At 60.4% G+C, this 57,183-nt stretch carries 54 protein-coding genes and 1 pseudogene (2 of these 55 cut by a window edge); 23 read left to right on the forward strand and 32 right to left on the reverse strand.

Going from position 1 to position 57,183, the window contains the following annotated elements; all coding sequences use genetic code 11:
- From QF010_RS24555 to QF010_RS24570, 4 genes and pseudogenes are all read right to left on the reverse strand, one after another.
- A protein-coding gene (locus QF010_RS24555; protein ID WP_429513097.1) for a methyl-accepting chemotaxis protein crosses the window boundary here: on the reverse strand, positions 1 to 718 show its 5' portion. It extends 164 nt beyond the left edge of the window; only the first 718 of its 882 coding nucleotides appear in the window; the start codon lies at positions 716 to 718; its stop codon lies off the left edge, out of view.
- Positions 698 to 1,801, reverse strand: a pseudogene (locus tag QF010_RS24560) (HAMP domain-containing protein); the annotation flags it as partial. The pseudogene QF010_RS24560 and the gene QF010_RS24555, both read right to left, overlap by 21 nt.
- A 108-nt stretch (positions 1,802 to 1,909) precedes the next feature.
- Complete coding sequence (locus tag QF010_RS24565) at positions 1,910 to 3,301, reverse strand: aminotransferase-like domain-containing protein (protein WP_429510819.1); 1,392 nt, start codon at positions 3,299 to 3,301, stop codon at positions 1,910 to 1,912.
- 183 nt (positions 3,302 to 3,484) lie between these two features.
- Positions 3,485 to 4,246, reverse strand: coding sequence for an SDR family oxidoreductase (locus QF010_RS24570; RefSeq protein WP_033056901.1), 762 nt, complete (start codon positions 4,244 to 4,246; stop codon positions 3,485 to 3,487).
- Between the two features lie 235 nt (positions 4,247 to 4,481).
- On the opposite strand from QF010_RS24570, the gene QF010_RS24575 reads away from it, so the two are divergent.
- Complete coding sequence (locus tag QF010_RS24575; RefSeq protein ID WP_429534118.1) at positions 4,482 to 5,486, forward strand: NADP-dependent oxidoreductase; 1,005 nt, start codon at positions 4,482 to 4,484, stop codon at positions 5,484 to 5,486.
- A gap of 140 nt (positions 5,487 to 5,626) precedes the next feature.
- On the opposite strand, the gene pyrF is transcribed toward QF010_RS24575, so the two are convergent.
- Positions 5,627 to 6,325, reverse strand: a complete 699-nt coding sequence (gene pyrF, locus QF010_RS24580) for an orotidine-5'-phosphate decarboxylase (protein WP_008148060.1) — start codon at positions 6,323 to 6,325, stop codon at positions 5,627 to 5,629.
- A gap of 292 nt (positions 6,326 to 6,617) precedes the next feature.
- Between pyrF and QF010_RS24585 the strand changes: the two genes are divergently transcribed.
- The 3 genes from QF010_RS24585 (at position 6,618) to xopAW (ending at position 9,195) form a co-directional block, all read left to right on the forward strand.
- Entirely contained in the window at positions 6,618 to 7,376 is a 759-nt protein-coding gene (locus QF010_RS24585; protein WP_033053235.1) for a response regulator, read from the forward strand.
- Complete coding sequence (locus QF010_RS24590) at positions 7,376 to 8,425, forward strand: sensor histidine kinase (protein WP_033056898.1); 1,050 nt, start codon at positions 7,376 to 7,378, stop codon at positions 8,423 to 8,425. Before QF010_RS24585 ends, QF010_RS24590 begins: the two co-directional genes overlap by 1 nt.
- A 113-nt stretch (positions 8,426 to 8,538) precedes the next feature.
- The gene (gene xopAW, locus QF010_RS24595; protein WP_429534119.1) at positions 8,539 to 9,195 is read left to right on the forward strand and encodes a XopAW family type III secretion system calcium-binding effector; all 657 of its coding nucleotides are present in this window, start codon (positions 8,539 to 8,541) and stop codon (positions 9,193 to 9,195) included.
- A 40-nt stretch (positions 9,196 to 9,235) separates the two neighbouring features.
- Here the strand turns inward: xopAW and QF010_RS24600 are convergent, their stop codons facing one another.
- From QF010_RS24600 to QF010_RS24645, 10 genes are all read right to left on the reverse strand, one after another.
- Positions 9,236 to 10,291, reverse strand: a complete 1,056-nt coding sequence (locus tag QF010_RS24600; protein WP_033056895.1) for an AI-2E family transporter — start codon at positions 10,289 to 10,291, stop codon at positions 9,236 to 9,238.
- A gap of 69 nt (positions 10,292 to 10,360) precedes the next feature.
- Entirely contained in the window at positions 10,361 to 11,167 is an 807-nt protein-coding gene (locus QF010_RS24605) for a DUF4892 domain-containing protein (protein WP_429534120.1), read from the reverse strand.
- Positions 11,168 to 11,175: 8 nt separating this feature from the next.
- The gene (locus QF010_RS24610) at positions 11,176 to 11,835 is read right to left on the reverse strand and encodes a glutathione S-transferase family protein (RefSeq protein WP_429534121.1); all 660 of its coding nucleotides are present in this window, start codon (positions 11,833 to 11,835) and stop codon (positions 11,176 to 11,178) included.
- A gap of 50 nt (positions 11,836 to 11,885) precedes the next feature.
- Complete coding sequence (locus QF010_RS24615; protein WP_429534122.1) at positions 11,886 to 12,740, reverse strand: alpha/beta hydrolase; 855 nt, start codon at positions 12,738 to 12,740, stop codon at positions 11,886 to 11,888.
- Entirely contained in the window at positions 12,737 to 13,543 is an 807-nt protein-coding gene (locus QF010_RS24620) for an alpha/beta fold hydrolase (RefSeq protein WP_429534123.1), read from the reverse strand. Before QF010_RS24620 ends, QF010_RS24615 begins: the two co-directional genes overlap by 4 nt.
- A gap of 322 nt (positions 13,544 to 13,865) precedes the next feature.
- On the reverse strand, positions 13,866 to 14,309 hold the full coding sequence (locus QF010_RS24625; protein WP_033056885.1) for a hotdog fold thioesterase: 444 nt from the start codon (positions 14,307 to 14,309) through the stop codon (positions 13,866 to 13,868).
- A 32-nt stretch (positions 14,310 to 14,341) separates the two neighbouring features.
- Positions 14,342 to 16,009, reverse strand: coding sequence for an AMP-binding protein (locus QF010_RS24630; protein ID WP_429534124.1), 1,668 nt, complete (start codon positions 16,007 to 16,009; stop codon positions 14,342 to 14,344).
- Positions 16,010 to 16,077: 68 nt separating this feature from the next.
- Complete coding sequence (gene sixA, locus QF010_RS24635) at positions 16,078 to 16,530, reverse strand: phosphohistidine phosphatase SixA (protein ID WP_033056881.1); 453 nt, start codon at positions 16,528 to 16,530, stop codon at positions 16,078 to 16,080.
- Complete coding sequence (locus QF010_RS24640) at positions 16,527 to 16,874, reverse strand: DUF4389 domain-containing protein (RefSeq protein ID WP_008087808.1); 348 nt, start codon at positions 16,872 to 16,874, stop codon at positions 16,527 to 16,529. Before QF010_RS24640 ends, sixA begins: the two co-directional genes overlap by 4 nt.
- Before the next feature lie 31 nt (positions 16,875 to 16,905).
- Complete coding sequence (locus QF010_RS24645) at positions 16,906 to 17,931, reverse strand: NAD(P)H-dependent glycerol-3-phosphate dehydrogenase (protein WP_429534125.1); 1,026 nt, start codon at positions 17,929 to 17,931, stop codon at positions 16,906 to 16,908.
- Between the two features lie 196 nt (positions 17,932 to 18,127).
- Here QF010_RS24645 and QF010_RS24650 point away from each other — a divergent pair, with 196 nt between their 5' ends.
- The 6 genes from QF010_RS24650 to QF010_RS24675 all read left to right on the forward strand — a co-directional run bounded on the left by QF010_RS24650 (position 18,128) and on the right by QF010_RS24675 (position 25,668).
- Positions 18,128 to 20,251, forward strand: a complete 2,124-nt coding sequence (locus tag QF010_RS24650) for a TonB-dependent receptor plug domain-containing protein (protein ID WP_429534126.1) — start codon at positions 18,128 to 18,130, stop codon at positions 20,249 to 20,251.
- A gap of 1 nt (position 20,252) precedes the next feature.
- Positions 20,253 to 21,185, forward strand: a complete 933-nt coding sequence (locus QF010_RS24655; protein ID WP_429534127.1) for an ABC transporter substrate-binding protein — start codon at positions 20,253 to 20,255, stop codon at positions 21,183 to 21,185.
- Positions 21,182 to 23,083: an ATP-binding protein gene (locus QF010_RS24660; RefSeq protein ID WP_429534128.1), complete on the forward strand. Its 1,902-nt coding sequence runs from the start codon at positions 21,182 to 21,184 to the stop codon at positions 23,081 to 23,083. The genes QF010_RS24655 and QF010_RS24660 overlap by 4 nt, the downstream gene beginning before the upstream one ends.
- Positions 23,084 to 23,330: 247 nt before the next feature.
- Positions 23,331 to 23,846 (forward strand): 3-hydroxyacyl-[acyl-carrier-protein] dehydratase FabA, encoded by a 516-nt coding sequence (gene fabA, locus QF010_RS24665; protein ID WP_008148022.1) that lies wholly within the window; start codon positions 23,331 to 23,333, stop codon positions 23,844 to 23,846.
- A gap of 11 nt (positions 23,847 to 23,857) precedes the next feature.
- Positions 23,858 to 25,078, forward strand: a complete 1,221-nt coding sequence (fabB, locus tag QF010_RS24670; RefSeq protein WP_033056872.1) for a beta-ketoacyl-ACP synthase I — start codon at positions 23,858 to 23,860, stop codon at positions 25,076 to 25,078.
- A 401-nt stretch (positions 25,079 to 25,479) separates the two neighbouring features.
- On the forward strand, positions 25,480 to 25,668 hold the full coding sequence (locus QF010_RS24675; RefSeq protein WP_008148017.1) for a hypothetical protein: 189 nt from the start codon (positions 25,480 to 25,482) through the stop codon (positions 25,666 to 25,668).
- 70 nt (positions 25,669 to 25,738) lie between these two features.
- On the opposite strand, the gene QF010_RS24680 is transcribed toward QF010_RS24675, so the two are convergent.
- The 7 genes from QF010_RS24680 to QF010_RS24710 all read right to left on the reverse strand — a co-directional run bounded on the left by QF010_RS24680 (position 25,739) and on the right by QF010_RS24710 (position 34,380).
- A complete protein-coding gene (locus tag QF010_RS24680) occupies positions 25,739 to 26,281 on the reverse strand; it encodes a DUF2058 domain-containing protein (protein ID WP_033056870.1) in 543 nt (180 codons plus the stop codon).
- Between the two features lie 28 nt (positions 26,282 to 26,309).
- Positions 26,310 to 27,143, reverse strand: a complete 834-nt coding sequence (gene mazG, locus QF010_RS24685) for a nucleoside triphosphate pyrophosphohydrolase (protein WP_429534129.1) — start codon at positions 27,141 to 27,143, stop codon at positions 26,310 to 26,312.
- Positions 27,144 to 27,148: 5 nt separating this feature from the next.
- The gene (gene relA / locus QF010_RS24690; protein ID WP_033056868.1) at positions 27,149 to 29,392 is read right to left on the reverse strand and encodes a GTP diphosphokinase; all 2,244 of its coding nucleotides are present in this window, start codon (positions 29,390 to 29,392) and stop codon (positions 27,149 to 27,151) included.
- Positions 29,393 to 29,515: 123 nt separating this feature from the next.
- Positions 29,516 to 30,868 carry a 23S rRNA (uracil(1939)-C(5))-methyltransferase RlmD gene (gene rlmD, locus QF010_RS24695; RefSeq protein ID WP_429534130.1) on the reverse strand — a complete coding sequence of 451 codons (1,353 nt, stop codon included), beginning with the start codon at positions 30,866 to 30,868 and terminating at the stop codon, positions 29,516 to 29,518.
- Positions 30,868 to 31,770 (reverse strand): cysteine synthase CysM, encoded by a 903-nt coding sequence (cysM, locus tag QF010_RS24700; RefSeq protein WP_415773899.1) that lies wholly within the window; start codon positions 31,768 to 31,770, stop codon positions 30,868 to 30,870. The genes rlmD and cysM overlap by 1 nt, the downstream gene beginning before the upstream one ends.
- A 470-nt stretch (positions 31,771 to 32,240) precedes the next feature.
- Positions 32,241 to 33,671: a histidine kinase sensor domain-containing protein gene (locus QF010_RS24705; protein WP_429534131.1), complete on the reverse strand. Its 1,431-nt coding sequence runs from the start codon at positions 33,669 to 33,671 to the stop codon at positions 32,241 to 32,243.
- The gene (locus QF010_RS24710; protein WP_033056859.1) at positions 33,658 to 34,380 is read right to left on the reverse strand and encodes a response regulator transcription factor; all 723 of its coding nucleotides are present in this window, start codon (positions 34,378 to 34,380) and stop codon (positions 33,658 to 33,660) included. The genes QF010_RS24705 and QF010_RS24710 overlap by 14 nt, the downstream gene beginning before the upstream one ends.
- 214 nt (positions 34,381 to 34,594) lie before the next feature.
- Between QF010_RS24710 and QF010_RS24715 the strand changes: the two genes are divergently transcribed.
- From QF010_RS24715 to QF010_RS24730, 4 genes are all read left to right on the forward strand, one after another.
- Positions 34,595 to 37,348 (forward strand): response regulator, encoded by a 2,754-nt coding sequence (locus QF010_RS24715; RefSeq protein ID WP_033056857.1) that lies wholly within the window; start codon positions 34,595 to 34,597, stop codon positions 37,346 to 37,348.
- 21 nt (positions 37,349 to 37,369) lie between these two features.
- Positions 37,370 to 38,362: a 2-hydroxyacid dehydrogenase gene (locus QF010_RS24720; protein WP_429534132.1), complete on the forward strand. Its 993-nt coding sequence runs from the start codon at positions 37,370 to 37,372 to the stop codon at positions 38,360 to 38,362.
- A gap of 77 nt (positions 38,363 to 38,439) precedes the next feature.
- Positions 38,440 to 38,874, forward strand: coding sequence for a hypothetical protein (locus QF010_RS24725; protein ID WP_033056853.1), 435 nt, complete (start codon positions 38,440 to 38,442; stop codon positions 38,872 to 38,874).
- A complete protein-coding gene (locus tag QF010_RS24730) occupies positions 38,874 to 39,278 on the forward strand; it encodes an META domain-containing protein (RefSeq protein ID WP_429534133.1) in 405 nt (134 codons plus the stop codon). The genes QF010_RS24725 and QF010_RS24730 overlap by 1 nt, the downstream gene beginning before the upstream one ends.
- Positions 39,279 to 39,389: 111 nt before the next feature.
- Here QF010_RS24730 and QF010_RS24735 read toward each other — a convergent pair whose 3' ends face one another.
- Positions 39,390 to 39,857 (reverse strand): TlpA disulfide reductase family protein, encoded by a 468-nt coding sequence (locus QF010_RS24735; RefSeq protein ID WP_429510834.1) that lies wholly within the window; start codon positions 39,855 to 39,857, stop codon positions 39,390 to 39,392.
- Positions 39,858 to 39,971: 114 nt separating this feature from the next.
- Here QF010_RS24735 and arsC point away from each other — a divergent pair, with 114 nt between their 5' ends.
- From arsC to QF010_RS24750, 3 genes are read left to right on the forward strand one after another with little or no spacing between them, the layout of a single operon-like run.
- Positions 39,972 to 40,325, forward strand: coding sequence for an arsenate reductase (glutaredoxin) (gene arsC / locus QF010_RS24740; protein ID WP_033056849.1), 354 nt, complete (start codon positions 39,972 to 39,974; stop codon positions 40,323 to 40,325).
- Positions 40,322 to 40,918 (forward strand): NAD(P)H:quinone oxidoreductase, encoded by a 597-nt coding sequence (gene wrbA / locus QF010_RS24745; protein WP_033056848.1) that lies wholly within the window; start codon positions 40,322 to 40,324, stop codon positions 40,916 to 40,918. Before arsC ends, wrbA begins: the two co-directional genes overlap by 4 nt.
- Position 40,919: 1 nt before the next feature.
- Positions 40,920 to 41,345, forward strand: a complete 426-nt coding sequence (locus QF010_RS24750) for a DUF2069 domain-containing protein (protein WP_429534134.1) — start codon at positions 40,920 to 40,922, stop codon at positions 41,343 to 41,345.
- Between the two features lie 51 nt (positions 41,346 to 41,396).
- Here the strand turns inward: QF010_RS24750 and QF010_RS24755 are convergent, their stop codons facing one another.
- On the reverse strand, positions 41,397 to 42,071 hold the full coding sequence (locus QF010_RS24755) for a DNA-3-methyladenine glycosylase I (RefSeq protein ID WP_282482649.1): 675 nt from the start codon (positions 42,069 to 42,071) through the stop codon (positions 41,397 to 41,399).
- A gap of 131 nt (positions 42,072 to 42,202) precedes the next feature.
- Entirely contained in the window at positions 42,203 to 43,027 is an 825-nt protein-coding gene (ttcA, locus tag QF010_RS24760) for a tRNA 2-thiocytidine(32) synthetase TtcA (RefSeq protein ID WP_033055258.1), read from the reverse strand.
- A gap of 371 nt (positions 43,028 to 43,398) precedes the next feature.
- On the opposite strand from ttcA, the gene QF010_RS24765 reads away from it, so the two are divergent.
- Together QF010_RS24765 and QF010_RS24770 are read left to right on the forward strand one after the other, a co-directional pair.
- Complete coding sequence (locus QF010_RS24765; RefSeq protein WP_033055256.1) at positions 43,399 to 44,001, forward strand: Yip1 family protein; 603 nt, start codon at positions 43,399 to 43,401, stop codon at positions 43,999 to 44,001.
- Between the two features lie 157 nt (positions 44,002 to 44,158).
- Entirely contained in the window at positions 44,159 to 44,653 is a 495-nt protein-coding gene (locus QF010_RS24770; protein ID WP_033055255.1) for a SprT family zinc-dependent metalloprotease, read from the forward strand.
- A 44-nt stretch (positions 44,654 to 44,697) separates the two neighbouring features.
- Here the strand turns inward: QF010_RS24770 and QF010_RS24775 are convergent, their stop codons facing one another.
- Both QF010_RS24775 and QF010_RS24780 read right to left on the reverse strand, forming a co-directional pair.
- Entirely contained in the window at positions 44,698 to 45,879 is a 1,182-nt protein-coding gene (locus QF010_RS24775; protein WP_429534135.1) for a CaiB/BaiF CoA transferase family protein, read from the reverse strand.
- Positions 45,880 to 46,023: 144 nt separating this feature from the next.
- Entirely contained in the window at positions 46,024 to 47,358 is a 1,335-nt protein-coding gene (locus QF010_RS24780) for a dicarboxylate/amino acid:cation symporter (protein WP_033055253.1), read from the reverse strand.
- Between the two features lie 339 nt (positions 47,359 to 47,697).
- Between QF010_RS24780 and QF010_RS24785 the strand changes: the two genes are divergently transcribed.
- Positions 47,698 to 48,696, forward strand: a complete 999-nt coding sequence (locus QF010_RS24785) for an AraC family transcriptional regulator (protein ID WP_429534136.1) — start codon at positions 47,698 to 47,700, stop codon at positions 48,694 to 48,696.
- Positions 48,697 to 48,718: 22 nt separating this feature from the next.
- On the opposite strand, the gene QF010_RS24790 is transcribed toward QF010_RS24785, so the two are convergent.
- From QF010_RS24790 to QF010_RS24800, 3 genes are all read right to left on the reverse strand, one after another.
- On the reverse strand, positions 48,719 to 50,065 hold the full coding sequence (locus tag QF010_RS24790; RefSeq protein ID WP_033055249.1) for an ATP-binding protein: 1,347 nt from the start codon (positions 50,063 to 50,065) through the stop codon (positions 48,719 to 48,721).
- Positions 50,062 to 50,739, reverse strand: a complete 678-nt coding sequence (locus QF010_RS24795) for a response regulator (protein WP_033055248.1) — start codon at positions 50,737 to 50,739, stop codon at positions 50,062 to 50,064. The genes QF010_RS24790 and QF010_RS24795 overlap by 4 nt, the downstream gene beginning before the upstream one ends.
- A 168-nt stretch (positions 50,740 to 50,907) precedes the next feature.
- Entirely contained in the window at positions 50,908 to 51,510 is a 603-nt protein-coding gene (locus QF010_RS24800) for a membrane protein (protein WP_033055246.1), read from the reverse strand.
- A 145-nt stretch (positions 51,511 to 51,655) separates the two neighbouring features.
- Between QF010_RS24800 and QF010_RS24805 the strand changes: the two genes are divergently transcribed.
- Together QF010_RS24805 and QF010_RS24810 are read left to right on the forward strand one after the other, a co-directional pair.
- A complete protein-coding gene (locus QF010_RS24805) occupies positions 51,656 to 52,447 on the forward strand; it encodes a dienelactone hydrolase family protein (protein ID WP_429510843.1) in 792 nt (263 codons plus the stop codon).
- A 216-nt stretch (positions 52,448 to 52,663) separates the two neighbouring features.
- Positions 52,664 to 53,389: a 4'-phosphopantetheinyl transferase family protein gene (locus QF010_RS24810; protein WP_429534140.1), complete on the forward strand. Its 726-nt coding sequence runs from the start codon at positions 52,664 to 52,666 to the stop codon at positions 53,387 to 53,389.
- 22 nt (positions 53,390 to 53,411) lie between these two features.
- Here the strand turns inward: QF010_RS24810 and QF010_RS24815 are convergent, their stop codons facing one another.
- Complete coding sequence (locus QF010_RS24815) at positions 53,412 to 55,022, reverse strand: ATP-binding protein (RefSeq protein ID WP_429534137.1); 1,611 nt, start codon at positions 55,020 to 55,022, stop codon at positions 53,412 to 53,414.
- A complete protein-coding gene (locus QF010_RS24820; RefSeq protein ID WP_033055242.1) occupies positions 55,019 to 55,732 on the reverse strand; it encodes a response regulator in 714 nt (237 codons plus the stop codon). Before QF010_RS24820 ends, QF010_RS24815 begins: the two co-directional genes overlap by 4 nt.
- A gap of 739 nt (positions 55,733 to 56,471) precedes the next feature.
- Between QF010_RS24820 and QF010_RS24825 the strand changes: the two genes are divergently transcribed.
- Positions 56,472 to 57,183, forward strand: partial view of a ribonucleoside-diphosphate reductase subunit alpha gene (locus tag QF010_RS24825; RefSeq protein WP_033055241.1) — the 5' portion only. Its footprint extends 2,183 nt past the window's final position; the window shows 712 of its 2,895 coding nt (coding positions 1-712); the start codon lies at positions 56,472 to 56,474; its stop codon lies off the right edge, out of view.

A 57,183-nucleotide genomic window follows, 5' to 3' on the forward strand; every position in this document is an offset into this window, starting at 1 on the left:
CGGCAGCCGCTGCAATCTGCTGGTTCATCTGCTGAATCAAAGACACTGCCGCCGCAATACTCCCCAGCGCACTCTCAGTCTGCAACGCATCACTCACCGCCAGCTTCACCAGCTCGCCACTGTTCTGAATCTGCTGAACAGAAGACTGAGCCGCCGAGCGCAAGGCACTCACCAGTCGTTCAATCTCCTCAGTCGATTGCTGAGTACGCTTGGCCAGGGCCCGCACTTCATCGGCCACCACCGCAAAGCCCCTGCCCTGCTCGCCGGCTCGAGCCGCCTCGATCGCGGCGTTGAGGGCCAACAGATTGGTCTGCTCTGCCACACTCTTGATGACGCTCAGCACCGTACCGATGTTCTGGATTTCCGCACTCAAACTTTCGATGCTCGAACTGGCCGAGGTGGCTGAATCCGCCAACTGTTCGATCCGCGCCATGCTCTGGCGCACCACCTCCTGACCACTTTCAACCTTGTCGTCCGCTGTCTGCGCCGCCTGAGCGGCCTCCTCCGCGTTGCGCGCAACGTCATGCACGGTGGCGGTCATCTGATTCATCGCGGTAGCGACCTGTTCGGTTTCTTCCTTCTGGCTGCTGACTTCAAGATTGGTCTGCTCGGTCACCGCCGACAGTGACTGCGCTGAACTGGCCAACTGTTCGATACCCGCCTGCAAACCGCTGACAATGCTGCTAAGCCCCGCGCCCATCTGCTGCATGGCCTGCATCAGCTGCCCGATCTCATCACGACGGGTCACCTCAACCGTCGCACTCAAATCGCCAGAAGCAATCTGTTGAGCAACATGGATCACACTGCGCAGCGGTGCCACGATCAACCGGGTAATCACCCAGGCCGCAATCAGCCCGACCAGCAGCGCCAGCGCCGAGGAACCGATGATCAGCAGCGCGTTCTTTTTCAGCTCCGCCTGCATCGACCGGTCTTCGGCAACATAGGCCTGATCCACCCGCTCCACCACCTGAGCGGCGCGCTGATGGAGTTGCTCAGAGACGGTTTTTTCCTGCGCCAGCAGGCCGGTGTACTCGGCGAGTTTTTCGCTGAATCCGCCAATGTGCCCGACCACCTCATTGAGGACCGTCTGGTAACCCTCATCCTTGACCGTGGTTTTCAGCTGCTCGGCCTGGGCCAGTGCCTGGTCGGCCTGCTCGATCTTGCCCTGCCCTGCACTGTCGTCGCCCTTGCGGCTCAGGTCCAGGCGCACACGCGCTTCGTTCATGGCTTGCAACATCAACCGCGACACCTGGCTGACCTGATTGGCCTGTTCGATGAACTGACCACCGTCCTTGCCTTCGGATTCCTTCAAGGTATAAGCGCCGTCATCGGCCAGCCCGGCCTGCAGCACGTCGAGATTATTGGCCACGCTGGACACCGACCAACTGGCCATCTCCAGTGCCAGGTCCTTGCCCTGGCTGAGCGAGACGAACTCGTCAAAGGCCTTGCGGTAAGCCCCCAAGGACTGCTCGACGTCATTCATCACCGGCACGTTGGCCGCAGACGCCGCTTTCAGTTGGGTTGCCAGAGCGATCAGGCCGTCAACGCCCTCACGCAGCGCATCAGCGGTTTTCGGGTTGCCGTGCAAGGCGTAATCCTGCTCGATCAGTCTCACCTTGAGCAAACCGCTGTTGAGCGACGACATCTGCTTGAGCCCGTCGAAGCGCTGGCTGATGGTTTGCAGGGACCATACGCCGATGGCCGCCACCAAGGCGGTCAACAGCAGCACCAGTACAAACCCGACACCCAGTTTTTTCGCCATACCGAGGTTGGCAAAACGTCCTTGCACGGCCGAAATCATTGCACTTAGTCCCCTGACATAGTCTGTTGACGCAGATTCGCAACGGGCCTGTATCAACACAAGTCTCCGGCGTCGGAATAATGGCAAAAAGCTACGCTCACGTCGTTTTCAGAACGCTTGAGGTCGATCCAGAGCGGTGGCCTGAAAAAACGCCCGGGCTCGCGGATCACAGGCATAGGCCACATTGATACGCTGCCAGTCACTGGCTTCTGCGGTGGGACTGAATGCCGTCGCAGAAGACAACAGGACACCGAAGCGCTGGGCTTGTTTACGCACCTGAGCGTAGTCGGACATCCGCGATCGCGCCCAGATGAACAGGCCTCCAACCGGCTTGCCGAAAACCTCCCATTCGGCGTCTTCAAGCACTTGCAACGCCGCCTCCCGGTCATTGCTCAAACGCTGGCGCTGGCGCTGGACCAGTTTGCGGTAGGCACCGCTGGCTAAAAGGCTTGCCAGCACCGACTCGCAAAACCGTGAAGCGCCCATGCTGCTGATCATCTTGACCTCGGCCAGCCGCGAAACAACCCCGGCGCTGGCCACTACAAAACCGACCCGCAACGAACTGCTGAGGGTTTTGGAGTAGCTGCCGACGTAGATCACGTTGTCATCGATACCCAACGCAGCGAGGCGCATACCGGGGCCGCTGTGCAAATCCGCGTAGACGTCATCCTCGATAACCAGAACGCCATAGGTTTTGGCCAGTAGCACAACCCGCTGCGCCACCGCCGGCGCCAGGCTGCTGCCAGTGGGATTGTGATAGAAACTATTGATGAAGATCCCGCAGGGCCTGTACTTAACCAGCAGCGCCTCAAGCGCTTCAATATCCGGCCCGTGCGGGGTTCGCGGTACCTCGACCATGCTGACACCGTGCAGCCTGAGCAAATCGAACAGCAAGGAATAACCGGGATTCTCCACCACCACACAATCACCCGGCTTGAACAAGGTCCGCACGATCAGGTCCAGCCCCTGACTGGCCCCCGCCGTTGTCAGGATCCGGCTTTCCTCCACCAGGATATCGAGCTGTTTAAGGCGCTTGCGGATCTGTTGGCGCAAGGCTGGCAGCCCCAGCGGCGTGCTGTAGTTGAACAGGCCGACCATGTCGGTGCGGCTGACCTGGCGTATCGCGTAGCTCAGGTCGTCAGTTTCGCGCCAGCTCTCGGGTAGCCCGCCACACCCCAGTTTGAGTTCGCCCGAAGTGCCACCCTGCTTCCTTTCTGCCCCCTCGAACCAGGGGCAATCCTGTTGCCCCTGAGCGGCCAGCGCTGGCATGGCGACAATGAAACCGGCGCCATGCCGCGACGCCAGCACCCCTTGAGCCACCAGACGCTCACAGGCCTCAACGACGCTGGACTGACTGAGCAAATTGACCCGGGCGATTTGCCGCACAGAAGGCAAACGCGTCCCCGGCGGCACCTCGCCACGGCAAAGCCAGCAGGCTAGCGCGTCGACGATTTGCTGTACGACCGGCACCAATGCCTGTCGATCGATTCTCAACTCCATGAGCAAGCAAACTCCTGTCCGTTTTGCGGGAAACAGTTAATCACAGGAGTGGTCAATCAGCTGTGCGACAACGCCGCTAAAACCATCGGTTCTAACCATTTGAAACACATTGTCCGGTACCTTTGAGGAACCGAAAAAAAACCCGCACAAATGCGGGTTTTTTCCTACGTTGCAGTGCGTGGTTCAGAACGCCGTGACGCCACCGTCCACCGCCAGCGAATGCCCCGTGGTGAACGCAGCGCCGTCGCTGCACAAGTACAGCACCGCACTGGCAATTTCCTCGACCTTGCCGATGCGCCCGACCGGGTGCATGGCATTGGCGAACTCGCCTTTCTTCGGGTCGGCTTCATAGGCACGGCGGAACATGTCGGTGTCGATCACTGCCGGACACACCGCGTTCACGCGAATCTTTTTCTTGGCGTATTCGATGGCTGCCGATTTGGTCAGGCCGATCACCGCGTGTTTCGACGCCGCGTAAATACTCATCTTCGGCGCAGCCCCAAGGCCCGCTACCGATGCGGTGTTGACGATTGCGCCGCCGCCCTGGGCCAGCAGCAATGGCAACTGGTACTTCATGCACAACCAGACGCCTTTGACGTTGACGCCCATGATCGCGTCGAACTCGTCGACCGTGCCTTCGGCCAGTTTGCCTTTCTCGATCTCGATGCCGGCGTTGTTGAAGGCATAGTCGAGACGGCCGTAGGTATTGATCACTTCGTCCATCAGATTTTTTACATCGCTTTCCAGCGTGACGTTGCAGCGCACGAAGGTGGCTTCACCGCCAGCGGTACGAATCAGCGCCACCGTGCCCTCACCACCCGCCGCGTCCAGGTCGGCCACTACCACTTTCAAGCCTTCAGCGGCGAACGCCTGGGCAGTCGCGCGGCCAATGCCATTGGCGGCGCCCGTTACAACGGCGACCTGGCCAGAAAACGTCATGCTCATTGTTATGTCCTCGAAGAGAAGGTGCGGGGGATCGCGTGTTCGCAATCTAGCCACAAGGGCCTGCGGCGCGGCAGCACTATCAGAAGGCCGGTTGGGTGCCCATGAGTGACAGTGATAAAACCGCCCGTGTGACTATCACTGCACTGGATCGATATGCATTCGCCGCATCAGCCAAACTTGCGGCATCGATCATGAAGGTCTATCAACAAGTCTTCATTCATCTTGAGTGCCTGTCATGACTACCCAGACCAATCGCCAGTTCCTGCTCGCCAAACGTCCGGTGGGCGCGGCGACCCGCGAGACCTTCACCTATCAAGAAGTACCGGTCGGCGAACCGGCTGATGGTCAGATCCTGGTCAAAAACGAATACCTGTCCCTGGACCCTGCCATGCGTGGCTGGATGAACGAGGGCAAGTCCTACATCCCGCCGGTCGGTATCGGCGAAGTGATGCGCGCATTGGGCGTAGGCAAAGTCGTTGCCTCGAATAATCCGGGTTTCGCGGTCGGGGACTACGTCAACGGTGCCTTGGGTGTGCAGGATTACTTCCTCGGCGAACCACGAGGTTTCTACAAGGTCGATCCGAAACTGGCGCCTCTGCCACGCTATCTGTCGGCGCTGGGCATGACCGGAATGACCGCCTATTTCGCCCTGCTCGATGTCGGCGCGCCAAAGGCTGGCGACACCGTGGTGCTGTCGGGCGCGGCCGGTGCGGTGGGCAGCATTGCCGGGCAGATTGCCAAAATCAAAGGGTGCCGCGTGATCGGCATTGCCGGGGGCGCAGACAAGTGCCAGTTCCTGATCGACGAACTGGGTTTTGACGGTGCCATCGATTACAAAAACGAAGACGTCCACGCCGGCCTCAAGCGTGAATGCCCGAAAGGGGTCGATGTGTATTTCGATAACGTCGGCGGCGATATCCTCGACGCGGTGTTGAGCCGCCTGGCCCTGAAGGCGCGGGTGGTGATCTGTGGCGCCATCAGCCAGTACAACAACAATGAAGCGGTCAAGGGCCCGGCCAATTACCTGGCGCTGCTGGTCAACCGCGCACGGATGGAAGGCTTTGTGGTGATGGACTATGCCGCGCAGTTCGCCGCCGCCGGGCAGGAAATGGCCGGATGGATGGCCAAGGGGCAGCTCAAGAGCAAGGAAGACATTGTTGAAGGACTGGAGACGTTCCCGGAGACGCTGATGAAATTGTTCAGCGGCGAGAATTTCGGGAAGTTGGTGTTGAAGGTTTAACCCAGTATTTCAGACACCACAAAAAACAACTGTAGGAGTGAGCCTGCTCGCGATAGCGGTGTATCAGTCAACATAGATGTCGACGGATACACCGCTATCGCGAGCAGGCTCACTCCTACATTTTGGTCTTCAGTGTTTGATCAGGCGAGCTCGGCGACTACGGCGGCCAACGCCTTGGCCGGGTCCGCCGCCTGGCTGATCGGACGGCCAATCACCAGATAATCGGAACCGGCATCCAGCGCCTGACGCGGGGTCAGGATGCGGCGCTGATCGTCCTGGGCACTGCCTGCCGGACGAATCCCCGGGGTCACCAGTTGCAGCGACGGGTGCGCCGATTTCAGGGCCTGGGCTTCCAGGGCCGAACAGACCAGACCGTCCATCCCGGCTTTTTCCGCCAACGCGGCCAGGCGCAACACTTGCTCCTGCGGCTCGATATCCAGACCGATACCCGCCAGATCCTCACGCTCCATGCTGGTCAGCACGGTCACGCCGATCAGCAGTGGTTTCGGACCGGTGCGCTGGTCGAGCACTTCGCGGCACGCGGCCATCATGCGCAAACCACCGGAGCAGTGCACATTGACCATCCACACGCCCATCTCGGCAGCCGCCTTGACGGCCATGGCGGTGGTGTTCGGGATGTCATGGAACTTGAGGTCCAGGAACACTTCGAAACCCTTGTCACGCAGGGTGCCAACGATTTCCGAAGCGCAGCTGGTGAACAATTCTTTACCCACTTTGACCCGGCACAGCTTCGGGTCCAACTGATCGGCCAGCTTCAGTGCGGCGTCACGGGTGGGGAAATCCAGGGCGACGATGATAGGAGTCTGGCAGGCGGACATGAGTGGGCTCTCAGGCAGGTCGAAATCGGCGCGCATTGTAGCGGAACCAGCGCCTCTGCGGGACCCGATGATCGGTAATTCGTCGAGGCGGCTCAAGCAAGACTAGCCCTTGCACCCATTGTGTCGAGTCAGATACACACATGACACGCCTGCAACACCCTTCAACGTTACCTTCGGCAGCCGCAACACGTCCTACAGCACTTCCCGCCTCCGGGCCGGACGCCTATGCTGAAACCACAACCTCGCAGCCCATCTTTGTGGTTGGCAGCCTACCTGGCAGATGAACGCACGCATGCACAACCTCCACGCACCTGTGAACGACGATCAAAAAGCGCCCGGCGACGACAAACGCTGGAGCATTCGCGCCCTGATCGTCGACGATGACGTCCCGATCCGCGAACTGATGATCGACTATCTGGCCCGGTTCAACATTCACGCCAGCGGCGTCACCGATGGCGCCGCGATGCGCCTGGCGCTGCAAGCGGAGCATTTCGACGTGGTGGTGCTCGACCTGATGCTGCCCGGCGAAGACGGTTTGTCGCTGTGCCGCTGGCTACGCGCCGAATCGGACATCCCGATTCTGATGCTCACTGCCCGCTGCGAACCCACCGACCGGATCATCGGCCTGGAGCTGGGCGCCGACGACTACATGGCCAAGCCGTTCGAGCCGCGAGAATTGGTGGCACGCATCCAGACGATCCTGCGCCGGGTGCGCGACGATCGCACTGAACAACGGGCGAACATCCGTTTCGACAACTGGCGCCTGAACAGCGTGCTGCGTCAGTTGATCGCCGCTGATGGCCTGGTGGTGCCGCTGTCCAACGCCGAGTTCCGTTTACTCTGGGTGTTCATCGAACGTCCGCGCCGGGTACTCAGCCGCGAACAACTGCTGGACGCCGCTCGCGGTCGCTCGATCGAAGCCTTTGATCGCAGCATCGACTTGCTGGTCTCGCGTCTGCGCCAGAAACTCGGTGATGACCCGAAAGCGCCGCAGTTGATCAAAACCGTTCGCGGTGAGGGTTATCTGTTCGACGCCCGAGACATCGGCTGATGCGTGTGCGCTTCGATACGCTCTTCGGCCGCCTGTTTGGCATGTTGCTGGTGGCGATCATCCTGGCGCACGTGTTGGCATTTTTCTGGTTTCACTATTACGGCCCGCCGCCGCCCCCTCCGCCGCCGGGGTTTTCCGAAAACTTCGACGGACAGCGCCCGCCGATGGACCCGCGCTTCGGAAATCGGCCACCGCGGCCGTGGTTCGGCGGCCCCTTGGTGCCACTGACCTTTCAACTGGTCTCGCTGATCATCGCCGCCTGGTACGGCGCCAAACTGCTGAGCCGGCCGATCCAGCGCCTGAGCGATGCGGCCGAACGACTGAGCGAAAACCTCGACAGCCCGCCTCTGGATGAGTCCGGCCCACGGGAAGCCAGGCAAGCGGCGCACACCTTCAACAAGATGCAGCAACGCATTCGTGAACAAGTGCAGCAACGTTCGCGGATGCTGGGCGCCGTCTCCCACGACCTGCGCACGCCGCTGTCGCGGCTCAAGCTGCGGCTGGAGCAGATCGACGACAACAAACTGCAAGGCCAGATGCGACAGGATCTGGACGACATGATCGGCATGCTCGACGCCACGCTCACTTACCTGCACGAGCAGCGCACCAGTGAGGTCCTGCAGTGGATGGACGTGCAGGCGCTGGTCGAATCCCTCAGTGAAAACGCCCAGGACCAGGGCGCCGATGTGCTCACCAGCGGCCACTGCGCGCCGCTGCAAGTGCAGCCGATGGCCTTGCGTTCGTGCATCAACAACCTGCTGGACAATGCCCTTCGCTATGCCGGGCAGGCCATGATTACGCTTGAAGACACCCGCGAAAACCTGGTGATCCGGGTTATCGATCATGGGCCGGGTATTGCGGCGGATAAACGTGAAGCCGTGTTCGAGCCGTTCTTTCGTCTGGAAGGATCGCGCAACCGCAACTCCGGTGGCGTCGGACTGGGCATGACCATCGCCCGCGAAGCCGCCGAACGCCTGGGTGGACAGTTGAGCCTTGAAGAAACGCCTGGTGGTGGCCTGACAGCAGTGATTCGCCTGCCCCGAGCCTGATTACCCGCACTGTGTACCGCTCGGTACAAACCTCACATACCCACGACAACTTGCCCCTTGAGGCTGCATAAGCCGGTACACCCACCGGCTATCCATTCCAAGGAGTGAGCGCAATGATTGGTAGCGTCAGCAGTTACACGAGCTATACCAGCACCAGCAGCACCACGACCAGCACCGCCCGCAGTCAGCAGTTTCAGAAAGAGCTGCTCGCCAAACTCGACGGCAACAGCGACGGCGCGGTGGATCAGGATGAACTCAAGAGCGCCCTGTCGCAGAAAACCGACGACGGTCTGCTGGTCAGCCTGAGCAAGAATTTCGCCGACCTGGACAGCGACGACAGCGGCAGCCTGAGCGGTGAAGAGATGGCCGCGATGGCCCCTCCGCCGCCACCACCACGGGACCAGGCACCGAACACCGAACTGGCTGACGCGCTGATCAGCGCCCTGGACGCCGACGGTGACGGCGCCATCAGCAGTGATGAACTGAGCAACGGCCTGGCCAGCGCCGACAGCAGCGCCGGCAGCACCTCATCGACCAGCACCGATACCAGCGCCGCGTTGCTCAAAGTGCTGGATAGCGACAGCAGTGGCGGCGTCAGTAGCGACGAGTTGAACGTAGCGTTGCAAGCCGGCCGCGAGCGAAACACCGACAGCTCCACCGATCAGTCGAGCGTGACCGAAGCCCTGAACAAAATGATCGCCAACCTGAGCAAGCAGTACTCGCTCGACAACGTGGCGACTGTGGGTAAGTACCTGAACGAGGCCACTTAAGTCAAAAGCCCACTGACCTTCACAGGTTCAGTGGGAACGATCAAGGCCGGCGATCCTCAACCCGAGCCTGACTCTTGCTCCAGTCGTTCAGCAGGCTGTAGGCCACCGCCAGCAACGTCGGGCCGATGAACAAGCCAATAAACCCAAAGGCAATCAACCCGCCAAACACCCCAAGCAGGACAATCACCAACGGCAAATTCCCGCCCCGGCTGATCAGGTACGGTTTGAGCACGTTGTCGACGCCACTGATGATGAACATCCCCCATATTCCGAGAAACACCGCCATCCCGTACTCACCCTTCCAGGCCAGCCAGGCCGTGGCCGGAATCCACACCAGCGGCGGCCCCATCGGAATCAGGCTCAGCAAAAACGTGACGATCCCCAGCACCAGCGCCCCAGGCACCCCGGCAATCAAAAACCCGATCAACGCCAGAACCGCCTGGGCCGCCGCCGTCCCGATCACGCCGTTCACCACCCGCTGCACCGTGCCCGCCACCAATTCAATGTAATACCCGGCACGGTCACCAATCAGACGTTCCAGCAACCCGTGAACAAACGCCGCCAAACGCGGCCCGTCACGGTAGAAAAAGAACACGAAGACGATACTCAACGTCAGCTCGAGAATCCCGCCGCCAATCTGCGCGCTACGCGCCAGCAGCCAATTGCCGACCTGGCCCAGGTAAGGTTTGACCGCCAGCATCAGCGCCGCGCCCTGCTGATCGATGCTGTTCCAGACCCCCACCAACCGCTCGCCCACCAAGGGAATACTGCCCAGCCAGGTCGGCGCTTCCGGCAGCCCGTCGACCTGCACATCCTTGATGAACGCCGTGGCATCGCGCACATGGTCCGCGAGGTTGAACCCCAGCCAGACCAATGGCAACGCCACCAGCAACATCCAGCCCAGCGTCAGCACGGCGGCCGCCAGAGATTCGCGACCATTGAGCAAACGCGTCAGCAAACGCATCAGCGGCCAGCTGGCAAACGCCAGCACCGCGCCCCAGAACAGCGCCGACCAGAACGGCGCCATCACCCAGAAGCTCGCGCCAAACAGCACCAGGAGCAGGATCTGCACCAACAGCCGATCGTTATTGATCATCTAAATCTCGAAAAAAGTCAGTTCGCAAAGGAATAGGCGAACGCGGCATGCACGTTCACCTGATAAAGCTTACCGCAACAGTTCGATGTGCAAGCCAGCGCCGTCGACGCTACCCGCTTCCATCCTGGCGGTACGCACACCCTGCCCGATCAGTGCCTGACGCCAGGCTTCGGCGTTCGGCCCGGAAACACTGACCCGCAACGTGGTGTCCAGATTCAGCCCACGGGAGATCAAGCGCAGCCAGGTATCGTCAGGATCGCCGGTCAATTTGGGAAAATCGAGCTCACCGGTGCTTTTGAGCTCTCGAAGCAAGGTTGCAGAAGTCGGCAGCAAATCACCCAGCGGCGCGGCGGCGTCAAACTGTTCGACGTGCAGATACGCTTTGCGATTGCCGCGCGTGATGCTGTAAAGCGCCACCAGCGTGTTGTCCTGTGGGGCCGCCAGGCGCAACAGCAAGAACGCTTGCTGATCATCAGCGCCATACAGCTTGGCATTACCGAAGACATCATTGGCCCACAGGCTGCTTTCGCCGCAATCACGGGCCTGGCACCAGAACAGCAACTGGGCGTCCTGCTTCTGCAAGGCTTCACGAGCGGCGGTGAAGGCCTCGGTGGAGGAATGCTCCGGTGGCAACTCGTAGGTCACCGACGTGGTTTTCCCCCGGGCACCGACCTGGCCGTCAAAGCGCAACTGGCCGCTGATTTTGCGGATCGAGCCCAATGGATAGATCCGCTCAAGTTCGGCGACCGGACGATAGTCGACGATCTGCGCATCGGCCATACGCGGCACGATCGGCAAGTCCTGACTGCCCGGGATATCGGCGGCAAACAACAGGGGACTGAAAGTACACAGCGCCAGCAGACTGAGTGAACGCATGGATAGACTCATCGGATCAGCATGGCCTGGGCGCCTTTGATAATACTGGCGTCATCGATGCGCTCAGGCACCAGCAAACCACGCTGTACCGCCGGACGCGCCTCCATAGTTGCCATCCAGCGCTGCAAGGCCGACAAACCGTCGACCTCGACACCGGACCACTCATGGCCACGGACCCAAGGATAGGTGGCGATGTCGGCAATACTGTATTCACCGGCCAGAAACTCCACGGCTTGCAGGCGCGTGTCGAGCACTTCATAGAGGCGGCGGGTTTCATGTTGATAGCGATCGATGGCGCCCTGGAGTTTCTCCGGAAAATAACGGAAAAACACGTTGGCCTGCCCCTGCATCGGGCCGATTCCACCCATCTGGAACATCAGCCATTGCAGGACCACTGAACGCCCCTTGGGGTCTTTTGGCAGCAGTTTGCCGCTCAGTTCAGCCAGGTAAATCAGGATCGCGCCGGATTCAAACACGGCGAAATCGCCGTTGGCGCGGTCGACAATCGCCGGAATCCGGCCATTGGGATTGATCTTGAGGAAGTCCTCGGACTTCTGTTCCTTCTTGTCGAAACTCAAGGCGTGCACCGTGTAGGGCAGGCCGAGTTCCTCGAGCACGATAGAGACCTTGTGGCCATTCGGGGTCGCAGCGGTGTAGAGATCTATCATGGTTGTCTCCCATTTCAACCCGCCCAGCCTCGACAGTTGCCCGGCGCAAGTCAAGGAACGGCGAAGAACCGATTGAAACAGTCTGCGACAAGGTCGGCGCCGGGTTCGTCATTCAGGTGTAAATGATGGCCGCCAGGCAGCTGTTCACGGCTAAAGGGTAGACGCTCCAGCAACTCGGGATGTTTGGCGAGCATGCCGTCGGCAGCCACCACCAGTTTTGCAGGACAACTGACTCGCAGGACGAAGGCCATCGCCTGTTCGGTGGTCAGACGTAGCGGCGACGGTAAGGTCAGGCGGTTATCGGTGCGCCAGGTATAACCGCCCGGCACCGGCATCAATCCACGTTGGGCCAGCAGTTCTGCGGCTTCGCGACTGACAGCGACCAAGCCTTTCATGCGCGCCTCGATGGCCCGGTCGAGGGTGTTGTAGACCGGTTTGCGCTTCTCCCGCAAATCCAGCTGCGCTTGCAGGGCCATGCCCATCCGTTCGGCAGCGTTTTCGCCTTTGTCTGTAGGAGGAATGACGCCGTCGATCAACGCCAGGTGGGTCACGCGCTCCGGTAACGAACCGGCCAGCACCAGCGAAACGATCGCGCCCATGGAATGCCCCAGCAGGCCAAAGCGCTTCCAACCCAGTTGCTCGGCCACTTGCAGCACGTCATGGGCGTAGTCCCACAGCGCGTAACCGGCACCGGACGGCCGATGCCCGGAATGACCGTGACCGGCCATGTCCAGCGCGATGATGCGCAAACCTTTGAGCTTCGGCGCCAGTCGGGCGAAGCTGTTGGCGTTGTCCAGCCAGCCATGCAAGGCGATCACCGGCATGCCGTCTTCGGGGCCGAACAAATGCGCTGCCAACTCGATATGCGGCAGGCTCAGGCGAACTTCTTCAACGACGTTGCTCATGCGCAATCCTGTTGGCGGCGACCGTCCCAACGGCTGAGCAGGTTCTTCAGCAGCGTAGCCGTGTCCTGAGGACGTTCGAGGGGAAACATGTGACCGCCAGGCATGGTCAGGGACTCGCCCAGCGGCAAGCGCCCCACAAGGCTTGCGTGATGACGCATCACCACCCGACTATCGTGCCCCCGAACCACCGCCAGCGGCACTTTCAATTGCCGTGTGCGACCGGGACTGGTGTGCGGCACGCCACGGTAGATACTGATTTCCGTGGCCGGGTCGAAGCGCAGGCGCAGCCTGTCGCCCACCTTGTGCAAGCCGTGTTGCAGGTAAGCGTCGAAGCATTCCGGGTCGAAACTGCGAAACAGGGTTTTGCCAGCGAAATAGAGTCGGGCCGCTTCCAGATCGGTGAACTCTTCCCGACGTCCCAACGTACGGCCGGCCGGGGTCAGGCGATCGATGAAACCGAAGCGTTTGGCGGCGCGGATCACCCATTGATCGGCGCGGGTCAGCACCGGCGAATCAAGCATCACTACGCCGCGATACAGCTCGGGGCACCGCAATGCCGCGTGCAGATGCAGCACGCCACCAAAGGAATGGCCGACGCCCCACACCGGTTCCGGTTGCTGCTTGAGGTGATGAATCAGCTCGTCGACCAGGTTGTACCAGTTGTCGTCCGCCGGAAAACGCGGGTCGTGGGCGTGCTGCTGCAGATGCGTCACCTGATACTCGGGCGCCAGCGCCGCGAACAACTTGCCGTAGGTGCCCGAGGGGAAGCCGTTGGCGTGGGCGAAAAATATCTGTTGCGACATACCGGTGATCCATCAACGAAAACAAGGGTTGATTGTCCGTAAGACGACGTCCTACAGCAATGACCGTAAGTGCCAGGAATGATGACAGTCCGGTCAAGGGAATGGTGTGTCAGATGAATCCACCCCTCATCGGAACGCCGCCCGCCCATCCCTCTCCCCACGGGGGAGAGGGGGAAAGGGAGCAAATCGGGGGCTTTTCCAGACCGGAGTTCGGCTCGGACTTTCAGGTCGATGTAGCTCGAAAGAACACCTCGTTCAGTCCCCTCGCCCCCGTGGGGAGAGGGTTAGGGTGAGGGGTGGATCTAATTGAAGAAACACACCCTCAGCGGGCAGGCGGATTCTCACCCAACGGCACCACCGCCATGGTCAACCGCGACACACAACTGGCCTTCCCCTCATCGCTGGTCAAACGGATATCCCAGACATGCGTCGTGCGGCCAATGTGAATCGGCTTGGCCACCGCCGTGACCCGCCCACTGCGCAAGCCGCGCAAATGGTTGGCGTTGATTTCCAGGCCCACGCAGTAAAACTTGCTGGCGTCGATGCACAGGTAACTGGCCATCGAGCCGACCGTTTCGGCCAGCACCACCGAGGCGCCGCCGTGCAGCAAGCCGTAAGGCTGGTGAGTGCGATGGTCGATAACCATGCTCGCAGTCAGGGACTCGTCGTCGAAGGCTTCGAAGCGAATATCCAGTATTTCGCCGATGGTGTTTTTCTGGATTGCGTTCAGCTGCTCAATGTTGGGATTGGTACGCCACAAGCTCATTGCAGACATCCTTTGTTGGTTTTATTCGTGACTCAATCCTGCCACAGCACCGCTTCGCTGCGCTCGCTCCATTCTTCGAAACGGGCACCGTAGGCGGCTTCGATCACGTTGCGCTTGATCTTCAGGGTCGGCGTCAGGAAGCCGTTTTCCACCGCCCAACTGTCCTTGACCACCACCAATCGACGCAAGCGTTCGTGCTTGTCGAGGACGCCGTTAACCTCCTCCAGAAGTTTTTCCAGGCTTGAATGCAGGCCCGCCCTCGCCGTTCCGCTGGCGTCCTGCTGACCGACCGCCGAGAGCACGCACAAACCCAGCGGCGCACTCAGGCCATCGCCCACCACGCAAACCTGCTCGATGCGCGAATGCTCCGCCAGACGATTCTCGATCGGTGCCGGAGCGACGTATTTGCCTTTGCTGGTCTTGAATATTTCCTTCAGTCGCCCGGTCAGGCGCAGGTTGCCTTCGGCGTCTTGCTCGCCCTTGTCGCCGGTGCACAGGAAGCCATCGTCGGTGATAGTTTCGGCGGTTTTCTCAGGTTCCTTGAAATACCCGAGCATGGTCGCACCGCTGCGCACCATGACCTCGCCCGACTCAGCGATCCGCACCTCGACCTCCGGGCAGGGCTTGCCGATCCAGCCAGGTTTGTTCTGGCCCGGCAGGCCGACGTGCGAATAGCCGCAGCTTTCGGTCATGCCGTAGACCTCCAACACATCCAGGCCCAGTTTGCGGTACCACAGCAGCAAGGTCTGCGGCACTGGCGCGGCGCCGGACAAAGCAATGCGCAAGGCATCCAGCCCGAGCCCGACCAGGACTTTGTGGCCGACCCGCTTGCCGATGATCGGCAGACTGAGCAGGAAGTCGAGGCGCTTTGCCGGGATCTTGCTGTACACGCCCATCTGGAATTTGGTCCAGATCCGCGGCACGCCGAACAGCGCGGTCGGTCGAGCACGGCGCAAATCGGCCAGGAAGGTGTCGAGACTCTCGGCAAAAAACACCGTTTGCCCGGTGTAGATCGACGCCAGTTCAACGAACATCCGCTCGGCGACATGGCACAGTGGCAGGTAGGACAGCAGCCGATCCGACTCATTCAAGCCAAACAACTGCGTGCCGCGAGTGGTGGCAAACCCCAGATTGGCGAAACTGTGCATCACGCCTTTGGGCATGCCGGTGGTGCCGGAGGTGTAAATGATGGTCGCCAACTGGTCGGCGGACGGCTTGGGATCATCCTGGATCGGTGAGCTCTTTTGCAGGTCGGCCCAGCTGAAATCGAAAGTACCGGGCGGATGTAACGGCAGACTGATCGTAGGCAAATCAGGGCTGACCCCGCGAGACATTCCAGGCCAGTCATCGAGTTTGCCGATGAACACCAGCGCCGCTTCGGAATGTTCAAGGACCTGGGCCACGGTCTCGGCGGTGAGGTTCGGGTAGAGCGGCACCGACACGTGACCGGCCATCCAGATCGCCAGGTCGGCGATGATCCAGTGCGCGCAGTTTTTCGAGATCAGGGCGATGTGGCTGCCTTGAGGCAGTTCGCGTGCGCGCAGCCAATGCGCGGCGCAACGCGCCTGATGACCGACGTCTTCCCAGGTCAGCGTTTCGACCTGGCCGCCGCCCGTGGGTTGAACCAGAAAGCGTTGGCGGGGATGACGGGCCTCACGCTCGTAAAAGACGTCCAGCGGCAAACGAAAAGCAGCAGGCATGCGACTCGCTCCTTTATTTCTGGTCTGGAGCAAGCGTAGTCAACCAAGCAGTTGCTCGGTTGACTATTTTACGGGTGCTTGATGCTGACGAGCTTCATGGCTCCGGCCAGCGGCAAATCGCCTTCCAACTCCGCAAGACCGGCGGTTCCCACCTTTTCCGGGTCCTGCACATGGCCGTTCTGCAGGTAACCCAGCAGGTTGCCCACCAGCGGGTTATGGCTGACCAGCAATGCGTAATCCACCGACACCAATTGCTCCGCCACGACTTGCGGGCTGTAGCCAGGGGTCAACCATTCGACGGTGCGAATGTCCGGTTGAAATCCCAGCGCTTCACGCACCAGCTGCGCAGTCTGCTGCGCGCGTTGGTAGGGGCTGGCATAGATGGCCGTAATCGGCTGACCAATCAGTTCCGCAGCGCTGCGCAGCACTTCTTCGCAACCGTGGGAAGTGAGTGCCCGCTCCGAGTCGGAACAGGAGCCGTAAGGCTCGGCTTCACCATGACGCAATACCCAGAGTTTCATAGTTTCGGTTCCTCATCTCGTACCGGATGCGGGGCCGGCGCCACAGCGTGCGGCGCTTCACCTTCCGGTGTACGCGGCGTCGGCCAGTCGGCGAATGGCCAGGGCTTCTGGTCACTGTGGAAACTGCCGAAACGACCGATCTGCGCCAGGAACTGGCTCAGGCTGTCGCCGAAGTTCATCAGGCTGGCGCTCGGGGCGCCATAGATCAAACGATAGATCAGTTGAACCAGCACCACGGCGCCAAGGATGAATTGCGCCACTTGCCAGACCAACACGTAGACGATCATCCACAACACGCGCAGCAGGATGGATTCGTACTTGGCTTCTGTTTTCGGATCGTTCATGTCTCGCTCCCTGCCCCTGTCAATTGAGTGCTCAGTTGAAACCACTGGTGGAAATAAAGTCGACGTCGGTTTTTGGCTCGGCACGCATTAATAGACCGATCACCTGCTCCAGCGTGCGCCCTTCGAACAGGATGGCATGCAGTCCGGCGACCAGCGGCATGTACACGCCCACCTCCTGGGCCTTGGTCTTGAGCACCTTGAGGGTGTTCACGCCTTCAGCGACTTCGCCCAGGCGCGTCACGGCATCTTCCAGGCTCAAACCCTGGCCGAGGGCGAACCCGACCTGGTAGTTACGGCTTTTTGGCGACGAGCAGGTGACGATCAAATCGCCAACGCCTGCCAAGCCGAGAAAGGTCATCGGGTTGGCGCCCTGATTCACCGCAAAGCGGGTCATTTCCGCCAGCGCCCGGGTGATCAGCATGCTCTTGGTGTTTTCACCCATGCCCAGCGCCACCGCCATGCCGGCAATGATTGCGTAGACGTTTTTCAGCGCCCCGCCCAACTCCACGCCGAAGCGGTCGGCGCTGGCGTACACGCGAAAGGTCCGGCCATGCAGCGCTTCTTGAACTCGCTGGCAGAGTTCTTCGTCTTCGCTGGCGACCACCGTGGCGGTCAGCGCGTGTTCGGCGATTTCTCGGGCCAGGTTCGGCCCGGACAGCACGCCGATGCGCGCTTGCGGGGCGATCTCTTCGAGGATTTCGCTCATCAGTTTGAAGGTGTGGGCTTCGATGCCTTTGGTCAGGCTCACCAACAATTTGCCGGTCAAACGTTCGGCGTGCGGCATCAATACCGAGCGCAGCGCGCTGGACGGCAGTGCGACGAAGCACAGGTCGCAGGCTTGCAGAGTGGCCAGCAGGTCGGTGACCGCTTCCACGGCCGGCAGAATCTTGATGCCTTTGAGGTAACGCGGGTTCTCGCGATTGACCCGAATGGCCTCCGCCTGCTCGGGGTCACGCATCCACAGAAGGACCTGATGCCCGTTCTCGGCCAGCAGGTTAGCCACGGCGGTACCAAAACTTCCGCCTCCCAGGACCGCAATTGGGCGCTGTTCAGTCATATGCAATCCGTTAATCCATACCAGTGGCGATGTCGGCATTATACGGAGCGGCCCAGTGGCGGCCAGCCCCCGCATCAATTACCGACACTTGTAGGAAGAAGACCAAGAAAACCGAGGAAAATGCCCACAACGTGACTGGAAAAGTCATTGCGCTCGGTTAACATGCGCGCCAATTGTTCGCTATCAAGGATGTGTTGTGTCGTTTGGCTCTCCATCACCTCGCTCGCCGCTGGTACTGGCGCTGATTTTCAGCTCGCCATTGCTTGCCGACGACTTGTTCCTCGACAGCGAGGCGCTGCCGCAAGTATTGACCGCGACGCGGCTCAAGCAGTCGCCGGCCGCGGTACCTGGGAGCATGACGGTGATCGACAGCGAACTGATCAACGCCAGTGGCGCCCGGGACATCAGTGAGTTGCTGCGACTGGTGCCGGGAATGATGGTCGGCAACATCAACGGCAACCAGGCAGCGGTGAACTATCACGGCACCAATGCCACCGAAGCGCGACGCCTGCAAGTGTTGATCGACGGCCGTTCGGTGTACCGCGCAGGCCTGGCCACGGTGGACTGGAGTGACATTCCCGTGGCCCTGGAAGACATCGAACGCATCGAAGTTTTCCGCGGCCCCAACACCGTCAGCTATGGCGCCAATGCGCTGATGGCGGTGGTCAACATCATCACGCGCAACCCGGCCGACAGCCACGGCACGCGAATGAAAGTCACCCGTGGGCAGCGCGGCATCGACGACTTTTACGCCAGCCAGGGCGTGGGCTGGGACGGCGGCGATCTGCGCCTGTCACTGTCCGGCCAGCAAGACGACGGCTTCGACTCGGACCGCAATGGCGCCGACTACCGCGACAGCCGCCGCTTGAACCGCTTCAACCTCGCCGTCAGCCAGACGCTCGCTGAAAACCAGAGTATTGACTGGCAATTGAATGCCAAGGACGGGACCAATCAGCGTCCGTATACCTACCGCCCGGTCTTCTCGGGGATTACCGCTGCCGGGAACAATTCCGACGTCATCGCCAAGGACTACGCCGGCTCGCTGCGCTGGAACCTCGACATCAATCCCGATCACAGCCTGTACATCCAGGGCTCGGCACAGCACTGGGATCGTCAGCAGACCTGGCGTGCCTGCGATGCCGAGGTTTCGTTCAGCCCGCAGTTGACCGAACTCTGGCAGCTCAACCCGAATTACACCGAACGCCTGGCGCGCAACATGGAGCGCTACACCGGCCCCGGCGCGCCCGCAGGTGACCCGGCCCAACGTGCACTGGCCAATCAAGTGCTCGACCAATGGCGAAACGGCGCCCGGCAAACCCTCTGTGGCGATATTGACCAGAGCACCCGGGAATCGCGCTACGACCTTGAATTGCAGGACACCCTCAGCCTGTCCGACAGTCTGCGGCTGGTCAGCGGTATGAACTATCGTTACGACCGGGCAGATTCCGAGACCTACTTCAATGGCACCCTCGACGACACCACCTGGCGGGCGTTCGGCCAACTCGAGTGGCGCGCCACCGAGCATTGGTTGCTGCAGGGCGGTGCGATGTTCGAAGACACGCAATTGATCGGCAGTTCGCTCACCCCGCGGGTGGCGGTCAACTACCTGATCAACCCGCGCCATGGCCTGCGGGCGGTGTACTCGGAAGCCACCCGCTCGCCGGACATGTTCGAGAACAACGTTAACTGGAGCTATCAGGTCAAGAACCTGCGGCCCAGCGCCTATGGCCAGTCCAGTGCCCGGTATTTCGTCAAGACCCGGGGCCCCGGCGACCTCGAACAGGAACACATGCGCTCCCGGGAGCTGGGCTACAACGGCTACTTTGCCGAAGTAGGACTGGCGGTCGATGTGAAACTGTTCTACGACGAAATCACCGGGATGATCAGCGAGCCGCTGCGCAACAATCAGTACATCGCCAGCAACTCAAACCGCGCGCGCTTTTCCGGGGCAGAAACCCAGCTCGACTGGCGAATCAGCAGCGCCGATCGCCTGCGCCTGACTTATGCCTATGTCGATGCCGAGGCGAGTAACCCGCAGGATGCACAACAGACGGCTCGAAACAGCGGTTCCGCCGGTTGGCTGCGCAACTGGGGCCACGGCTGGAACAGCGCGCTCTTCTACTATGGTGACGATGCCTTGAACGGCTACCGCTTCGAACGGGTCGACACGCGCATTGCCAAACGCATCGGCCTGGGCAAGGCCAGCCTGGAACTGGCCGGCGTGCTCCAGCAACGCCTCGACAGCCAGCCCACAACCTTCGTCGACAACAACTACGACGAGCGCCGGGTGCTTTACTTCAGCGCGGAGCTGGCGTTCTAAGATGCGGTATCGCCCGTCACGCAAGACGCCAATCCTTGGCCGCCTGCTGGCCGGGTTGTGCCTGGTGTTTGCCGGGGTGCTGAGCAGCCTGGAAGCCAGCGCCGCGGACATTTTGCTGACCGGCGCCGAGGACGGCCCGGGCATGCAATCCTTCACTCAGGCCCTGAGCGCTTTGCGGCCTGCCGATAACGTGCACTTCCAGCCACTGGCCAGTCTGCCAGCGCCGGGCAAACTGCCTGCCGACACCCGTTTGATTCTGCTCGACCTGGCGAGCCTCGACTGGCGCCTGCAAGATAATCAGGGCCCAGCAACGCTGGTGCTGCGCATTAGCCGCCTGCAAGCCCGTCAGCATCTGGGGGCCACCCTGCCCCCGCGCCTCAGCCTGCTCTGGAGCGATCCGCCCCTGGACCGACAATTGCGCCTGACCCGACTGCTGCTGCCGCAGGCCAAACGGGTCGGCGTACTCTTCGACAGCCACAGCGAATTCCTCTTGAAAGAACTGCATCAGGCCGCCCACTCCCTGGGCCTTGAGGTGGTCACCGAGCGCTGGGATAACACCAACGACAGCCGGCCGCTGCAGACCTTGTTGAAGAACAGCGACGTGTTATTGGGCCTCGACGACCCCGATCTGTACAACCCGAAAACCGCGAAAAACCTGTTGCTCAGCAGCTATGCACGGCAATTGGCGCTGATCGGCCCTAACGCCGGGTTCGTCAGGGCCGGGAGCCTGGCCAGCACCTACAGCGATCAGAGCGATTGGCTGGCGATACTCGACGAACTGCTCGACCGGTCACCGGCCACGTGGCCACGCACGCACTACCCGCAACGCTTCAAAATCTTAAGCAACCCGCAAGTGGCTCGTTCATTAGGTATTGAACAGATGAATGAAGCGTCTGTCGCAACACAGTTGGCCGAAGGAGAAAACCGCCCATGACCTTCCGTCGCCGTTGGGACATCAACACCCGCACACAGATCATCAGCCTCGGCCCAGCCCTGTTGCTGACGTTGCTGTTGATCAGCTTCTTCACCTTCGTGCGGATCCAGGACCTGCGTCAGGAGCTCAATCACACCGGGCAACTGATCGCCAACCAACTGGCACCGGCCACCGAATACGGGGTGATCTCCGGCAACAACGAGGTGCTCGACAGTTTGCTCAAGGCCACCCTGGCCACGCCCAATGTGCGCTTTCTGGAAGTCCAGGACAGCGCCAACCGGATTCTGGTGTACGTCGAGCAACCGTCGGAAACCCACACCCGCTCGCACCAGGTCGAAGTGTTCCAGGCCCCGGTGCGGCTGCAACGAATCCAGCTGCACAATGATTTTCTTCAGGGTAGCCGCGTCGCCAACACGGCGCCCACCGAGGATTATCTGGGTCGGGTGATCGTCGGCCTGTCCAATGACGCCTTCAGCCAGCGTCAGCAGGAAATCCTGCTCAAGGCCGGGATCCTGGCGCTGTTCGCCCTGTTGTTCACTTTTCTGGTCGCCCGGCGACTGGCCGGCAGCCTGTCGCAACCGATCCGCGACATCGGCAACGCGGTCAAGGCGATTCAGGACGGCGACTACAAAACACCGCTGCCGATCGTCGACGACACTGAATTGGGCGCGCTGTCGCAACACATCAACAACCTCGCCAACGGGCTCGAACAAGCCAGTCGCGAACAGCATCAAGCGATGGCACAGTTGATTCAGACTCGCGAGGAGGCGGAAAAGGCCAACAACGCCAAATCCGATTTCCTTGCGATGATGAGCCACGAACTGCGCACGCCGATGAATGGCGTGCTGGGCATGCTGCAATTGCTGGAAACCACCGAGATGACCGAGGAGCAGGTCGAATACGCGGCGCTTGCCTCGGAGTCCACCGAACACCTGCTCAAAGTCATCAACGACATTCTCGATTTCTCGCGCATCGAGCGTTCGGAACTGGAGCTGGAGCACATTCCGTTCAACCTCGCGGACCTGATCGGCAGTTGTGCCCAGTCGTTCTCGCACGGCGCCGTGCAACGCGGGCTCGACCTGGCGCTGTCGATTCCGGACGATATGCGCGCGTTGCAGGTGCAGGGCGACCCGACGCGGATCCGGCAGATCCTGGTCAACCTGATCGGCAATGCGCTGAAATTCACCGAACAAGGCCGCGTCAGCATCGAGCCGCAATGGCAGTCGCTGGATCACGAACTGCTGTGGTTCACCTGCACCGTGCGCGACAGCGGGATTGGTATCTCGGCTGAAAGCCTGGAATTGATGTTCAACGCCTTCCAGCAGGCCGATAGTTCTATTTCGAGGCGATACGGTGGCACCGGGCTGGGCCTTCCGATTGCTCGCACGCTGGCTGAACGCATGGGCGGCACGTTGCGCGCCCAGAGCGAGGAAGGTCGCGGTTCGGTGTTCACCCTGGAAATTCCGCTGGCGCTCTATAAACAGACGCTGCCCGTGCTGGCGCCACGCTCACCGTCCGGCAGTGGTGATGGCGAAGGGCGCAACGTGTTGCTGGTGGAAGACAATCCGGTCAATCAGACGGTCATCGAAGCAATGTTGCGCAGTCTGGGCTTTACTGTCAGCGTCGTCACCGATGGCGCGCAGGCAGTGCGCAGTGCCGAGAGTCTGATTTTCGAAGCGATTCTGATGGACTGCCGGCTACCGATCATCGACGGCTACGAGGCTACCCGACAGATTCGCCAATTACCCGGCTGCACAGACTTGCCGATCATCGCGCTGACCGCCAACGCCTTGCAGGGTGACCGCGAAGCCTGTTTATCGGCGGGAATGAACGATTACCTGGCCAAGCCCTTCAAACGCACAGATTTGCAGCAAATTCTGCAACGCTGGGTGCAGTAGTGCAGGCCTTTCGGCTATCTGCGACTGGCGTGAAAGGCGAAAGTGCGGCAGTCTTAGGCACCCGAACAGGCCCGAAAAGGGGCTTGAATAATAATTTCAGTGCACAAGTGTACATTCATGTCCTTGGTGCTGTGACTTTCACCACAACGCAATAGTCTATGAGTAGGCTGCTGACTCGAGGCATGAACGCTTCGATCGGCCGGGAAGATTTGCCCCACCTGCCGCATGGGACTATTGAGGAGCTCGCATGACCCAACAAAACGCCTTTACTCGGGAAGACCTGCTGCGCTGCAGTCGCGGTGAGCTGTTCGGCCCAGGTAACGCACAACTGCCCGCCCCGAACATGTTGATGGTGGATCGCATCACCCATATCAGCGCCGAGGGTGGCAAGTACGGCAAAGGTGAATTGGTCGCCGAGCTGGATATCACTCCGGACCTGTGGTTCTTCGCCTGCCACTTCGAAGGTGATCCGGTGATGCCAGGCTGCCTGGGCCTCGACGCCATGTGGCAACTGGTCGGCTTCTTCCTCGGCTGGCAAGGTCTGCCGGGCCGCGGTCGCGCCCTGGGTTCGGGCGAAGTGAAGTTCTTCGGTCAGGTTCTGCCGACCGCCAAGAAAGTAACCTATAACATTCAGATCAAGCGCGTACTGAAGGGCAAACTGAACCTGGCCATCGCCGATGGTTCGGTCAGCGTCGACGGCCGCGAGATCTACACCGCCGAAGGCCTTCGGGTCGGCGTTTTCACCTCCACTGACAACTTCTAAGGGTTATCCGCATGCGCCGCGTCGTTATCACTGGTCTGGGCATCGTTTCGTGCCTGGGCAATGACAAAGAGACCGTCTCCGCTAACCTGCGTGCAAGCCGCCCTGGCATCCGGTTCAACCCGGAATATGCCGAAATGGGTCTGCGTAGCCAGGTTTCCGGCTCCATTGACCTTCCCCTCGAAGAGCTGATCGATCGCAAGATCTTTCGCTTCGTCGGCCACGCGGCGGCTTACGCCTACCTGGCCATGAAAGACGCCATCGCCGACTCAGGTCTGACCGATGAGCAAGTCTCCAACCCGCGTACCGGCCTGATCGCCGGTTCCGGTGGCGCCTCCACGCTGAACCAGATGGAAGCGCTGGACATCCTGCGCGAGAAAGGCGTCAAGCGCGTCGGCCCATACCGCGTCACGCGGACCATGAGCAGCACCGTTTCCGCTTGCCTGGCCACGCCGTTCAAGATCAAGGGCCTGAACTACTCCATCGCTTCTGCCTGCGCCACCAGTGCTCACTGCATCGGTACCGCCATGGAACAGATCCAGATGGGCAAGCAGGACATCGTGTTCGCCGGCGGCGGTGAAGAAGAGCATTGGAGCCAATCGTTCCTGTTCGACGCCATGGGCGCACTGTCCAGCCAGTACAACGAAACCCCGGAAAAAGCTTCCCGTGCCTACGACGCCAAGCGTGACGGTTTCGTCATCGCCGGCGGTGGCGGCATGGTCGTGGTCGAAGAGCTGGAACACGCTCTGGCCCGCGGCGCGAAGATCTACGCGGAAATCGTTGGCTACGGCGCGACCTCCGACGGCTACGACATGGTCGCCCCAAGCGGCGAAGGCGCCATCCGCTGCATGCAGATGGCCATGTCCACCGTTGACGCTCCAATCGACTACCTGAACACTCACGGCACCTCGACTCCGGTCGGCGACGTCATGGAAATGAAAGGTGTGCGTGAAGTGTTCGGCGACAAGGCTCCGGCCATCAGCTCCACCAAGAGCCTGTCGGGTCACTCCCTGGGCGCCGCCGGCGTTCATGAAGCGATCTACTGCATGCTGATGATGGAAGGCAACTTCATGGCGGGTTCCGCCAACATCGACGAACTGGATCCGGAAGTGGCTGACATGCCGATCCTGACCAAGACTCGTGAAGACGCCACCATCAACACCGTGATGAGCAACAGCTTCGGCTTCGGTGGCACCAACGCTACGCTGGTACTGAAGCGCTGGGCAGGTAAGTAATACCTCGCCGTTTCGCTGCACACAAAAACGCCCCGACTGGTTCGGGGCGTTTTTTTGTGTCCGAAAAATGTGGAACACCGCAATCCCTGTAGGAGTGAGCCTGCTCGCGATTGCGGACTTCCAGACAACACATGTGTCGACTGAAACACCGCAATCGCGAGCAGGCTCACTCCTACAGGGTCGGTGCTGAACTCGCAGTTTTCGACGTCGTGAACATGAAGCTTTTGTCATGAAACTCAACGCCCTGCGACCGAATGTCGCGTGTTTGGCGGGCTGCAGGACTTTTACCAAACTCGCAAAAAACCGTTACCAAACTCAGTCATTTACTTAGCAGGCTAACCAAACATATAACGGAGTCCTGCACACGCCTTGCTGCAGATAACAGAGATTGGAGCTAGCAGATGACTGTAAAAGTAACTGAACGCGACGATTCACATAAGTCCCACGAAGGCGTAGCCGCCGGTATCCGGATCTGGGACGTGCACCAACAAGACATGCTGGTGGGGATGTTCCACTCCGAAACCGATGCCCACAGCTACAAGGCCGAACTGGAAAAACTGGAGCAGCAACGAGCGCTCCAATCCGCTTAAGCAATGACAGCATTGAAAACGACAAACCCCGCCATGAGCGGGGTTTGTCGTTGTTGCAGCCTTTAACGGCTTACCACATCAGATCGTCCGGGATCTGATAGGCCGCGTACGGATCGTCTTCGACAGCGACCTCTTCGGTCTTCACGTTCAGCTGCACGATACGCTGTGGATCGCGCTCCTGGATCTTCAGGGCCGCCTCACGCGGGATTACTTCATAACCGCCGGCGTGGTGCACGATGGCCAGCGAACCGCTGCTGAGCTTGTTGCGCATCAGCGTGTTGACGGAGATGCGCTTGACCTTCTTGTCGTCAACGAAGTTGTAGTAGTCCTCGGTCGTCAGCTTCGGCAGACGCGAGACTTCGATCAACTGTTTGACCTGAGCAGCGCGAGCCTTGGCCTCGGCCTTCTCCTGTTGCTGACGGTTCAGCTCCTGATCGCGCTTGACCTTCTCGGCCATGGCTTCCTGGGCGGCACGCTGCTGCGAGTCATCCAGTTCGATCTGACCTTTGTGGGCCAGACGCTGCTGTTTCTGCTTCTCTTTGCCGACCTGTTTGGCCTGCTTCTGGTTGACCAGCCCTGCTTTGAGCAACTGGTCGCGAAGGGAAATGCTCATGGTGCTTATTACTCACTTAGGCAACTGCTCAACCGCAGCTGGGCAAATTCTTTTCCTGACGTTTGGCTTCGCCCCACAAGGCGTCCAACTCTTCGAGGGTGCAATCTTCTATGGGACGGTGGGTGTCGCGCAATGCCTGTTCGATAAAACGGAAGCGTCTTTCAAACTTGCTGTTGGCGCCACGCAGTGCAGTTTCGGGATCGACCTTGAGATGACGCGCCAGATTGACCACCGAAAACAACAGATCACCGACTTCATCGGCAATCGCTGTCGAGTCATTGTCGGCCATGGCTTCGAGCACTTCATCGAGCTCTTCGCGCACTTTATCGAGCACCGGCAAAGCGTCCGGCCAGTCGAACCCGACCTGCCCCGCGCGCTTCTGCAACTTCGCCGAACGAGACAATGCCGGCAGTGCTGCGGGTACGTCGTCAAGCAAGGACAGTTGCGTTGGCGAGGATGATTTCTCGGCACGTTCTTCAGCCTTGATCTCTTCCCAGCGCTGCTTGACCTGCTCTTCACTCAAGCGCGGAACATCCATCGGTGCATACAGATCACCGGTAGGAAACACGTGCGGATGACGGCGAATCAGCTTTCGAGTGATGCTGTCAATGACACCGGCGAATTCGAAGCGCCCCTCTTCCCGGGCCAACTGGCTGTAATAAACCACCTGGAACAGCAAATCCCCCAACTCACCCTGCAAGTGATCGAAGTCACCGCGCTCGATGGCGTCGGCGACTTCATAGGCTTCTTCCAGCGTGTGCGGGACGATGGTTGCGTAGGTTTGCTTGATGTCCCAAGGGCAGCCGAACTGCGGGTCGCGCAGACGGCTCATCAGGTGCAGCAAGTCTTCAAGGCTGTACATCAATTTCACGGCGTCCGGTTACGACGGGTTTCGATGATGTTCGGCAACTGGGAAATCCGCCCCAGCAACCGCCCCAGTGCATCCAGCCCCGGAATCTCGATGGTCAGGGACATCAACGCGGTGTTGTCCTCTTTGTTCGAGCGGGTGTTCACCGCCAGCACGTTGATCCGCTCGTTGAGCAGCACTTGCGAGACGTCACGCAGCAGGCCGGACCGGTCGTAGGCGCGGATGATGATGTCCACCGGATAGGTGAGCACCGGCACCGGGCCCCAGCTGACCTGGATGATCCGCTCGGGCTCGCGGCTGCCCAGTTGCAGCACCGAGGCGCAGTCCTGACGGTGAATGCTCACGCCGCGGCCCACGGTGATGTAGCCGACGATCGCATCCCCCGGCAGCGGCTGGCAGCAGCCGGCCATTTGGGTCATCAGGTTGCCGACGCCCTGGATCTGGATGTCGCCGCGCTTGCCCGGTTTGTAACCGGTGGCCTTGCGTGGAATCAGCTCAAGCTGTTCGTTGCCGCGCTCCGGCTCGACCAGTTGCTGCGCCAGGTTCACCAGTTGTGCCAGGCGCAAATCGCCTGCGCCCAACGCGGCGAACATGTCTTCGGCCGTTTTCATGTTGGCCTTTTCGGCCAGCTTGTCGAAATCCACCGCTGGCAGACCGAGGCGGTTGAGTTCGCGCTCGAGCAAGGTTTTACCGGCGGCGACGTTCTGATCGCGCGCCTGCAATTTGAACCAGTGAACGATCTTCGCCCGTGCCCGCGAGGTGGTGATGTAACCCAGGTTCGGGTTCAGCCAGTCGCGGCTCGGGGTGCCGTGCTTGCTGGTGATGATCTCGACCTGTTCACCGGTTTGCAGGCTGTAGTTGAGCGGCACGATGCGCCCGTTGATCTTCGCTCCACGGCAGTTGTGACCGATTTCGGTGTGCACGCGGTAGGCGAAGTCCAGCGGCGTCGCGCCTTTCGGCAAGTCGATGGCGTGACCGTCCGGGGTGAAGATGTACACCCGGTCCGGTTCGATATCGACCCGCAGCTGTTCAGCCAGGCCGCCGATGTCACCCAGCTCTTCATGCCACTCGAGGACCTGACGCAGCCAGGAAATTTTCTCTTCATAGTGGTTGGAGCCGGATTTGACGTCGGTGCCCTTGTACTTCCAGTGCGCGCAAACGCCCAGCTCGGCTTCTTCGTGCATGGCGTGGGTGCGGATCTGCACTTCCAGCACCTTGCCCTCCGGGCCGATCACCGCGGTGTGCAGCGAGCGGTAGCCGTTCTCTTTCGGGTTGGCGATGTAGTCGTCGAATTCTTTCGGGATGTGCCGCCACAGGGTGTGGACGATACCGAGCGCGGTGTAGCAGTCGCGCATTTCCGGCACCAGCACGCGAACGGCACGCACGTCGTAGATCTGGCTGAATTCCAGACCCTTGCGCTGCATTTTGCGCCAGATCGAATAGATGTGTTTGGCCCGGCCGCTGATGTCGGCATCGACGCCGGTAGCCTGCAATTCATTTTTCAGCTGAGTCATCACGTCGCTGATGAAGCGCTCGCGATCCAGACGCCGCTCATGAAGCAATTTGGCGATCTGCTTGTACTGATCGGGCTCAAGGTAACGGAAGGACAAGTCCTCCAGTTCCCATTTGATGTGACCGATACCGAGCCGGTGAGCCAAAGGCGCGTAGATGTCGAAGACTTCACGGGCGACGCGGTTGCGTTTCTCGTCATCGGCGGTTTTCACCGCACGGATCGCGCAGGTGCGTTCGGCCAGTTTGATCAGCGCAACGCGAACGTCGTCGACCATGGCGACCAGCATCTTGCGCAGGTTTTCGACCTGGCCCTGAGTGCCCAGCACCAGGGATTGACGAGGGCTGAGGCTGGCGCTGATCGCCGCCATGCGCAACACGCCGTCGATGAGTTTGGCGACCACCGGACCGAAGCGCTGGCTGACCGCCGGCAACTCAATCTGGCCTTCGCGCACGCCGCGATACAGGATCGCGGCAACCAACGAATCCTGATCGAGTTTGAGGTCGGCGAGAATCTCGGCGATCTCAAGTCCCGTGCGGAAACTCGAGGTCCCTTCGGACCACAGGTTTTTCGCCGCATTGGCTTGTTGTTCAGACGCACGAGCAAACTCGCACGCTTCCTTCAAGGCTTCGCGATCCAGTGCCGGATCGACACTGACCGCGTGATCGAGCCAAGCCTCGAGATTGATACTGCCGTCGGTGTTGATCGGCTGGTGTGCTCTCACCTGTACCATCTTGCTTACCTTCCCTACGACGCAGATTCAATGCGTCAAATCGCTGACCTTCGTTGCCCGTGTGCCCACATCAGGGCCGGTACGCGGCTGCACGGGCGGGCCAGTCGGACCAGACGAGCCGTCCTAGCTCGCTTCAAATAACGCCATGGCCTCGACATGTGCCGTCTGAGGAAACATATCGAGAATCCCGGCACGTTTTAACCGGTAGCCCTGCTTGATCAATTCGACCGTGTCGCGCGCCAGCGTTGCCGGATTACACGACACATACACCAACCGTTTGGCGCCCAGGGACGCAAGCTTGCGCACTGCCTCGAAAGCACCGTCACGCGGTGGGTCCAAGAGTACCGCACAAAAGCCTTCGCGCGCCCATTCGGCATCGGTCAAAGGCTGGGATAAATCGGCCTGAAAAAACTTCGCATTATGAAGATTGTTGCTAGCAGCGTTCGCAGCTGCTCGCTCGACCATCGCCTGCACACCTTCCACTGCCACCACTTCACGAACGACCTTGGCCAGCGGCAACGCAAAGTTACCCAAACCACAGAATAGATCGAGAACGCGTTCCTCCGCCGTCGGCTTCAGCCACTCCAGCGCCTGGGCGATCATCGCTTCGTTGACCCCGGCGTTGACCTGGATGAAATCCCCCGGTCGGTACGCCAGGTTCAAGTCCCACTGCTCAAGGCGATAACCCAACGACTGGTCAGCCTCAACCGGTTGCGGTTCACCGTCGCCATGCAGCCACAGTTGAGCTTCATGGAACGCGCAGAAATCCTTGAGGATCGTCATGTCGGCGTCGGACAGCGGCGCCATGTGCCGCAGCAACACCGCCAACGACGAACCGCTGAACAACTCCACATGCCCGAGTGCCTGAGGTTTACTCAAGCGCCGAAGCATTTCCGGCAAGCGGGTCATGATTGGTTGCAAAGGCTGTACCAGCACCGTGCATTCGTTGATCGCAACGATGTCCTGACTGCCCGCGGCGCGGAAACCGACTTCGAGCTTTTTCGCCTTCATGTCCCAGCGCACCGCCACTCGGGCGCGACGCCGGTAACCGAATTCCGGACCGCTCAACGGCGCGGCCCATTCTTCGGGTTCGACACCGGCGACCTTCGCCAATTGCTCGGCGAGCATGCGCTGTTTCAGGGCGAGTTGTTCGTTGTGCGGCAGATGTTGCACGCTGCAACCGCCACAGCGACCGGCATGCGGACACGGTGCCGGGCGGCGCAGTTCGCTGGCCTTGAACACCCGTTCGGTGCGCGCCTCGACCACTTTGCCGTGGGCGCCCAACACGCGTGCTTCGACTTCTTCACCGGCCAATGCGCCGATGACGAACCAGGTGCGACCTTCAAAAAACGCGATACCGCGACCGTCATTAGCCAGGCGCTCAATACTCAAGCGCTGCTTTTTGCCGGTCGGAATTTGCGGGGCCTTGCTGCCGCCGGTGGGCTGGAAGCGCAGGCCTCTTTCTTGCTTGGCCATCAGTTAGGCGCGTCGAAAATGCCGGTCGACAAGTAACGGTCGCCACGGTCGCAGATGATCGCGACGATCACCGCGTTTTCAACTTCTTTGGACAGACGCAGCATGGCTGCCACGGCACCGCCCGAGGACACGCCGCAGAAGATGCCTTCTTCGCGGGCCAGACGACGGGTCACGTCTTCGGCTTCGCTTTGCGCCATGTCGACGATCCGGTCCACGCGCTCGGCCTGGTAGATCTTCGGCAGGTATTCCTGCGGCCAGCGACGGATGCCCGGAATCGCCGAGCCTTCCATCGGTTGCAGACCGATGATCTGCACGTTCTCGTTCTGCTCTTTCAAGTAGCGCGAGACGCCCATGATGGTACCGGTGGTGCCCATGGAGCTGACGAAATGGGTGATGGTGCCTTCGGTCTGACGCCAGATTTCCGGGCCGGTGGTGGTGTAGTGCGCTTGCGGGTTGTCCCCGTTGGCGAACTGATCCAGCACCTTCCCGCGGCCTTCGGCTTCCATTCGCTGGGCGAGGTCGCGGGCGCCTTCCATGCCCTCTTCCTGGGTGACCAGAATCAGCTCGGCGCCATACGCGGTCATGGCTGCTTTACGTTCGGCGCTGGAGTTGTCCGGCATGATCAGGATCATCTTGTAACCCTTGATCGCCGCGGCCATCGCCAGGGCGATCCCGGTGTTACCCGAGGTCGCTTCGATCAGCGTATCGCCGACGTGGATCTGCCCGCGCAATTCAGCGCGGGTAATCATCGACAGCGCCGGACGGTCCTTGACCGAACCCGCCGGGTTATTCCCTTCGAGCTTGAGCAAAAGGGTATTGCTGGTGGCGCCAGGCAGGCGCTGCAAACGGACCAGCGGAGTGTTGCCGACGCAATCGGCGATGGTTGGGTACTGCAAGGTCATGGCGTAATTCGCAATCCAGACTGCGGGGGCGCCTATCATACCGGCAAACCTTCGCAGGCCATATCACGCAAAGTACGGTGCTTATGGTTTATGGGAATAAGGGGCTGTTTCAACGTTAAGCTGTCTGCGCGAAATGCGTCTGGGCAGCCGCTCAAAAACTCTGTATTAACAATGCCCGCGCCGAGGGACGGGTTTGTGTCAGCAGCGCTGACACTTTTGCCCGCTGGACGTCGCTGCGTCCGAAGAGTGCAGCGTTAAACAAGGTTTTTGCACTGAGGGGAAATGATCAGGTTGTTCGACAAGGAATTGTCGCACCGGTGGTGCGACTTTCACTTCAACGTGACAGATCTTATTAATCCGATGGTTTTTGGGTCCCGGAAGATTGTCTCACCAGCGATGAGACTTTTTCTTGATGGTGACTCGACAGGCCTCATCGCGAGCAAGCTCGCTCCCACAGGGTGCGGGGTTGATCACACCATTTGTGGCCGACACACCTCCACTGTGGGAGCGAGCTTGCTCGCGATGGCGTCATCACTCACACCATCAATATCAGCCACCAACCGCATATTCAGCCGCAACCCCGTCTCAGTGTTCTCAGCCCACAAACTCCCGCCCTGCCGCTGCACCGCATTCCTGGCAATGCTCAACCCCAACCCGAACCCACCATCCCCCGGCCGCGATCCGTCGAGTCGAATGAACGGACAGAAGATCCGCTCAAGATCTGCCTCAGCCACCCCGCCGCCCTCATCCTCCAGCCACACATGCCAGAAATCGCCATCGCGCTGCCCACCAAGGCGCACAACGCCGCCCTGCGGTGAATGACGAATGGCATTGCGCAGGATGTTTTCCAGCGCTTGAGCCAACGTATTGAGATGACCGCGCACCCAGCAGGACGAATCCACCGCACACTGCAACTGGCTCGCCGGCCAGCCGCTTTCATAGCAGGCGTTTTCCGTGAGCATTTCCCACAACGCCTGAACCTGGATCGATTCGTCGGGCAGCGGCGCGCGCTCGGTGTCGAGCCAGGCCAGTTGCAGGGTGTCTTCCACCAGACGTTGCATGCCATCGACCTCTCGGCCAATGCGCTCGCGCAATTGCGTCAACCCCTGTTCGCTTTCGCTGGCCACCCGCAGGCGACTCAGTGGCGTGCGCAATTCGTGGGACAGGTCGCGCAGCAGTTGTTGTTGCAGGGCCACCGTGCTTTGCAGGCGCTCGGACATGTGATCGAAGGCCCGGCCCAGTTCACCCAGCTCATCCGGGCGATTGGTGATGCGGTTCGACAACCGCACGTTCAACGGGTCGGCGCGCCAGGCATTGGCCTGTTCGCGCAGACTGTTCAAAGGCACGACCAGCAACCGATACAGGCCAACACACAGCAGCAAGGTGAACAGTCCGGGAATCACCCCATTGGTGATCACCCGCCAGAACACCCGGTATTGCCCGGGCACGAAACGCCGGGGCAGTTCGATCACCAGGCTGCCAGCGGACGGATCGTTGGGAAAAGGCACTCTCAACCACGGCAGGCCTTTGGTATGGCGACTCGTCGGCCAATCCAGACCGCGTAGAAAGGTCAGGCGCTGGGTTTCTTTTTCCGTCAGCGGGTAACTGCTCAATGACTGCAAATCACCGCCAATCACACCGACCCATGTCGACTCGCGATGGCCGACGCTCTGCAACCAGGCATCGACGCCTGCATTCTGGCGCTCACTCCACACCTGCTCGGCCTCGGCGGCATAGCGCGTCAGCGTGCCCCGAGCCTCATCGGACAGGAACAGGTTTTTCTGTTCCATGTAGCGCCCCCAGGACCAACTGAGCCAGATCATCAGCAGACAGAACGCCACCAACAAACACGCCAGTTTCCAGAACAGCGAATGCCTGCCCGGCAGGTCAGTCCACTTCATCGACAGCACTCAATACGTAACCCTTGCCCCACACCGTGCGCACTTCGCGCTCGAGGTAGCCGACAGCCTTGAGCTTGCGACGGATCTGGCTGATGTGCATGTCGAGGCTGCGGTCATGGGGTGCATAACCGCGCTGCAATACATGCTGATAAAGGAAGGCTTTGCTCAGGACTTCATCGCCATTGCGGTTCAGCGTCTCCAGCAACCGATACTCGCTGCGGGTCAGGCCGGCAGCGTGTTCGCCATAAAAGACATCACAGCATTCATCGTCGAAACGCAGGCTGTCCGCCGAAGGGGCAATCGGTGCCGGCGCTGGCCGGCGGTCGAGCGCGACCCGTCGCAGGATGGCTTCGATGCGCACCCGCAACTCGACCATGCTGAAGGGTTTGGGCAGGTAATCATCGGCGCCCAGCCGAAAACCACTGATGCGATCCGCCTCGGCACCGAGCGCCGACATCAGCACCACCGGAGTGGAATGGCTCTGGCGCAACTGCGTCAGTACATTCAGCCCGTCCAGGCCCGGTAGCAGAATATCCATCAGCACCACATCGAAGGCTTGCTGGCGGGCAATGGTCAAGCCTTCCAGACCGTTCTGGCACCACGTCACCTGAAAACCGCAACGTCCCAAGTGCTCATGAACATAAGCACCGAGTATGAGGTCGTCTTCTATAGACAGGATACGAGGATGGCCAGCGGTGATGGGAGTCATGACTATCTGCAAATAATTCTCAGTTGTCGATTATTCAAGATTGCCTCTCTGCGGGCAACACAAGGTTTGCCCATGAGGTAAAAGTGGCTATCCGGCCGACGAATGACGACATCAATTTTACGAAGATTGCCCGCCTGCAAATCGCTACACTGCGCAGGTGGTGCGTGCTGGACGTACGTGCAGGTCATTAAATCGCTGGATGCAGGAGAGATGCGTGCTCAAGAAACTGGGAATTAAAGGCCGCGTGCTATTGCTGACCCTGTTGCCGACCAGCCTGATGGCCTTGGTTCTGGGCGGCTATTTCACCTGGATGCAGCAATCCGACCTGCAAACCCAGCTCATGCAGCGTGGCGAGATGATCGCCGAACAACTGGCGCCCTTGGTGGCCCCGGCCATGGGCCACAAAAACACCGAGCTTTTGGAACGCATTGCCACCCAATCGCTGGAACAAGCGGACGTGCGCGCCGTTTCGTTTCTCGCGCCCGACCGCACCCTGCTGGCCCATGCCGGCCCGACCATGCTCAATCAGGCGCCGATCGGCAACAGTTCGCAGATGCTGCGCCGCAGCGGCAATGACGCGACGCGTTACTTGCTGCCGGTGTTCGGCAAGCACCGCAATCTGGCCGGTGACTTGATTCCCGAGGAAACCGACCGCCTGTTGGGCTGGGTCGAACTCGAACTGTCCCACAACGGCATGCTGCTGCGCGGTTACCGCAGCCTGTTTGCCAGCCTGTTGCTGATCGGCGCAGGCCTGGCCGGCGCGGCGCTGCTGGCGTTGCGCATGGGCCGGAGCATCAATCGGCCGCTGAGTCAGATCAAGCAAGCGGTGGCCCAACTCAAGGACGGTCATCTGGAAACCCGTCTGCCGCCCCTCGGCAGCCAGGAGCTGGACACACTGGCGTCCGGCATCAACCGCATGGCGGGCACCCTGCAGAACGCGCAGGAAGAGTTGCAGCACAGCATCGACCAGGCCACCGAGGACGTGCGCCAGAACCTGGAAACCATCGAGATCCAGAACATCGAACTGGACCTGGCACGCAAGGAAGCCCTTGAAGCCAGCCGGATCAAATCCGAGTTCCTGGCCAACATGAGCCATGAAATCCGCACGCCGCTCAACGGCATTCTCGGCTTCACCCACCTGCTGCAAAAAAGCGAGCTGACCCCGCGCCAGCTCGACTACCTGGGCACCATCGAAAAGTCCGCCGACAGCCTGCTGGGGATCATCAACGAGATTCTCGACTTCTCGAAAATCGAGGCCGGCAAACTGGTGCTCGACCATATTCCGTTCAACTTGCGCGACCTGCTCCAGGACACGCTGACCATCCTCGCCCCGGCTGCCCACGCCAAGCAACTGGAGCTGGTGAGCCTGGTTTATCGCGATACGCCGCTGTCGCTGGTGGGTGACCCGCTGCGGCTCAAGCAGATTCTCACCAACCTGGTCAGCAATGCGATCAAGTTCACCCGCGAAGGCACCATCGTCGCCCGCGCCATGCTCGAGGAAGAGCACGAAGACAGCGTGCAACTGCGCATCAGCATTCAAGACACCGGCATCGGGCTGTCGAACCAGGATGTGCGCGCCTTGTTCCAGGCCTTCAGCCAGGCCGACAATTCGCTGTCCAGGCAACCGGGCGGGACCGGTCTGGGATTGGTGATTTCCAAACGCCTGATCGAACAGATGGGCGGCGAGATTGGCGTCGACAGCACCCCCGGTGAAGGTTCGGAATTCTGGATCAGCCTGAGCCTGCCCAAAACCCGCGACGATGCCGAAGACCTGCCCGGTCCGCCATTGCTCGGGCGTCGGGTGGCCGTGCTGGAAAACCACGAACTGGCCCGTCAGGCGTTGCAGCATCAACTGGAAGACTGCGGCCTCGAAGTCACCCCGTTCAATACGTTGGAAAGCCTGACCAATGGCGTGACCGGCGCGCATCAGACCGATCAGGCGATCGACCTGGCGGTGCTCGGCATCACCAGCAACGACATGCCGCCAGAGCGCCTCAATCAGCACATCTGGGACCTCGAACACCTGGGTTGCAAGGTGCTGGTGCTGTGCCCGACCACCGAACAGACGCTGTTCCATCTCTCGGTGCCCAACCCGCACAGCCAGCTCCAGGCCAAACCGGCCTGCACCCGCAAGCTGCGGCGGGCCTTGTCTGACCTGGTCAACCCGCGTCAGCACCGCAGCGAACCCGGCGAACCGGTGTCCAGCCGTGCGCCAAAAGTGCTTTGTGTCGACGACAACCCGGCCAACCTGCTGCTGGTGCAAACCCTGCTCGAAGACATGGGCGCCAAAGTCCTCGCGGTGGAAAGCGGCTATGCGGCGGTCAAGGCCGTGCAGACCGAAACCTTCGACCTGGTGCTGATGGACGTTCAGATGCCCGGCATGGACGGGCGGCAAAGTACCGAAGCGATTCGCCAATGGGAAAGTGAGCGGCATTGCACGCCGCTGCCGATCGTTGCCCTCACCGCTCACGCCATGGCCAACGAAAAGCGTGCGCTGCTGCAAAGCGGTATGGACGATTACCTGACCAAACCGATCAGCGAACGGCAACTGGCCCAAGTGGTGCTGAAGTGGACCGGCCTGGCGCTGCGAAATCATGGGCCGGAGCGCTCCAGCGACAGCCACGGTGGTGGTCATGAGTTGCAGGTGCTCGATCACGAAGAAGGTTTGCGCCTGGCCGCCGGCAAGGCTGACCTGGCAGCAGACATGCTGGCAATGCTGCTGGCGTCGCTGGAAGCCGACCGCGAGGCGATTCGCTTCGCCCGAGAAAACAACGACCAGAACGCCCTGATCGAGCGCGTCCATCGCCTGCACGGCGCGACCCGTTATTGCGGCGTTCCGCAACTGCGCGCCGCCTGCCAGCGCAGCGAAACCCTGCTCAAGCAACAGGACCCCAAAGCCCCCAGCGCACTGGAAGACCTCGACCGGGCCATCAATCGCCTGGCCGCCCATGCCCGTATAAATGCCTGATGTACATTCCAGGAGGACCGCATGCGCACGATTCTTTTCAGCAGCCAGACCTACGACCGCGACAGCTTCCTCAGTGCCGAGCTTCCGGCCGGCATTGAACTGCACTTTCAATCGGCGCGACTGAGCCTTGATACGGTGGCGCTGGCCGAGCACCACGAAGTGGTCTGTGCCTTCATTAATGATGACCTCAGCGCGCCGGTGCTTGAACGCCTGGCCGCGGGTGGCACACGCCTGATCGCCCTGCGCTCGGCCGGTTACAACCATGTCGATCTGGCTGTGGCGAAGCGTCTGGGACTGGCGATTGCGCGCGTCCCGGCCTACTCGCCCCATGCGGTGGCGGAACATGCGGTGGCGCTGATCCTGGCGCTCAACCGACGCCTGCATCGCGCTTACAACCGAACACGCGAAGGCGATTTCAGCCTGCACGGGCTGACCGGCTTCGACCTGGTGGGCAAGACCGTCGGCGTGGTCGGCACCGGGCAGATCGGCGCGACCTTCGCGAAAATCATGAACGGCTTTGGCTGCCAATTGCTGGCGTACGACCCCTTCCCCAACCCGCAAGTCAAAGCCCTCGGTGCCCGTTACCTGAGCCTGCCGGAACTGCTGGCCGAGTCGCAGATCATCAGCCTGCACTGCCCGCTCAACGAACAAAGCAAACACTTGATCAATCGCGAATCACTGGCGCACATGCAAGCCGGTGCGATGCTGATCAACACCGGCCGCGGTGGCCTGGTGGACACGCCGGCGCTGATCGACGCGCTGAAGGACGGTCAACTGGGTTACCTGGGGCTGGATGTGTATGAAGAGGAGGCGCAGCTGTTCTTCGAGGACCGTTCCGACCTGCCGCTGCAGGACGATGTGCTGGCGCGGCTGCTGACCTTCCCGAACGTGATCGTCACCGCTCACCAGGCCTTCCTGACCCGCGAGGCCCTGGGCGCGATTGCCGCAACCACCCTGCAAAACATCGCCGCCTGGGCGGTCGGCGCGCCTGCGAATCTGGTAAAGGGCGACTGAACCAGATCGAAGGTCATATGCCCGCGCCATGCTGCGCTGATGTCCGTGCTAGCATGCCGCGCATATTTGGAGGACCCATGGTCGAACACGATTTCCGCTATAGCCTGATGAACCCGCAACACACCCTCACCGAATGCCGCGCCCTTGTGCCGGGGCGTTATCAAGTCACCGGCAACGGCGGCTCGATTCGTAACAACGACGTGCTGGTCGTGACCCTCAAAGGCGCCAAGGACTTGTCCATGCGCCTGACCGTCGAAACGGTTCGCCACTTGATCAATCCGCCAGGCCAATGGGTCGCGGTGGCCAGTGGTCCGGTGTTCGGCGAACTGGCGATCCACACCTGGAAAGTCAACTGCGACAGCTGCGCCAAAGAGCTGAGCTTCGAGTTCGCGGTCGACGCCAAGCTGGGCAACAAGGCTGAAAAGCCTGCTGCCACCGCGCGCATCGCCGAACTGGGCTGGACCACGGTTGGCGAGAAGCACCTGTGCCCGAAATGCCAGGAGCCCGCGTGATGAAACGCCTCGCTCTGACCTCGATGGTTGGCGCCAGCCTGCTGGGCTGCGCCGCCGAGCCGGTGCAATTGCAACAGAACCGCAGCTACATTCTGGAATGGATCGGCGAACGTCCGTTGATGGATTACAGCCACCTGACCATCACCCTCGGTGAAGACGGTCGGGCCTACGGCAACGGCGGCTGCAACCACTGGTTCGCACCGTACACCCTGGAAGGAGACAAGCTGAGCTTCGGCAAGGTCGGCAGCACGCGCAAACTGTGCGCGCCGGCGGTCATGGAGCAGGAAAAGCGCTTCATGCAGGCGCTGGAAGGCGTACAGCGCTGGGATGTTTCACCGATGGAGCAGATGCGCTTCTGGCCGGCCGAAGGCAAGCCGCTGCGTTGGTGGCTTGAAGAGGGTTGATCATTCAGCCCTGAAAAGATCGCAGCCTCGTTTCACTCGACAGCTCCTACAGGTGGAATTCGAAACCCTTGTAGGAGCTGTCGAGTGAAACGAGGCTGCGATCTTTTGCTTTCAGTTCTTAGCCTGCAACGCCTCAAGCTTCGCCATCACCCCCGCCGCCGTCTGCTCGCCCATCAACTGTTCCCGTACCTTGCCCTTGTTATCGATGATGTAAGTCACCGGCAGCGCCTCGCTGCGCGGCAACTCAAAAAGATCGGCCGGATCAGAAGCCAGCACGGTGAATTTGATGCCCAGCTTCTCGCTGGCGCTTTTCAGCTCTTCACCCTGCACATTGTCGAAGTTGACCCCAAACACACCAATCTTCTTGTTCTTGAGCTGATCGGCCAGGGTGTTCAATTCCGGGATCTCGGTCCGGCACGGCCCGCACCATTCCGCCCAGTAATTGAGCACCAGCCATTTTTTGTCCAGACGTTCGGCGGCGACTTTCTGGCCGCTCTGGTCGCTGCCATAGTCGTTGCCACAGCCTCCCAGCAATAACGTACCGATGATCGCCAATGCCGCTGCCAGTCGCCTAGTCATGTCGTATTCCTTGTTCAAAATTGAATGCGCCTGCGACCCATCGCCTCCCAAGGTTCTGGATTACGCGCTGCACAGTTAGAATAGCCGTCACCTTACGCAAGATGCGAACCGCACATGACCGATCTGACGCTTTATCACAACCCGCGCTGCTCGAAATCCCGCGGTGCGCTCGAACTGCTCGAAGCCCGTGGTCTGACCCCGACGGTGGTCCGCTACCTGGAAACCCCGCTGGACGCCGCGCAAATCCAGAGCCTGTTGACCAAGCTCGGCATCAGCGCCCGGCAACTGCTGCGCACCGGTGAGGACGAGTACAAAACCCTCAACCTGGCCGACAGCAGCCTCAGCGAAGCGCAATTGATCGCCGCCATCGCCGCCAACCCGAAACTCATGGAGCGGCCGATTCTGGAAGTTGGCGACAAAGCCGTCATCGGCCGGCCGCCGGAGAATGTGCTGGAGTTGCTGCCGTGAGTGCACCGTACATTCTGGTTCTGTATTACAGCCGCAGCGGCTCGACCAATGAAATGGCCCGGCAGATCGCCCGGGGCGTCGAACAGGCCGGGATGGAAGCGCGGCTGCGCACCGTGCCGGCGATCTCCAGCGAATGCGAAGCCGTGTCGCCGGACATCCCCGACGAAGGCGCGCTGTACGCCAGTCTCGACGATTTGAAGAACTGCGCAGGCCTGGCCATGGGCAGCCCGACCCGGTTCGGCAACATGGCGGCGCCGCTCAAGTACTTCCTCGACGGCACCAGCAACCTGTGGCTGACCGGCGCGCTGGTGGGCAAGCCGGCTGGCGTTTTCACCTCCACCGCGAGCCTGCACGGCGGCCAGGAAACCACGCTGTTGTCGATGATGTTGCCGTTGCTGCACCACGGCATGCTGATCACCGGCCTGCCTTACAGCGAATCGGCCCTGCTGGAAACCCGCGGCGGCGGCACGCCTTACGGCGCCAGCCATCACGCCGGGGCCGATGGCAAAAGCGGCTTGAATGAACATGAAGTCGCGCTGTGTCGGGCCTTGGGCCTGCGCTTGGCGAAGACTGCACAGAAACTGGGGAACTGACGTGGCCAAAAAGCCGAAGATTTTGCCCTCCATCGAATGGCTCGAACCCCGGGTCCGAGCGATGCGTGTCGTCAGCCTGCTGTGCTACTTCGGTTTGGTGGGTTTGCTGTGCGCCTACTACCTGGTGGTCGCCGACCTGCACGGCGCCCGGCCGTGGGTGATTCTGCTGATCGAACTGGTGCCGCTGCTGTTGCTGGCGCCGGGGATGATTATCGGCAGTGCGCGCGGGCATTCATGGATGTGTTTTGTGGTGAACCTGTATTTCATCAAGGGCGCATTGGCGGCGTATGACCCGAACCGGCAGCTGTTTGGTTTGCTCGAGATGGGCGCGAGCCTGGCGGTGTTCTGCTCGGCGCTGTTGTATGTGCGGTGGCGGTTTCAGTTGAACCGCAAGTTGGCGGGTGAAGGCGAAACTTCCGCAGCCTGACCGCCCCCACAGTGATCGTTCCCACGCTCCGCGTGGGAACGATCATCTTCGTCAGTGGTTGACGGTGTACGCCAGCATCATCGAAATCTGGCTCATCGGCCGCCCACCACTTTCTTCATGCCACTGGTTGAACACGCCCTGCACCGTGGCCAGGTCCCGCAGACTGCTCGGAACCTTGTCGACGATCTTCTGCGCATTCAACGCCGCGACCACATCGTAGCTCGGCACAAACGTATCCTTGCCCACCATCCGCAAGAACCGCGGTGCCGACAACCCGCCCAATTGATGACCGCGCTTTTTCAGGTAGGTCCACAACCCAACGATATCCGTGACCGGCCAATCAGCGATCAACGCGCCGAAGCTGCCCTTCTCATGCGCCACATCCAGAATGAACTGCGCATTGCGCGGCACGCTCTTGAGCTTGCCCAGGTGACGAATAATCCGCGCGTCCTGCATCAAACGCTCGAGGTGTTCGGCACTCATCAGCACGACTTTCTCAGGGTCGAACTTGAAGAACACTTCTTCGAACGCCGGCCATTTGGCGTCCACCAGGCTGTGCTTGAGCCCGGCGCGGAAGACGCGCAGCGCCATGGTCGAGAGGTAGCGGTCGTCGCTGATCTTGCGCAATTGCGCCGGGGTTTTCGGAACGGGCAGATGGGCTTCCAGTTCAGCTGCTGAACCGAAGCGGTTCAGACAGTATTCGTGCAGCCACTTGTAATCGCGCATGCCCTCTCCTAAGGATTGAAACGAGAAACTGAATGTAGGAGTGAGCCTGCTCGCGATAGCGGTGTGTCATTCAACGTTGATGTCGACTGACACGACGCAATCGCGAGCAGGCTCACTCCTACAGTTTCTGATTAGAGGTTGACGACGTTGACGAACCGCGAAGCGGCGGTTTCATCGATACGCAGGTTGGTAAAGTCGAACAGGTTGCGATCCGCCAGTTGCGACGGGATCACATTCTGCAAGCTGCGGAAAATGCTTTCGGTGCGGCCTGGCGTCTTGCGCTCCCACTCCTGAAGCATGTCCTTGACCACCTGGCGTTGCAGGTTTTCCTGGGAACCACAGAGGTTGCACGGGATGATCGGGAATTGCTTGAAGTCCGAGTAGGCCTGGATGTCTTTTTCGTTGCAGTAGGCCAGCGGGCGGATCACCACGTTGCGGCCATCGTCGGCGCGCAGCTTCGGCGGCATGGCTTTGAGCGAACCGTTGAAGAACATGTTCAGGAAAAAGGTCTCGACGATGTCGTCGCGGTGATGACCGAGGGCCATCTTGGTCGCGCCGATTTCGTCGGCGAAGGTGTAGAGCGTGCCGCGACGCAGGCGCGAGCATAGCGAACAGGTGGTCTTGCCCTCCGGGATCAGCTCCTTGACCACCGAATAGGTGTCTTTCTCGACAATGTGGTACTCGATGCCCAGCTCTTTGAGGTAGGCCGGCAGCACATGCTCAGGAAAACCCGGCTGCTTCTGGTCCATGTTCACGGCCACGATCTCGAACTTGATCGGGGCGACCTTCTGAAAGTGCATCAGCACATCGAGCATGGTGTAGCTGTCCTTGCCACCGGACAGGCAGACCATGACCTTGTCGCCGTCTTCAATCATGTTGAAATCGGCAACAGCCTCACCGGCCTGGCGGCGAAGGCGCTTTTGCAGTTTGTTCTGGTTGACCGTAAGAGTGCCCATGACGCGAAATCCGTGAGGTGTGACGAAAGGCCGGCATTTTACGCAAAAACGCGTCGTCGGCGAAGAGCCCACCGTCCCCTGTAGGAGTGAGCCTGCTCGCGATGGCGGTGTGCAGTCATCATCCATGCAAGCTGACCCACCGCTATCGCGAGCAGGCTCACTCCTACAAGGTAGGTGTGCACAGACCCGACGGCGATTAACAGGAGGGTTTACAGCGCAATTTGCTCTAAAGCCCTGCAACCTGCGCCGTTAAGACCTTTCTATACTGCGACATAAGGTCGCACACATATCCAGACCTTTCCTTACTAGGCCACTTTGGCCCGTAGGCGCTCCACTGGGGGGCGACGGTAAAAACAAGAGGAGTGACTGGCATGATCCATCACGTAGTGGGGCTCTTCACCCACCCTGACCAAGAATGGAAAGAGATTCGTGGCGACCAGGAGGAAAGCATCAGCCACATGTATCTCACTCATACCCTGATTCTGGCGGCGATTCCCGCGGTATCCGCGTTTATCGGCACCACTCAGGTCGGCTGGGTCATTGGCAGTCGCGCACCGGTGATGCTGACGGTGGAAAGCGCGATATGGATGACGGTCATGTCATACCTGGCGATGCTCGGCGGTGTGGCGGTAATGGGCGCGTTCATCCACTGGATGGCTCGCACCTATGATGCCAACCCGAGTCTGGCACGCTGCGTTGCATTTGCGACCTACACCGCGACACCGCTCTTTATCGGCGGTCTGGCGGCGCTGTACCCACACATGTGGCTTGGGATGATCGTCGGCACCGCGGCCATCTGCTACACGGTGTACCTGCTGTATGTGGGGCTACCCACTTTCATGAGCATTCCATCAGACGAGGGATTTCTTTTTTCAAGTTCGGTGCTTGCTGTAGGCCTGGTGGTGTTGGTGGCCATCATGGCGTTCACTGTAATTGTCTGGGGACTCGGCGTGGGGCCGGTCTACACCAATTAGCAACACATCACCCAAAACAAGATCTGCCAACACAGGCCGCCGCAAGGCGGCCTTCTAATGCCCAAGGATAGAAAACGGTGACGACCATTCGGCGCCTCGGCGATTCGCAACGCTCGAGGGTTGCGGCATACTCGACGTCTCTGGAGATCCATCAAGCATGCCCGAGCAACTCAATACCCGCGTCGAAGACTGTTACCAACTAGCCGAATCCTTTTTCAAACGACCTTTCAAACGCCCCGTGGTGAGCCTCAAGCTGCGCGGGCAAAAAGCCGGTGTCGCGCATTTGCACGAGAACCTGCTGCGCTTCAATCCGCAGCTGTACCGGGAAAACACCGAAGACTTCCTCAAGCAGACCGTGGCCCACGAGGTTGCGCACCTGATCGCCCATCAACTGTTCGGCGACCGCATCCAGCCGCATGGCGAAGAGTGGCAATTGATCATGCGCGGCGTGTACGAACTGCCGCCCAATCGCTGCCACACCTATGACGTCAAACGCCGCAGCGTGACCCGCTACATCTACAAATGCCCGTGTGCGGACAGCGATTTCCCGTTTTCGGCCCAGCGTCATGGTTTGGTGCGGCAAGGGCGCCGGTATTTGTGTCGGCGATGCCGGAGTACGTTGGTGTTCAGCGGGGAAATGCGGGTTGAGTAGTTAGATTTTTGGTGCCTGTGCTCGCGAAGGCGTCCTGGCAGGCGCTACACAACCACCTTGGCACGCCGCAACGCTTCGATACGCTCTGCACTAAACCCCAACTCCCCCAACACCTGATCCGTGTGCTGCCCCAGTCGGGCACCAATATGCCGTGGCTGCGGCAACCCTTGCGAAAACTTCAACGGACAGGCCATCTGCGCCTGAGTCGTCCCGTCACCACGCGGCACTTCGGTCACCAGCGCCCGAGCCTTCAACTGCGGATGACGCACCGCTTCGCCCACACTCAACACCGGCTCGACACACGCATCCAACGTGGCGAACAGCGCGCATAACTCGGCAAAATCGTGGGTCTCGAATTCAATCCTCAGCGCGTTCTTCAGCGCCTTTTGCAAGGCCGGTTCAGGCGATAAGCCCAAGGTTTCCAGCTCTTCCAGCCCCAACGCTGCACACAGTTGCTTCATGAACGCTGGCTCAAGACTGCCCACCGAGAACCAGCGCCCATCGCGGGAACGGTAATAGTCATAGAAACTGCCGCCATTGAGCATCTGCTCCTCCCTTCCCGGCTCCACGCCACAGGCCAGATACCCGGCGCCAGCCATGGCGTTCAGGCTGAACGCGCAGTCGGTCATGCTCACATCCAGATGCTGCCCCTGCCCGGTTTGCTGTCGGGCGATGAGCGCCGCCAGCAGCCCGATCACCCCGTGCAACGAGCCACCGGCGATATCCGCCACTTGCATGCCCAACGGCAGCGGTCCGCTGTCGGCCCGGCCGGTGTGGCTCGCCAGCCCCGCCAGCGCCAGGTAGTTGATGTCGTGGCCGGCGCGGTCCTTGTAGGGGCCGGTCTGGCCGTAACCGGTGATCGACACGTAGATCAGTTTCGGATTGATCGCCTTCAAGGCTTCATAACCCAGGCCCAATCGTTCCATCACGCCGGGGCGGAACTGCTCCAGCACGATGTCGTAGTCCGCAAGCAACTGCTTGATCACCTCCAGCGCCTCAGGCCGCTTGAGGTCCAGCGCCAGGCTGCGCTTGTTGCGATTGAGGTAGGCATGACTGGCGGAGACGCCCTGATCGTGAGGTGGCAATACCCGCAGCAGGTCCATGCGCGTTGGCGATTCGATGCGCAGCACTTCGGCGCCCATGTCAGCCAGCAACAACGAGGCAAACGGCCCCGGCAGCAGTGTCGAGAAATCCAGAACCTTGAGTGATGCCAGTGGACCGAGCATGGGCGTTCTCCGTAAACGATGTTCCCAGACTAGGCAGCCGATGGCATTGCAGCAATCACCTTATGCGTCAGATGCGCTGACCGTTGCGCTCAAATCGCAGGCATGAAAAAACCCGCCGAAGCGGGTTTTTTCAGTGCAGCCGTCTTATTTGACGTTGCTTGGGGTTGCCCCTTCGACGTGGCCCAGAACATCGTCTTTAGGCTCGTCGGAGATACCGCGACCGCCAGAAGCCAGTTCAGCGTGCATCACGTCAACGTCCAGCTCCTTGACCCACTTGGCCACAACCAGGGTGGCGACAGCGTTACCGACCAGGTTGGTCAGGGCACGGGCTTCGGACATGAAGCGGTCGATACCGAGGATCAGCGCCAGGCCGGCAACCGGCAGGTGGCCAACAGCGGACAAGGTGGCCGCCAACACGATGAAGCCACTACCGGTCACACCCGCAGCGCCTTTGGAGGACAGCAGCAACACCACCAGCAGGGTGATCTGGTGAGTGATGTCCATGTGGGTGTCGGTTGCCTGAGCAATGAACACCGCCGCCATGGTCAGGTAGATCGCAGTACCGTCGAGGTTGAACGAGTAACCGGTCGGGATCACCAGACCCACAACGGATTTCTGCGCGCCCAGGCGCTCCATCTTGATCAGCATGCGTGGCAGCACCGATTCCGAAGAAGAAGTACCCAGCACGATCAGCAGCTCTTCACGGATGTAGCGGATCACTTTCAGCACGCTGAAGCCGTGAGCGCGAGCGATAGCGCCCAGCACCACCAGAACGAACAGCAGACAGGTGATGTAGAAACACGCCATCAACTGACCCAGTTGCACCAGCGAACCCACACCGTAGGCACCGATGGTGAACGCCATGGCACCGAAGGCACCCAGTGGCGCGAGCTTCATGATCATGTTGATGATGTTGAACATCACGTGGGCGAAGCGATCGATGAAGTCCAGGATCGGCTTGCCGTAGGCACCCAGGCGATGCAGGGCGAAACCGAAGATCACCGAGAACATCAGCACTTGCAGGATATCGCCTGTGGCGAACGCGCCGACGATGGTGGACGGGATCACGTTCAACAGGAAGCCAACAACGCTTTGATCAGCACCGGCCGCTACATAAGCAGCGACTTTGGAGGCATCCAGCGTCGTGACGTCGATGTGCATGCCGGCACCCGGCTGCACGATGTTGACTACCACCAGACCCACCAGCAAGGCGATGGTCGAAACGATTTCGAAGTAGAGCAGCGCGTAACCGCCGGTCTTGCCGACCGACTTCATGTCCTGCATGCCCGCGATACCACTGACGACGGTGCAGAAGATGATGGGGGCGATGATCATTTTGATCAGTTTGATGAACCCGTCACCCAGCGGCTTGAGGGCAACACCGGTCTGCGGGTAGAAGTGACCAAGCAGGATGCCGATGGCAATAGCAACGATCACCTGGAAATACAGGGATTTGTACAGTGGCTGACGAGTCGTCATTGCAAAGTTCCTCAAGAGTGCCCGGTGACAACATCCACCTGTTGCCAAAGACACTTCAATTGCGAACCCTCCTGCACTGGAGGGATTTGTTTTGTCGAGCTGCGCAACGGCAGGCATCTGCGAGTTGTATCGCAAGGCCCGTGCCACCTTCGTCAAATCGCCAGCAAGCCTTTTGACATCAAGGGTTGCAGGTTTTTCTTTGTCACCAAACGGTTACCGCAAAGTGGCGGATTTCCGCCCATCGACCTGACCTCGTCCTGCAATTTGGCGGATATCCGCCTTGTTCATCTTCAGGCACCACGGCTACCATCCGTCGTTCAATGGACGGACTTGCCTTCTATGCGCGAACGCACCATCGCCAGTCATTTCGCCCGTGCCGCCCTCGGTGGCGCACGCCGGCTGGGTTATGACTATTCAAATTTGCTGCAACAACTCGGCATCAGCCCCGAGTTGCTTGAAGAGCCGCGAGCGAGAATCGCGCCTGAACAGTTCACCCGATTGATCCAGGGACTGTGGCTGGCACTGGACGACGAATACCTGGGCTTCGGGCCGGTTCCGAGCAAAACCGGCAGCTTCGCGATGATGTGCCATGCGGTGATCCACTGCCGCAATCTGGAAAAAGCACTCCACCGCGGCTTATTGTTTTATAGCTTATTCCCCGACAGCCCGCGTCTGACCCTGACCCGCGAAGACGACATGATTCGCCTCAGCCTCGACGATTCGCAGTTCCGCGACCCGGACCACTTTCTCACCGAGAGCCAGTTGATGGTGTGGCATCGACTCGGCAGCTGGCTGATCGGCCAGCGAATTCGGCTGGAACAGGCGACGTTCAGCTACCCGAAACCCGAGCACGGCGCCGAATACGATTTGCTGTTCCCCTGCCCGATGGTCTTTTCCACGACTCAGAGCAGCCTGTTGTTTCACAGTCGCTACCTGCACATGCCGCTGTTGCAGGACGAACGGACACTCAAACATTTCCTCGAACACTCCCCCGCCGACCTGTTGTCGCGCCCGGATGACGGCGACAGTTTGAGCAGCCAGTTGCGAAGGTTGCTCAGCCGCGACAGTTCACACTGGCCGGACCTGGAAGCGGTGGCCGCACACTTGCACATCAGCCCGCAGACATTGCGTCGGCATTTGCGGGAGGAAGGGTCGAGTTTTCAGGAATTGAAGGATCAGTTGCGAAGGGACATCGCGATTTATCACCTGGGGCGGGCGGATTTGTCGTTGCAGCAGATTGCCGAACAGTTGGGGTTTTCCGAGCCTTCGGCGTTTCATCGGGCGTTCAAGAAATGGACGGGGCTGACGCCGGGGGCTTATCGGGCGCAGGAAAATTAAGATCAAAAGCCACGCACCAACATCAACCCACCGGAAAATGAATCCGAAACGCCGCCCCACCCATGGGCGAATCCCCCAGCGTCAGCTTCGCGCTGTAGCTCTCGATAATGTCCTTGACCACCGCGAGACCAATCCCCTGCCCCGGATGCTGGCGATCCAGCCGCTCTCCCCTTTGCAGAATCCGCGCTCGCTGATCCGGTGGCACGCCCGGCCCGTCATCCTCAACGCACAACTCAACCCCGCCGAGGCTTTCACGCACGCTGATGCGTACTTCGCCGAGGCACAGGCGATAGGCGTTTTCCAGCAGGTTGCCCATCATTTCCAGCAACGCCCCCTGCTCGATCGGCACGTAACACTGCTCCGGCAGATCGAAGGCCACCCGCACGCGTTTGTCGCGGTAGACCTTGTCCAGGGTGTCGCACAGGCTTTGCAGCACCGGGCGCAGGCGTACCTGATGGCGCACCAGGCCGCTTTTGCGCAGGCTGGCGCGTTGCAGTTGATAGCTGATCTGCTGGCTCATGCGTTCGATCTGGGTTTGCAGCACCCAGGCCTGATCACGATCGGCCGGGCGCTGGGCCATGTCTTCGCTGACACCTTGCAATACGGTCAGCGGGGTTTTCAGGCTGTGGGCCAGGTCGTCGAGGGAATCGCGATAGCGGCTGCGTTGTTCGCGCTCGCTGTACAGCAAGCGGTTGAGGGAGCCGGTCAGGCGCAGGAGTTCGCGCGGGTGTTGTTCGCTGAGGCTTTCGCGGGTGCCGCTTTCGATCTCATCCAGCTCCTGACTGAGCCGGCGCAACGCCTGCAAGCCCCAGGTCAGGCCGATCCACAGCAGCGCGAGCAACACCAGCAAGGCCGCACCGAAACCGAGGTAGAGATTTTCCCGCAGACCTTCGAGGGTGGCTTCGTACTCACGCACCGGTTGCAGCGCGACGATGCTGAACGCCGCGCTCTTGCCGCCGAGCAGTTTGACTTCGACGTCGTAGACGAAGAATTCCTGACCGTCGGCCTCGCGAATTCGGGCGAACTCGTTGCCGCGTCCGTCGTAACGCGGTTTGTAGTTGATCTTCTCTTCGCGGGTGGCTTTCGAGCGCCACACCAAGTGAGCTTCGCGGTCATAGATGTAGCCGAGCAAACGGCTGTCGGTCAGGTTGAAGCGCTCGTCGGGCAACTGCGCCGGCATTTGCAGGGTGTTATTTTCCACCCGGGCGGCGGAGATCAGCGTGGTGACGTCCGACGCCAGGCGCTGCTCAATCGAATCCTGCAACGCCAGGCTGAATGCGCCCTGCATCGCCGGCAGCAACGCCAGCATGAACAACACCGCCAGGATCGTGGCGGCGAGCATCAAACGGACACGAAGGGAACGAATCAAGTGCAGCGCTCATTGAACAGGTAGCCGAGGCCACGCACCGTATCGATCGGCTTGAAGCCGGACGGGCCTTCAAGTTTGCGCCGCAGACGGCCGACCAGCACTTCGATCACGTTCGGATCGCGCTCGTCGTCGTCCGGGTAGAGCTGCTCCATCAAGCGGTCCTTGGCCACCACTTGCTGGTGATGCCGCATCAGGTACTCGAGGATTCGATACTCGTAAGCGGTCAGCGCCAGCGGTTGTTCATCGAGGGACGCCTGTTTGCGATTGAGGTCCAGCAGCAACGGCCCGGCGACGATGGTCGACTGGGTGAAACCGCTGGAGCGGCGCAGTAACGCGTTCAGCCGGGCATCGAGTTCTTCGAACTGGAACGGCTTGACCACGTAATCGTCGGCACCGGCGGCGAGGCCTTCGACCTTATCCTGCCAGTTGCCACGCGCGGTGAGGATCAGGATCGGGAAGGTCTTGCCGCGCGAGCGCAGTTGGCGGATCAGGTCGAGCCCGCCCATGCCCGGCAGGCCGAGGTCGATCACCGCCAGGTCATGGTTGAACTGCTCGGTCTGGTACAGCGCCTCTTCGGCATTGGCCACGGACTCGACCACGTGGCCGCTGTCCGTCAGGCGGGTTTGCAGGTGATGACGCAACAGCGCTTCATCTTCGACGACCAGCAGTTTCATAACGCTCTCCTACGCAAATCGATATCTCCAGCAGCACGGCTTTCAGTCAGGTCGAGGAACCTGTAGGAGTGAGCCTGCTCGCGATAGGGCCAGCACATTTGACATTGTCGTCGGCTGACACACCGCTATCGCGAGCAGGCTCACTCCTACAAGGATTGTGCTTACCTGTTAGAAAGCGTAGTTCGCCGACAGGTAGGTCTGGGCGCTGCTGGTCAGGTCCAGCGAACCCTGTTTGCTGCCACCGCGCTCGCTCATCTCGGTGCTGGCGTTGCTGCGCAGGTAACGGTAACCCAGTTCCACCGAGGTGTTTTGCGAAACCTGTTGCAGGACTCCCAATTGGCCGCCGAGGGCGTAACCGATGTCGCTGTCGCGGCTGAAGCCTGGTGAATCCTGAGTCATTTTGGTCAAACCCGCCGTGGCGCCGCCGAACAACTTGGTGCTGCCGCCCACCGGGTAGAACAGATCGTAGCTGCCCAGGAGGTTTTCCTGACGCAGTTTAATGCCATTGTGTGAGCCCGACACGTTGTCGTAAGTGGCGTAGTAACGGCCCTGGCTGTTTTGCTGGCCCAGACGCACACCCCAGGTGTTGTCCTTGCCGATCACGCCGTCGGCGTTCGGGCTGTTGAGGTTGTCGTTCAGGGCGTGGGACTTTTTGACTTTGTCGCTGGTCTGTCCAAAAGTAAGGCTGGCGAAATTGTCGTCGGAAGCGAAAGCCGCGGTACTCGCGCTCAGGACAGTGAAAGCCAGAAGCAGTTTTTTGAAGCCAGTCATAGGGGAGTTCCTTATGCGCTATGTGCTATTTGGGTACGGGGCAAGGTTACTCACCCCGCCCTGAACTCCCCCTGAACGCACTCTGAACCTGAGCTGAATCAAATCGACTCGGCTGTTTTAATGACCTTTTGCAGGAGATCCGACGATGCGTATTTTCCTCGCCCTCGTATTGCTGGCCTTGAGCGGGCTCAGCCAAGCCGCGATCAAGACTCAGGAAATCCCCTATCAAAGTGCTGACGGCACCAAGATGATCGGCTACTTCGCCTATGACGACGCCATCAAAGGCGCACGCCCTGGCGTTGTGGTGGTGCACGAATGGTGGGGGCTCAACGAGTACACCAAGCGTCGCGCCCGTGATCTCGCCGGTCTGGGCTACAGCGCGCTGGCCATCGACATGTATGGCGATGGCAAAAACACTGAGCATCCCAAGGACGCCATGGCGTTTATGCAAGCCGCGTTGAAAGACAGTGGCGCGGCGAGCGCGCGTTTTCAGGCCGGGCTTGATCTATTGAAGAAACAGCTGCAAACCGATCCGGACAAAATCGCCGCTATCGGTTATTGCTTCGGCGGCGGCGTGGTGCTGAATGCGGCGCGTCAGGGTTTACCGCTGGCAGGCGTGGTGAGTTTTCACGGTGCGTTGGCGACCAAGACGCCTGCGACGCCGGGTAGTGTGAAAGCGAAAATCCTTGTTGAACATGGCGCGATGGACAGCATGATCACGCCGGATAACGTGGCAGCGTTCAAGGCTGAAATGGACAAGGCCGGGGCCGACTATAAGTTCGTCAGCCTGGAGGGCGCCAAGCACGGGTTCAGCAACCCTGATGCGGATCGGTTGAGCCATGGCGATCATGGCGGGCCGGATATTGGCTACAACAAGGCGGCGGATGAGAAATCCTGGGCGGACATGCAGGCGTTCTTCAAAAAAATCTTTGGCTGACACGGCGCCAGCAGTGAGTCGAGCATCGCTCCCTGTGGCGAGGGAGCTTGCTCCCGCTGGGTGGCGAAGCCGCCCCAAAACCTGTAGACGCATGACGTCAGACATACCGCGTTCGCCGGTTTACGACTGCTTCGCAGCCGAGCGGGAGCAAGCTCCCTCGCCACAAAAGCCCACTGCCACTACCCAGCAACAAGGCAACCCGGCAAAATGCCCGACATGAATCGCGCCCCCGCCCTACCCGTCTGCTGCACTCCACTCGATGCCCATTGGCCGCTGCCGTTTGCGCTGCCCGATACGGTGCTGTTGAGCACTCACTTCGATACTTCGCAGCTGGCTAGCGATGATTTCCAGCGCAGCGCCATCGAGCCGCCGCCCAGCATCCAGCGTTCGGTCGCCAAGCGTCAGGCGGAGTTCCTCGCCGGGCGGGTTTGCGCTCGGGCTGCGTTGCAACAGTTGGAAGGGCTGAGCTTTATCCCGGCCATCGGCGAGGACCGGGCGCCGGTGTGGCCCACGCACATCACGGGCTCGATCACCCACAGCACCGGCCGGGCCTCGGCGATTGTCGCGAAGAAAACCCACTGGCGCGGCCTGGGGATGGACCTGGAAAACCTGCTCAACCCCGAACGGGCCGAGCGACTGGCCGGGGAAATCCTCACCCCGCCCGAGTTGCAACGCATGACCGCCGGCCGCCGCGATCAACTGGCGATGTTGGTGACCCTGACGTTTTCAGTGAAGGAAAGCCTGTTCAAGGCGCTGTATCCGATCGTTCAGCAGCGCTTTTATTTTGAACATGCCGAAGTGCTGGAGTGGGCCGAAAGCGGTGAAGTGCGGCTGCGGCTGCTGACAGATCTGTCCAGTGAATGGCGCAATGGCACTGAGCTGGATGCGCAATTCGGGGTGGTGGATGGGCAGTTGTTGAGTCTGGTCAGCATCAAGGCCTGAGAATGCTTCCTCTGCGCCAATCTCAACGCTTCTCCTGATTCCTCGGCCAGCTCAGGCTGAAACACGCCCCACCCAGGTTTTTGCTCTTGCTGATCAACGCCCGGCCATCATGCCAATGGATGATTCGCCGCACGATGGACAACCCCAATCCGTGCCCACCCGAAGCGCGGGTGCGGCTGTCGTCGAGGCGCAGGAAAGGTGTGAAAATCTTCTCCCAGGCCGTTTCCGGTACGCCCGGCCCGTCATCCTCGACATCCACTCGACAGCGCTGCTGCCCGACCTGATAGCTGACGGTCACCCGTGATTGAGCGTGGCGCATGGCGTTGCTCACCAGGTTCTGCAACGCCCGGTGCAGGTATCGCGGCTCGGCCTCGACCCAGGCGTCGTCGTTGTCTGCGGCGGACAAACACAAGCCGCGCTGCACCGTGACCTCGGCGCGTAAAGGCGCCAATTCTTCGATCACCTGATTGACCAACGCATCCAGATCGATCCGCTGAAAATTCAGCGCCGGTGAACCCTGTTCCAGACGTGCGTAGGTGAGCATCTCGTCCACCAGCCGATCGAGATCCTCGATGTCGTGGTCCATGCCTTCACAGTATTTTTCCAGCGCCTGCGGCGTGGTGGCCGAGCCGATCATTTCCAGACCAAAACGCAATCGCGCCACCGGCGTGCGCAGTTCGTGAGACACGGCGCGCACCAGTTCACGCTGAATCGCCAACAGTTGCTGCAAGTGCTCGGCCATGCCGTTGAACGCCGAAGCCAGCCGTCCCACCGAATCAGCGCCGCGTGCCGGCACGCGGGTTTCCAGGCTGCCTTTGGCGATCCGCGTGGCGGCCGCTTCCAGGCCACGCAAGCGGCGCTCAAGTTGGCGCACCAACAAATAGACGATCAAACCGATCAGGCTCAAACCCAGGGCGGCGATCAGCACCAGCCACTCCGGTGGATAAGGATTCATCTGATACAACGGGCCGATTTCCAGCACCCACGGCGTACCGACCATGCCGGCAAACACCCGGATCGAATCGCCGCCCTTGCCCAGCGCCATCACCGTGTCGCCCTCGGACACCCGGCGACTCTGGTCCTCGTCCATGTCCGCCTGCTCGATCGTCACCAGCCGCAAGTCGAAACCAAACCCTTTATCGCGCTTCAACTGCGCCAGGCGCTCGGGTTGCTCGGCCACCGGGTAGCGCACCAGTTCATCGGCCAGCAGGTAAATCGTCGCCCGGGCCAGTTGTTCACTGATCTGCTGGACTTCGCCGGTCAGCACCAGCTGTTCCTTGTCGCTGACCAGTCGATACACCTTCGCCGCATGCGGACCGGTCTGTTCCACCAGCGCCTGACCGCGCAGCACGCGGGTGCGCTGGGTGAGGTCGAGGTCGGTCTGGGCGAAAGTCTTCAGCGCCAACGGAATACCCAGCAAACGCTCCCACACCAGCAAGGCACGGTGACGCTCGGTTTCATTCATCGGGTTCAGGTTGTCGGCCATCAGCGAGAACGTGCCGTGGGCCAGGCGTTCGCGGTATTGCTCGCCGCGCACCTGGTTCAGCAGGTGCAAGGCCAGCACGCCGAGTACCGCCACCAGAATCAGCGCCGCGCACATGCCGCCATAGATGCGCAGGAAGATAGAGTTCACAGCGTGCAGGCTTCCGGAACGAACAGATAACCCTTGCTGCGGATGGTCTTGATCAGCCGTGGATGCTCCGGGTCATCGCCGATTTTCGGGCGAATGCGCGAGATGCGCACGTCGATGGAACGGTCCTGGCCGTCATAACCAATACCGCGCAATGCGGTGAAAATCTCTTCCCGGGACAGGATGCGCCCGGCGTTGGCCACCAGCAGCCAGAGCAGGTCGAACTCGGCGCTGGTCAACTCGATGCCGTTGTCGTTCAGCCAGGCTTCGCGCAAGGCGTTGTCGACCACCAAGGGACCGAACTGCAAGCGCCGTTGTTTTTCCGGCGTCACTTCAGGCGTTTCACTGCGTCGCAACAGGGCCTGGATGCGCGCCAGCAGCAGGCGTGGGCGAACCGGTTTGCAGACGTAGTCGTCGGCACCCAGGTCCAGGCCAAGAATCTGATCGGTGTCGTCGGTGCGGGCGGTAAGCATCAGGATCGGGCCGTCATACTTGTCGCGAACCTTGCGGCAGATGCTCAGGCCATCTTCACCCGGCAACATCAGGTCGAGGATCACCAGGTCCGGTTTCTCCTTGATGATCCGTGCCGCGGCCAAGGCGCCGTTGCCCTCGATCGATACCCGCAGGCCATTGGCTTCCAGGTAGTCGCGGGTCAGTTCGGCCAGACGCTGGTCGTCCTCCACAATCAATACCTGCCAGGCTTCTTGCTCCACGGTGACCTCTGCTTGCCAACAACACTTAATAAGGAAGGATCCCCCCGTCTTTTTGTAATGATTGGGGGGGATAAGAATGCGTACGCGCTGGCCGATTGTATAAACGCCGCCCGCCGAGAACACAAGCCGGTAAATGCGTTCGGACAACCCGGATTTTTGTGATAGGGTTCGCGCCCTTAAAAATCCGAATGACTGTTTTCAATCGCTGAAAATCAGTGAAAAACGGTCCGCTCCAGCTAGGTCGCGGCCTACACGCTCGTTCCACGTTTCACACACAATTTACGCACAGGTTTATCCACAGGTAGTACGTTGCAACACCCTCCAAAACGCATTATCTTGTACCTCGGCGCGAAAAAAACCCTACATGTAGGGTTTTACGCCAAAAACCAAACACAAACCGGACACTGATTTCAAGCGCTTTTATTGCCTCTTTCCGGTTGAACCAAACGTATTTTCGAAAGACCAAACCGCGCGTGCGGATGGCTACTGTTTTTGAGCCGAAAACGGCGTTAACGGTACGGGTGTTGCAGTCAGTTACTGTCACCCAAAAGGATCCCGGTTTCAGGTTCAAGGCCTGGGATCAAAGACTTCGGCATGGAAGCGGCGCCCCAATTGCCCCTTCCTGATCTGTCCCGAAGTTGGTATGCCCGGCCCCTCGCCGGTTGTAGTGCTTCAGGACGGAACGGTGGGCACCGTGATGGTGCCCAAACAAACATAGAGAATGTGGAGACAACCCCCCATGCAAACCGACACAACTCGCGAGAACCCGCAGGGCACCTTGCCGCAGGCCGCTGATTCGACTTCGGATCTGTCCGCCACCGCGCCTGGCCAACTGCGCGTGATCAAGCGTAACGGCACTGTCGTTCCTTACACCGATGACAAGATTACCGTCGCTATCACCAAAGCGTTTCTCGCAGTTGAGGGCGGCACCGCTGCCGCTTCGTCGCGAATCCACGACACCGTTGCTCGTCTGACCGAACAAGTCACCGCGACCTTCAAGCGTCGCATGCCATCGGGCGGCACCATCCACATCGAAGAAATCCAGGACCAGGTCGAACTGGCCCTGATGCGTGCCGGCGAGCAAAAAGTAGCGCGCGACTACGTGATCTACCGTGACGGTCGCTCGAAAGAACGCGCTGCCCACGCACCGGCCGAAGAAGCCGTCAACGCTCACCCGTCGATCCGCATCACCCGCGCCGATGGCACCTTTGCTCCTCTGGACATGGGCCGCCTGAACACCATCGTTACCGAAGCGTGCGAAGGCCTTGCAGAAGTCGACGGCGACCTGATCCAGCGCGAAACCCTGAAAAACCTGTACGACGGCGTGGCCCTGACCGACGTCAACACTGCGCTGGTGATGACTGCCCGTACGCTGGTCGAGCGTGAACCGAACTACTCGTTCGTCACCGCCCGCCTGCTGATGGACACCCTGCGTGCCGAAGGCCTGAGCT

This window comes from Pseudomonas silensiensis (genome assembly GCF_050434865.1).
Lineage (GTDB): Bacteria > Pseudomonadota > Gammaproteobacteria > Pseudomonadales > Pseudomonadaceae > Aquipseudomonas > Aquipseudomonas fluorescens_W.

Coding starts and splice junctions, on each gene's coding strand:
- QF010_RS24565 (WP_429510819.1), bottom strand. CDS start 3,301: ATGGAGTTGAGAATCGATCGACAGGCATTGGTGCCGGTCGTACAGCAA.
- QF010_RS24570 (WP_033056901.1), bottom strand. CDS start 4,246: ATGAGCATGACGTTTTCTGGCCAGGTCGCCGTTGTAACGGGCGCCGCC.
- QF010_RS24575 (WP_429534118.1), top strand. CDS start 4,482: ATGACTACCCAGACCAATCGCCAGTTCCTGCTCGCCAAACGTCCGGTG.
- pyrF (WP_008148060.1), bottom strand. CDS start 6,325: ATGTCCGCCTGCCAGACTCCTATCATCGTCGCCCTGGATTTCCCCACC.
- QF010_RS24585 (WP_033053235.1), top strand. CDS start 6,618: ATGCACAACCTCCACGCACCTGTGAACGACGATCAAAAAGCGCCCGGC.
- QF010_RS24590 (WP_033056898.1), top strand. CDS start 7,376: ATGCGTGTGCGCTTCGATACGCTCTTCGGCCGCCTGTTTGGCATGTTG.
- xopAW (WP_429534119.1), top strand. CDS start 8,539: ATGATTGGTAGCGTCAGCAGTTACACGAGCTATACCAGCACCAGCAGC.
- QF010_RS24600 (WP_033056895.1), bottom strand. CDS start 10,291: ATGATCAATAACGATCGGCTGTTGGTGCAGATCCTGCTCCTGGTGCTG.
- QF010_RS24605 (WP_429534120.1), bottom strand. CDS start 11,167: ATGCGTTCACTCAGTCTGCTGGCGCTGTGTACTTTCAGTCCCCTGTTG.
- QF010_RS24610 (WP_429534121.1), bottom strand. CDS start 11,835: ATGATAGATCTCTACACCGCTGCGACCCCGAATGGCCACAAGGTCTCT.
- QF010_RS24615 (WP_429534122.1), bottom strand. CDS start 12,740: ATGAGCAACGTCGTTGAAGAAGTTCGCCTGAGCCTGCCGCATATCGAG.
- QF010_RS24620 (WP_429534123.1), bottom strand. CDS start 13,543: ATGTCGCAACAGATATTTTTCGCCCACGCCAACGGCTTCCCCTCGGGC.
- QF010_RS24625 (WP_033056885.1), bottom strand. CDS start 14,309: ATGAGCTTGTGGCGTACCAATCCCAACATTGAGCAGCTGAACGCAATC.
- QF010_RS24630 (WP_429534124.1), bottom strand. CDS start 16,009: ATGCCTGCTGCTTTTCGTTTGCCGCTGGACGTCTTTTACGAGCGTGAG.
- sixA (WP_033056881.1), bottom strand. CDS start 16,530: ATGAAACTCTGGGTATTGCGTCATGGTGAAGCCGAGCCTTACGGCTCC.
- QF010_RS24640 (WP_008087808.1), bottom strand. CDS start 16,874: ATGAACGATCCGAAAACAGAAGCCAAGTACGAATCCATCCTGCTGCGC.
- QF010_RS24645 (WP_429534125.1), bottom strand. CDS start 17,931: ATGACTGAACAGCGCCCAATTGCGGTCCTGGGAGGCGGAAGTTTTGGT.
- QF010_RS24655 (WP_429534127.1), top strand. CDS start 20,253: ATGCGGTATCGCCCGTCACGCAAGACGCCAATCCTTGGCCGCCTGCTG.
- QF010_RS24660 (WP_429534128.1), top strand. CDS start 21,182: ATGACCTTCCGTCGCCGTTGGGACATCAACACCCGCACACAGATCATC.
- fabA (WP_008148022.1), top strand. CDS start 23,331: ATGACCCAACAAAACGCCTTTACTCGGGAAGACCTGCTGCGCTGCAGT.
- fabB (WP_033056872.1), top strand. CDS start 23,858: ATGCGCCGCGTCGTTATCACTGGTCTGGGCATCGTTTCGTGCCTGGGC.
- QF010_RS24675 (WP_008148017.1), top strand. CDS start 25,480: ATGACTGTAAAAGTAACTGAACGCGACGATTCACATAAGTCCCACGAA.
- QF010_RS24680 (WP_033056870.1), bottom strand. CDS start 26,281: ATGAGCATTTCCCTTCGCGACCAGTTGCTCAAAGCAGGGCTGGTCAAC.
- mazG (WP_429534129.1), bottom strand. CDS start 27,143: ATGTACAGCCTTGAAGACTTGCTGCACCTGATGAGCCGTCTGCGCGAC.
- relA (WP_033056868.1), bottom strand. CDS start 29,392: ATGGTACAGGTGAGAGCACACCAGCCGATCAACACCGACGGCAGTATC.
- rlmD (WP_429534130.1), bottom strand. CDS start 30,868: ATGGCCAAGCAAGAAAGAGGCCTGCGCTTCCAGCCCACCGGCGGCAGC.
- cysM (WP_415773899.1), bottom strand. CDS start 31,770: ATGACCTTGCAGTACCCAACCATCGCCGATTGCGTCGGCAACACTCCG.
- QF010_RS24705 (WP_429534131.1), bottom strand. CDS start 33,671: ATGAAGTGGACTGACCTGCCGGGCAGGCATTCGCTGTTCTGGAAACTG.
- QF010_RS24710 (WP_033056859.1), bottom strand. CDS start 34,380: ATGACTCCCATCACCGCTGGCCATCCTCGTATCCTGTCTATAGAAGAC.
- QF010_RS24720 (WP_429534132.1), top strand. CDS start 37,370: ATGCGCACGATTCTTTTCAGCAGCCAGACCTACGACCGCGACAGCTTC.
- QF010_RS24725 (WP_033056853.1), top strand. CDS start 38,440: ATGGTCGAACACGATTTCCGCTATAGCCTGATGAACCCGCAACACACC.
- QF010_RS24730 (WP_429534133.1), top strand. CDS start 38,874: ATGAAACGCCTCGCTCTGACCTCGATGGTTGGCGCCAGCCTGCTGGGC.
- QF010_RS24735 (WP_429510834.1), bottom strand. CDS start 39,857: ATGACTAGGCGACTGGCAGCGGCATTGGCGATCATCGGTACGTTATTG.
- arsC (WP_033056849.1), top strand. CDS start 39,972: ATGACCGATCTGACGCTTTATCACAACCCGCGCTGCTCGAAATCCCGC.
- QF010_RS24755 (WP_282482649.1), bottom strand. CDS start 42,071: ATGCGCGATTACAAGTGGCTGCACGAATACTGTCTGAACCGCTTCGGT.
- ttcA (WP_033055258.1), bottom strand. CDS start 43,027: ATGGGCACTCTTACGGTCAACCAGAACAAACTGCAAAAGCGCCTTCGC.
- QF010_RS24765 (WP_033055256.1), top strand. CDS start 43,399: ATGATCCATCACGTAGTGGGGCTCTTCACCCACCCTGACCAAGAATGG.
- QF010_RS24770 (WP_033055255.1), top strand. CDS start 44,159: ATGCCCGAGCAACTCAATACCCGCGTCGAAGACTGTTACCAACTAGCC.
- QF010_RS24775 (WP_429534135.1), bottom strand. CDS start 45,879: ATGCTCGGTCCACTGGCATCACTCAAGGTTCTGGATTTCTCGACACTG.
- QF010_RS24780 (WP_033055253.1), bottom strand. CDS start 47,358: ATGACGACTCGTCAGCCACTGTACAAATCCCTGTATTTCCAGGTGATC.
- QF010_RS24785 (WP_429534136.1), top strand. CDS start 47,698: ATGCGCGAACGCACCATCGCCAGTCATTTCGCCCGTGCCGCCCTCGGT.
- QF010_RS24795 (WP_033055248.1), bottom strand. CDS start 50,739: ATGAAACTGCTGGTCGTCGAAGATGAAGCGCTGTTGCGTCATCACCTG.
- QF010_RS24800 (WP_033055246.1), bottom strand. CDS start 51,510: ATGACTGGCTTCAAAAAACTGCTTCTGGCTTTCACTGTCCTGAGCGCG.
- QF010_RS24805 (WP_429510843.1), top strand. CDS start 51,656: ATGCGTATTTTCCTCGCCCTCGTATTGCTGGCCTTGAGCGGGCTCAGC.
- QF010_RS24810 (WP_429534140.1), top strand. CDS start 52,664: ATGAATCGCGCCCCCGCCCTACCCGTCTGCTGCACTCCACTCGATGCC.